The organism is Methyloglobulus sp., assembly GCF_040079455.1.
In the GTDB taxonomy this organism is placed as follows: Bacteria; Pseudomonadota; Gammaproteobacteria; order Methylococcales; family Methylomonadaceae; genus Methyloglobulus.
In genome coordinates, this window is sequence record NZ_JBEBKJ010000012.1 from 1 (window position 1) to 57,671 (window position 57,671).

General features: G+C 44.9%; 49 protein-coding genes and 3 pseudogenes. 24 read left to right on the forward strand and 28 right to left on the reverse strand.

What is annotated here, in order from left to right:
• Positions 1-589: 589 nt before the first annotated feature.
• From ABL924_RS04535 to ABL924_RS04555, 5 genes are all read left to right on the forward strand, one after another.
• On the forward strand, positions 590-1,231 hold the full coding sequence (locus ABL924_RS04535) for a hypothetical protein (RefSeq protein WP_349025881.1): 642 nt from the start codon (positions 590-592) through the stop codon (positions 1,229-1,231).
• A gap of 347 nt (positions 1,232-1,578) precedes the next feature.
• Positions 1,579-2,190 (forward strand): glutathione S-transferase family protein, encoded by a 612-nt coding sequence (locus ABL924_RS04540; protein ID WP_349025882.1) that lies wholly within the window; start codon positions 1,579-1,581, stop codon positions 2,188-2,190.
• 310 nt (positions 2,191-2,500) lie between these two features.
• Positions 2,501-3,043 carry a MarR family transcriptional regulator gene (locus ABL924_RS04545; protein WP_349025883.1) on the forward strand — a complete coding sequence of 181 codons (543 nt, stop codon included), beginning with the start codon at positions 2,501-2,503 and terminating at the stop codon, positions 3,041-3,043.
• Between the two features lie 60 nt (positions 3,044-3,103).
• Positions 3,104-3,568, forward strand: coding sequence for a DUF393 domain-containing protein (locus ABL924_RS04550; RefSeq protein ID WP_349025884.1), 465 nt, complete (start codon positions 3,104-3,106; stop codon positions 3,566-3,568).
• A 20-nt stretch (positions 3,569-3,588) separates the two neighbouring features.
• Positions 3,589-4,455 carry an NAD(P)H-binding protein gene (locus ABL924_RS04555; protein ID WP_349025885.1) on the forward strand — a complete coding sequence of 289 codons (867 nt, stop codon included), beginning with the start codon at positions 3,589-3,591 and terminating at the stop codon, positions 4,453-4,455.
• 349 nt (positions 4,456-4,804) lie between these two features.
• Here the strand turns inward: ABL924_RS04555 and ABL924_RS04560 are convergent, their stop codons facing one another.
• The 12 genes from ABL924_RS04560 to ABL924_RS04615 form a co-directional block, all read right to left on the reverse strand.
• Positions 4,805-5,173 (reverse strand): hypothetical protein, encoded by a 369-nt coding sequence (locus tag ABL924_RS04560; RefSeq protein ID WP_349025886.1) that lies wholly within the window; start codon positions 5,171-5,173, stop codon positions 4,805-4,807.
• Positions 5,174-5,335: 162 nt separating this feature from the next.
• Positions 5,336-5,734: a hypothetical protein gene (locus tag ABL924_RS04565; protein ID WP_349025887.1), complete on the reverse strand. Its 399-nt coding sequence runs from the start codon at positions 5,732-5,734 to the stop codon at positions 5,336-5,338.
• A gap of 277 nt (positions 5,735-6,011) precedes the next feature.
• A complete protein-coding gene (locus tag ABL924_RS04570; RefSeq protein ID WP_349025888.1) occupies positions 6,012-6,374 on the reverse strand; it encodes a hypothetical protein in 363 nt (120 codons plus the stop codon).
• Between the two features lie 46 nt (positions 6,375-6,420).
• Positions 6,421-7,212: a hypothetical protein gene (locus tag ABL924_RS04575; protein WP_349025889.1), complete on the reverse strand. Its 792-nt coding sequence runs from the start codon at positions 7,210-7,212 to the stop codon at positions 6,421-6,423.
• A gap of 5 nt (positions 7,213-7,217) precedes the next feature.
• A complete protein-coding gene (locus ABL924_RS04580) occupies positions 7,218-7,466 on the reverse strand; it encodes a hypothetical protein (RefSeq protein WP_349025890.1) in 249 nt (82 codons plus the stop codon).
• A gap of 427 nt (positions 7,467-7,893) precedes the next feature.
• On the reverse strand, positions 7,894-8,652 hold the full coding sequence (locus tag ABL924_RS04585; RefSeq protein WP_349025891.1) for an ATP-binding protein: 759 nt from the start codon (positions 8,650-8,652) through the stop codon (positions 7,894-7,896).
• Positions 8,653-8,719: 67 nt separating this feature from the next.
• Complete coding sequence (locus tag ABL924_RS04590; RefSeq protein ID WP_349025892.1) at positions 8,720-9,376, reverse strand: pyridoxamine 5'-phosphate oxidase family protein; 657 nt, start codon at positions 9,374-9,376, stop codon at positions 8,720-8,722.
• Between the two features lie 133 nt (positions 9,377-9,509).
• Positions 9,510-11,096 (reverse strand): ABC-F family ATPase, encoded by a 1,587-nt coding sequence (locus ABL924_RS04595; protein ID WP_349025893.1) that lies wholly within the window; start codon positions 11,094-11,096, stop codon positions 9,510-9,512.
• 463 nt (positions 11,097-11,559) lie between these two features.
• On the reverse strand, positions 11,560-12,576 hold the full coding sequence (locus tag ABL924_RS04600; RefSeq protein ID WP_349025894.1) for a pyridoxamine 5'-phosphate oxidase family protein: 1,017 nt from the start codon (positions 12,574-12,576) through the stop codon (positions 11,560-11,562).
• Between the two features lie 224 nt (positions 12,577-12,800).
• Positions 12,801-14,183, reverse strand: a complete 1,383-nt coding sequence (locus ABL924_RS04605; RefSeq protein WP_349025895.1) for an iron-sulfur cluster-binding domain-containing protein — start codon at positions 14,181-14,183, stop codon at positions 12,801-12,803.
• A 792-nt stretch (positions 14,184-14,975) separates the two neighbouring features.
• The gene (locus ABL924_RS04610) at positions 14,976-15,365 is read right to left on the reverse strand and encodes a hypothetical protein (RefSeq protein ID WP_349025896.1); all 390 of its coding nucleotides are present in this window, start codon (positions 15,363-15,365) and stop codon (positions 14,976-14,978) included.
• Between the two features lie 309 nt (positions 15,366-15,674).
• Positions 15,675-15,818: a hypothetical protein gene (locus tag ABL924_RS04615; RefSeq protein ID WP_349025897.1), complete on the reverse strand. Its 144-nt coding sequence runs from the start codon at positions 15,816-15,818 to the stop codon at positions 15,675-15,677.
• A 277-nt stretch (positions 15,819-16,095) separates the two neighbouring features.
• On the opposite strand from ABL924_RS04615, the gene ABL924_RS04620 reads away from it, so the two are divergent.
• Genes ABL924_RS04620 through ABL924_RS04635 form a run of 4 tightly spaced genes read left to right on the forward strand, consistent with a single transcriptional unit; the run spans position 16,096 to position 23,149 of the window.
• Positions 16,096-18,072 carry a TonB-dependent receptor gene (locus ABL924_RS04620; protein WP_349025898.1) on the forward strand — a complete coding sequence of 659 codons (1,977 nt, stop codon included), beginning with the start codon at positions 16,096-16,098 and terminating at the stop codon, positions 18,070-18,072.
• Between the two features lie 41 nt (positions 18,073-18,113).
• Positions 18,114-18,632 carry a YfiR family protein gene (locus ABL924_RS04625; RefSeq protein ID WP_349025899.1) on the forward strand — a complete coding sequence of 173 codons (519 nt, stop codon included), beginning with the start codon at positions 18,114-18,116 and terminating at the stop codon, positions 18,630-18,632.
• 3 nt (positions 18,633-18,635) lie between these two features.
• A complete protein-coding gene (locus ABL924_RS04630; RefSeq protein ID WP_349025900.1) occupies positions 18,636-21,359 on the forward strand; it encodes a response regulator in 2,724 nt (907 codons plus the stop codon).
• A 23-nt stretch (positions 21,360-21,382) separates the two neighbouring features.
• Positions 21,383-23,149: an EAL domain-containing protein gene (locus ABL924_RS04635; RefSeq protein ID WP_349025901.1), complete on the forward strand. Its 1,767-nt coding sequence runs from the start codon at positions 21,383-21,385 to the stop codon at positions 23,147-23,149.
• 218 nt (positions 23,150-23,367) lie between these two features.
• Here ABL924_RS04635 and ABL924_RS04640 read toward each other — a convergent pair whose 3' ends face one another.
• Positions 23,368-23,799 (reverse strand): cupin domain-containing protein, encoded by a 432-nt coding sequence (locus tag ABL924_RS04640; RefSeq protein WP_349025902.1) that lies wholly within the window; start codon positions 23,797-23,799, stop codon positions 23,368-23,370.
• Positions 23,800-23,829: 30 nt separating this feature from the next.
• Positions 23,830-25,011: a pyridoxal phosphate-dependent aminotransferase gene (locus ABL924_RS04645; protein WP_349025903.1), complete on the reverse strand. Its 1,182-nt coding sequence runs from the start codon at positions 25,009-25,011 to the stop codon at positions 23,830-23,832.
• A 688-nt stretch (positions 25,012-25,699) separates the two neighbouring features.
• On the opposite strand from ABL924_RS04645, the gene ABL924_RS04650 reads away from it, so the two are divergent.
• Genes ABL924_RS04650 through ABL924_RS04670 form a run of 5 tightly spaced genes read left to right on the forward strand, consistent with a single transcriptional unit; the run spans position 25,700 to position 33,126 of the window.
• Positions 25,700-27,046 (forward strand): TonB-dependent receptor plug domain-containing protein, encoded by a 1,347-nt coding sequence (locus tag ABL924_RS04650; protein ID WP_349025904.1) that lies wholly within the window; start codon positions 25,700-25,702, stop codon positions 27,044-27,046.
• Positions 26,980-27,729: a TonB-dependent receptor gene (locus ABL924_RS04655; protein WP_349025932.1), complete on the forward strand. Its 750-nt coding sequence runs from the start codon at positions 26,980-26,982 to the stop codon at positions 27,727-27,729. The genes ABL924_RS04650 and ABL924_RS04655 overlap by 67 nt, the downstream gene beginning before the upstream one ends.
• A 4-nt stretch (positions 27,730-27,733) precedes the next feature.
• A complete protein-coding gene (locus ABL924_RS04660; RefSeq protein ID WP_349025905.1) occupies positions 27,734-28,273 on the forward strand; it encodes a YfiR family protein in 540 nt (179 codons plus the stop codon).
• A gap of 4 nt (positions 28,274-28,277) precedes the next feature.
• Entirely contained in the window at positions 28,278-31,349 is a 3,072-nt protein-coding gene (locus tag ABL924_RS04665; protein WP_349025906.1) for a response regulator, read from the forward strand.
• 31 nt (positions 31,350-31,380) lie between these two features.
• Positions 31,381-33,126 carry an EAL domain-containing protein gene (locus tag ABL924_RS04670; protein ID WP_349025907.1) on the forward strand — a complete coding sequence of 582 codons (1,746 nt, stop codon included), beginning with the start codon at positions 31,381-31,383 and terminating at the stop codon, positions 33,124-33,126.
• A gap of 293 nt (positions 33,127-33,419) precedes the next feature.
• Here ABL924_RS04670 and pabB read toward each other — a convergent pair whose 3' ends face one another.
• Positions 33,420-34,844: an aminodeoxychorismate synthase component I gene (gene pabB / locus ABL924_RS04675; protein ID WP_349025908.1), complete on the reverse strand. Its 1,425-nt coding sequence runs from the start codon at positions 34,842-34,844 to the stop codon at positions 33,420-33,422.
• Between the two features lie 51 nt (positions 34,845-34,895).
• On the opposite strand from pabB, the gene ABL924_RS04680 reads away from it, so the two are divergent.
• On the forward strand, positions 34,896-35,288 hold the full coding sequence (locus tag ABL924_RS04680; RefSeq protein ID WP_349025909.1) for a hypothetical protein: 393 nt from the start codon (positions 34,896-34,898) through the stop codon (positions 35,286-35,288).
• Here ABL924_RS04680 and ABL924_RS04685 read toward each other — a convergent pair.
• From ABL924_RS04685 to dusA, 5 genes are all read right to left on the reverse strand, one after another.
• Entirely contained in the window at positions 35,246-35,893 is a 648-nt protein-coding gene (locus ABL924_RS04685) for a lytic transglycosylase domain-containing protein (protein ID WP_349025910.1), read from the reverse strand. The genes ABL924_RS04680 and ABL924_RS04685 overlap by 43 nt on opposite strands.
• Positions 35,890-37,104, reverse strand: a complete 1,215-nt coding sequence (purT, locus tag ABL924_RS04690; RefSeq protein ID WP_349025911.1) for a formate-dependent phosphoribosylglycinamide formyltransferase — start codon at positions 37,102-37,104, stop codon at positions 35,890-35,892. The genes ABL924_RS04685 and purT overlap by 4 nt, the downstream gene beginning before the upstream one ends.
• Positions 37,101-38,702 (reverse strand): DNA mismatch repair protein MutS, encoded by a 1,602-nt coding sequence (locus tag ABL924_RS04695; protein ID WP_349025912.1) that lies wholly within the window; start codon positions 38,700-38,702, stop codon positions 37,101-37,103. The genes purT and ABL924_RS04695 overlap by 4 nt, the downstream gene beginning before the upstream one ends.
• A 77-nt stretch (positions 38,703-38,779) precedes the next feature.
• Positions 38,780-39,322 carry a GTP cyclohydrolase I FolE gene (gene folE / locus ABL924_RS04700; RefSeq protein ID WP_349025913.1) on the reverse strand — a complete coding sequence of 181 codons (543 nt, stop codon included), beginning with the start codon at positions 39,320-39,322 and terminating at the stop codon, positions 38,780-38,782.
• A 39-nt stretch (positions 39,323-39,361) separates the two neighbouring features.
• The gene (gene dusA, locus ABL924_RS04705; RefSeq protein WP_349025914.1) at positions 39,362-40,363 is read right to left on the reverse strand and encodes a tRNA dihydrouridine(20/20a) synthase DusA; all 1,002 of its coding nucleotides are present in this window, start codon (positions 40,361-40,363) and stop codon (positions 39,362-39,364) included.
• A 93-nt stretch (positions 40,364-40,456) separates the two neighbouring features.
• Here dusA and ABL924_RS04710 point away from each other — a divergent pair, with 93 nt between their 5' ends.
• Positions 40,457-40,879, forward strand: a complete 423-nt coding sequence (locus ABL924_RS04710) for a hypothetical protein (RefSeq protein ID WP_349025915.1) — start codon at positions 40,457-40,459, stop codon at positions 40,877-40,879.
• On the opposite strand, the pseudogene ABL924_RS04715 reads toward ABL924_RS04710, so the two are convergent.
• Positions 40,880-41,847, reverse strand: a pseudogene (locus ABL924_RS04715) (IS1595 family transposase). It lies immediately after the preceding gene.
• Between ABL924_RS04715 and ABL924_RS04720 the strand changes: the two are divergent.
• The 3 genes from ABL924_RS04720 (at position 41,821) to ABL924_RS04730 (ending at position 44,162) form a co-directional block, all read left to right on the forward strand.
• Positions 41,821-42,273, forward strand: coding sequence for a hypothetical protein (locus ABL924_RS04720; RefSeq protein WP_349025916.1), 453 nt, complete (start codon positions 41,821-41,823; stop codon positions 42,271-42,273). The pseudogene ABL924_RS04715 and the gene ABL924_RS04720 overlap by 27 nt on opposite strands.
• A gap of 316 nt (positions 42,274-42,589) precedes the next feature.
• The gene (locus ABL924_RS04725; RefSeq protein WP_349025917.1) at positions 42,590-43,540 is read left to right on the forward strand and encodes a DEAD/DEAH box helicase family protein; all 951 of its coding nucleotides are present in this window, start codon (positions 42,590-42,592) and stop codon (positions 43,538-43,540) included.
• A gap of 49 nt (positions 43,541-43,589) precedes the next feature.
• Positions 43,590-44,162: a helicase-related protein gene (locus tag ABL924_RS04730; protein WP_349025918.1), complete on the forward strand. Its 573-nt coding sequence runs from the start codon at positions 43,590-43,592 to the stop codon at positions 44,160-44,162.
• Between the two features lie 745 nt (positions 44,163-44,907).
• Here ABL924_RS04730 and ABL924_RS04735 read toward each other — a convergent pair.
• The 3 genes and pseudogenes from ABL924_RS04735 to ABL924_RS04745 all read right to left on the reverse strand — a co-directional run bounded on the left by ABL924_RS04735 (position 44,908) and on the right by ABL924_RS04745 (position 47,302).
• Positions 44,908-46,560: pseudogene (locus ABL924_RS04735) on the reverse strand (IS66 family transposase).
• The gene (tnpB, locus tag ABL924_RS04740) at positions 46,560-46,931 is read right to left on the reverse strand and encodes an IS66 family insertion sequence element accessory protein TnpB (protein ID WP_349025919.1); all 372 of its coding nucleotides are present in this window, start codon (positions 46,929-46,931) and stop codon (positions 46,560-46,562) included. Before tnpB ends, ABL924_RS04735 begins: the two are co-directional and overlap by 1 nt.
• Entirely contained in the window at positions 46,916-47,302 is a 387-nt protein-coding gene (locus tag ABL924_RS04745; protein WP_349025920.1) for a hypothetical protein, read from the reverse strand. The genes tnpB and ABL924_RS04745 overlap by 16 nt, the downstream gene beginning before the upstream one ends.
• Positions 47,303-48,095: 793 nt before the next feature.
• On the opposite strand from ABL924_RS04745, the gene ABL924_RS04750 reads away from it, so the two are divergent.
• Positions 48,096-49,202, forward strand: coding sequence for an O-antigen ligase family protein (locus tag ABL924_RS04750; protein ID WP_349025921.1), 1,107 nt, complete (start codon positions 48,096-48,098; stop codon positions 49,200-49,202).
• Positions 49,203-49,461: 259 nt separating this feature from the next.
• Here the strand turns inward: ABL924_RS04750 and ABL924_RS04755 are convergent, their stop codons facing one another.
• Entirely contained in the window at positions 49,462-50,274 is an 813-nt protein-coding gene (locus ABL924_RS04755; protein ID WP_349025922.1) for a glycosyltransferase family 4 protein, read from the reverse strand.
• A 68-nt stretch (positions 50,275-50,342) separates the two neighbouring features.
• Here ABL924_RS04755 and ABL924_RS04760 point away from each other — a divergent pair, with 68 nt between their 5' ends.
• Positions 50,343-50,540 carry a hypothetical protein gene (locus ABL924_RS04760; RefSeq protein WP_349025923.1) on the forward strand — a complete coding sequence of 66 codons (198 nt, stop codon included), beginning with the start codon at positions 50,343-50,345 and terminating at the stop codon, positions 50,538-50,540.
• A gap of 9 nt (positions 50,541-50,549) precedes the next feature.
• Here ABL924_RS04760 and ABL924_RS04765 read toward each other — a convergent pair whose 3' ends face one another.
• From ABL924_RS04765 to ABL924_RS04775, 3 genes are all read right to left on the reverse strand, one after another.
• A complete protein-coding gene (locus tag ABL924_RS04765; RefSeq protein ID WP_349025924.1) occupies positions 50,550-52,043 on the reverse strand; it encodes a glycosyltransferase family 4 protein in 1,494 nt (497 codons plus the stop codon).
• A gap of 26 nt (positions 52,044-52,069) precedes the next feature.
• Positions 52,070-53,761 carry a glycosyltransferase gene (locus tag ABL924_RS04770; RefSeq protein WP_349025925.1) on the reverse strand — a complete coding sequence of 564 codons (1,692 nt, stop codon included), beginning with the start codon at positions 53,759-53,761 and terminating at the stop codon, positions 52,070-52,072.
• 274 nt (positions 53,762-54,035) lie between these two features.
• Positions 54,036-55,844, reverse strand: coding sequence for an O-antigen translocase (locus tag ABL924_RS04775; RefSeq protein WP_349025926.1), 1,809 nt, complete (start codon positions 55,842-55,844; stop codon positions 54,036-54,038).
• A 273-nt stretch (positions 55,845-56,117) separates the two neighbouring features.
• Between ABL924_RS04775 and ABL924_RS04780 the strand changes: the two are divergent.
• From ABL924_RS04780 to ABL924_RS04790, 3 genes and pseudogenes are all read left to right on the forward strand, one after another.
• A pseudogene (locus ABL924_RS04780) lies at positions 56,118-56,237 on the forward strand (IS3 family transposase); the annotation flags it as partial.
• On the forward strand, positions 56,203-57,042 hold the full coding sequence (locus tag ABL924_RS04785) for an HAD family hydrolase (protein WP_349025927.1): 840 nt from the start codon (positions 56,203-56,205) through the stop codon (positions 57,040-57,042). The pseudogene ABL924_RS04780 and the gene ABL924_RS04785, both read left to right, overlap by 35 nt.
• A gap of 102 nt (positions 57,043-57,144) precedes the next feature.
• A complete protein-coding gene (locus ABL924_RS04790; RefSeq protein WP_349025928.1) occupies positions 57,145-57,651 on the forward strand; it encodes a DUF1993 family protein in 507 nt (168 codons plus the stop codon).
• Positions 57,652-57,671: the final 20 nt, after the last annotated feature.

The following is a 57,671-nucleotide window of genomic DNA, read 5'->3' on the forward strand; positions in this document are numbered from 1 at the left end:
TATTTCAGCCGAATACCGCCCATTAAGGTGAATGCCAATTCAAAAAAATCGGCTTTTGACCAGTCAGCCGGAGTTTCTGCTGTTTGTGCAAAGGTCTCTGTCTGTGTATAGCGGGTTCGCTATTGGATGCGATGATCTGTTGGCCTGAAGCTGGTACTGAAAAAAATATAATAATAAGCAACAAATTAGCTGACACTCCATTTTTAAAATAAGTTACAGTCATTTTTTCTCCGTCTTGATTTTTTCACGTAGACTAAGTAAAAACACATACCCACGCGGGACGGGGTTTGCAACCCCTTCCCTAACGTTTTCGCAAAACTTAAATGACGTGGCTGCGATTAATCAACCTGAAACCTACAGACGGGGCAACATGCCCCGTCTCGCTGAATTATCCGCATTCCTAGTTTGAAAATTGGCACAATTCTAAATTGCGGATTCGGTCACATTAATAAACCTATGTAGTGTGACCCTATTCACAGAATAAATTGCAGGAAACCCTATAATTTGCACCAATGAAAGGCTACGTCGAAGCAGTAAAAAAAATAGCCAGTCCAGGATAATTTTGCAGTTCTTACCGGAGTAATTTTAAATGAACAAATTAATTGGGGTGACTATTTTATTGAGTGGTTTGGCAGTAAACGCTCAAGCAGCAAAATCTCCAACCAACAATGCTAGCAATGCATCGAGTCAGGCACAGAGCAACGCGGCATCAAATTCTGCGGTAGCAAACAACAACACTGCTTCAAATGCCAATACTAGCAGCACTAATCAAGCAAGCAATGCGTCTAGCAAGGCGCAGAGTAACGCAGCATCAAGCTCTGCAGTAGTAAGCGCCGTCAATTCTGTGCCAACACCAGTACCCGTTACCTCTACACCTACACCTGTTGTGGTAATCGTGCCAACACCGATAGCACCTACACCTGTTATAGTTGTTGAGCAAACTCCTATCATGCTAGTTGATCTTATCTTTGCACCAGCACCAATAGATCCATCGTCGTTATACACAACGGTTGAAATACCAAGTCTTCCTACCGATGCTAATGCGGGCCTTGAAGCTGCGGTTGTTCAGGCTTTAATCAATCCTTCGGGAGTTACACCATTGACCATCGCAACATTGAATTCTACAACTGTGTCTATGTCAGCGAACGAAGCACCTGTTCCTGGCGCGGTTTGGTTATTCGGTTCAGCGCTAACAAGTTTGCTAGGCTTTGGTAAACGTAGACGATCATAAAAACGGCTTAATTCACACCGATCATGTATAAATCACCGCCCTTCTGGGCGGTTTTTTGTTTGTGGTAATGCTGTTTCCGCGCGGCGGGGCATGGCACCTCGTTAACTTACTCCGCGCGACGGGGTTTTGTAACCCAGTCGCATATGTTTTGTTTGTGTAGCGCTCCCTGAGTCACGCGGAAACGCTACGAACAAGGCAACATGATGCCCAGTCAGGCTGAGATAGCCCTGCTGTCCGTTGCAAATATAAAAAACTAAACAATACGCTTGTAAAATGCAAGTTGATGTGCGAATATCATATCACTTGTTTTATACAAGTGACTTATCTGACAACACAGCGAGGCTAATATGAAGCTATATCATTTCCCCATTTCCCCCAATTCTCGGCGCGTGGTCGCTGTCCTTCATCATTTGCACTTGGATTGCGAAATTGAAGCCTTGGATTTAAGCAAGGGCGAACAAATGCAAGCCGATTTTCTCAAGCTTAATCCCAATCACATGATACCCACTTTGGTGGATGGCGATTTTGTCCTGTGGGAATCTAATGCCATCATGCAATACCTGTGTTCAAAAGCGCCCACTAACGCATTATGGTCAGCTAACCCCCGCGTACAAGCCGATATTAATCGTTGGTTGTTTTGGCAAGCAGCGCACTTCGGAAGTGCTTGCTCGGTCATGATTTTTGAACGTGTCATCAAGAAATTATTTATGTCGGCTGAAGCTGATCTACAAGAAATTGCCAAAGGTGAAGAACGTTTTCATCGCTTTGCACAAGTGTTAGAGCAGCATCTTAAAGGTCGTGAGTGGATAGTTGGCGATGCGGTGACTTTGGCTGATTTTTCGGTAGGGTCGTTCCTGGATTTGGCAGAAATGGCACAATACCCCATGACACCTTACACAGAGATAGCGCGCTGGTATAGCAATGTGCAACAACTTCCCGCCTGGAAAAGTTCAGTTTAAGATTAAAGTATCTTATAACTCTTCCTTAATTACCCACAAGTCTCCGCAACTTTACAAGCCCCCAGGCCCTAATAAACAAGGGAATACGGAGGCGTAGCGATGTGTAAAAATAAAATACACATCCACTCGGGACGGGGTTTGCAACCCCCTCCCTAACGTTTTCGCAAAACTTAAATGACGTGGCTGCGCTTAATCAACCTGAAACCTACAGACGGGGCAACATGTCCCGTCTGGCTGAAAGATTGCCACGTCCACGGAAGTGTCCGCCTAACATATTCTTTTATTTCTGTATTGACAGAAATAAAAGAATATGTATAATTTAGCCATGTTATTAAATCCTGTCGCACAACGATTTGTCCTGCACTGGGGAGAAATGGGATCGAAGTGGGGTGTCAACCGCACGGTTGCCCAAATCCATGCCCTGCTCTACTTCGTTGGCAAACCTATGCCTGCGGATGAGATTACGGAAACATTGGGGGTAGCACGTTCCAACGTTAGCAATAGCCTAAAAGAATTGCAGAATTGGAACCTGATCCAGGCCGTACATATCATGGGCGATAGACGCGAACACTTCACCACTTCCAGCGATGTCTGGGCTTTGTTTAAGACGGTGGTACAAGAGCGCAAGGAGCGGGAATTCGACCCCACCATTGGAGTGTTACGCGATTGCCTGGCCAGTCCCGATTTAGACAAGGAAGATGCCGAGGCGCAACAACGAATTAAGGAAGCCTTAGACTTCATGGAAGCACTGTCTAATTGGGGCGAACAAATGCTGAAACTGGAACCGAGCACTTTGATGAAAATGATGAAACTGGGCAGCAAAATTAAAGAACTGTTAGCGTTAATCAAGTAACCGTTTTTTTGCTTATTAATTTCTGTTTTAACAGAAACAACTGACAATACTGGATATAAAATGAACACAGCTTACCCGCTTACTATCTATTTCGATGCCTCATGCCATTTATGTAACAGCGAAATGCTAAACATCAAGTTGCACGATTCGGCAAACCAGTTGATTTTGATCGATTGCTCTGCCCCCGATTTCGACGATACGGTATGTAATGCCAATAGCATCAGCCAAACCGCCATGATGAACCGGCTTCATGCCCAGGATGCTAATGGCGACTGGTTGATTGGCGTGGCGGCGTTTGAAGTGATATATCAAACCGTGGGGATGGTTTCCATCGCAAAACTCTGGGGAAGCCCCCTCACCCGCCCTTTGGCAGAACGCATGTATCCCTGGGTCGTGCGGCATCGTTACACGCTGTCAAAAATAGGCCTGCCTGAGTTGTTTGGCTTATGGAGCAAATACGCCGCAAGGAAAGCGGAAAAACGCAGCCGTTTATGCAGCGAAGGACGCTGTAATGTCAGCGATTAAACTTTTTTAAGGAGAACATTATGAAAATATTAGTCTGCGGTGCAAGCGGTTTTGTTGGCCGACATTTAACCAGCGCCTTACAAGCAGCTGGACACAGCGTTATTCGCGGTATTCGAAAACCATCCCAACCGAATGATATTGCAGTCGATTATTGCAAGGACACCACCAAGGAAGCCTGGATACCCAAACTAGTTAATGTAGATGTTGTTATCAATGCGGTAGGCGTACTACGCGACAGTGCCAAACAACCCATGAATCTATTGCTGGAACAAACCCCCATCGCCTTATTTTCGGCATGTAAAGAAGCCGGTGTAAAACGCATCGTGCAAGTCTCCGCATTAGGCATCGACAAAGGCATCGAAACGCCCTACTTCCAATACCGCCGTGCGCCGGAAGCTTACCTTAACGCACTACCTGATAACTTACGTTGGCTGATATTGCGCCCGTCTGTCATTTATGGTGAAGACGGTGCAAGCGCCAAGATGTTCCGGTTTCAGGCTGGATTACCCGTCCAAACCCTACCCGCTGGTGGAAGGCAAACCCTGCAACCCGTCCATATCAACGATATTTGTGAAGGCGTGTGCCGTTGGCTCGCAGATTCTGAAGCGAAATCCCAAACTGTCACCTGTGTGGGACAGGAAGCCACCGACATGCGCGGCATGTTGGACAGCTACCGGCAGCAGATGAAGCATTCCAAAGCCTTACATATCAGCATTCCTGCATTTCTTGTCGGGCTGTCCGCCCGCATAGGCGATTTCATTCCCGCCAGCCCTTTGTGCAGCGATACCTTGACCATGCTAAACGCAGGCAATACAGGCGATGCCACCGAATTTACTAAGTTACTCGGACATGCGCCTAGAAGTTATCGGACGTTTATAAGTTCTTGATAGTGCCGCTATTTTTGCGAAAGATTTTTCCGGGCTTCTGCTCGAAAAATCAGCAAAAACTACAGGGCTGCCCCAGCCGTCCTGCTACACACGTTTTATGCCCAACAAGGGGCATAAAACTGGTTGCGCAAGACTCGACGCGATTTCGGAATGCTTTGCAATTCCACTCCGCAAACCGCGCTGCGTGGAATCGCCCAGCCCTATCGCTTCTGGGGACTAAAAATCTTCACTCCGCTAAAGCTACGTTTCCAAGATTTTCAGCGATGGCAATATTTTAAATAACCCTTTGGCAATTAACCCGAATTTTCGCGCCAAAAATAGTCGCTGGATTTAATTTAAGCTTTCGGGGTTATTGCGGCTTATGCCTTATTGCTTTACTTCGCCAATTTTGCAATTTTGCCGATAGTAAGCTGACGGCTAACAATATTGAAACAGGAGCTAGGAAAACCCATAAATAAGACTCTACGAAATCATGTCCTAACCATTGAAAAGAATCATCGTCATAATTGATAAACGCAATAGTTGTTAAATACGCTATCCCAATCAAATACCAAAACATGGTCAAACTAATCCAAAAACAACAATGCTTTCGGTATATAAGCTCATCGACAAAATTTTTTTTATGACATTGAAACAAAGTTATTACAATGGCAGACATAATCAAACCAAACCAAATAATGTAAACAGCGGATATCTTCTCATAGGGTAATTCTTGCATTTATGTTCCTTGGTCTCTCAAAAATAAAATCATCACAAGCCGCTTAAAAATTGCTAATAATCCTATGAGTTTTGAATAACCGTGTCATAGCATTTATCCGAAAACCCCATCTTATGGCCTGTTTTAAACTAAATTTTTAACCCAAAAATTAAATGGTAATTCTTATGGATGTGTTGCTTTACTCAGCCAATTTTGCAATTTTGCTGGTATCAAGCTGACGGCTAACAAAATTAATACTGGAATAAAAAACAGCAATGACTGTTTGGGTAAAATACCAATGAAATATAAGAACTTGTCAAGGTCAAATATTCGGTCAAAACTCACGTTTGCGCCAAAATAATGAGTAATAATTTCCGTTGTATACATTGACCCAATTAAGTTCAATAGAATTGCCAAGCGCAACCAAAACTGACGATGCTTTTGGTAGGCAATATTATCCACAAATCTTTTTTTATAGCATTTAAACAAAGTGGCTACCAAGGCAAACACAATCAAACCAAGCCAAATAGACATAATAATGTGTTCTGTACCAATTAGCTTTTGGTATTGATAGTCAGACACAACCCAGCCTCCTTAAACTTATAAAATTAATGCAAAATACTCTTGATTAGAATAAATGGGGTCAGAGTAAATTTAAATTATTCATCTATTTTTTATCTTCCTCTAACCAACAGGTCGTCCCATCTTTTTTGCGGTCATTCTCCGACCAGTCAAGAGATTAAGTAAATACGCTATACCAAATTTAAATTTACTCTGACCCCAGTTATCCTTCATGACTCCATTGACTACCCTTACCGAATAATTGGAAACGCTAAAAACTAACATTGATTGAAGTGGTTTATTTTTTACTTAACCAATTTTGCAGTTTTGCCGGAATTAAGCTGGTAAGTAATAACATTAATAAAAGGGGAGAATAGCCAATTAAATAATTGTGTATAAAGCCAAACCCATAGAATAGATTATCTGCCCCTCCATAGAGATCATTCGCTATAACCGCTGGAACTGCTGACCCAATGAAATACAAAAACATTGCCAAACGAAACCAAAAACGGCAATGTTTTTGATAGGTAATATCATCCCAAAAACTTTTTTTTGCGCATTTAAACCAAGAAATGACAACAGCAGATAAAATCGTAGCAAGCCAGATAACATTAAGGAAAACTATTGTTCCGTCTAATAACCAATCCACTGGATGACCCATTTATATCACCTCAAACTTTCAAAAATAACATCATAAATTCCAGTTGTTATTTGCCTTGCTTAATTGGATATTGCGCGATGTAATTGCCACGGTTGCTGGTGAGATACCATTTGTTCGTGGTGTTTGCAAGTGGTTTAAGTTCCCAGTAGCCTAAATAAGCCACTTTACCATCTACAGGATAATTACTAGAGATTACAGTTCGTTTCGCCATCTTGATATTCATCACCCCATTGACCACCCTTACCGGGTAATTCGAAACATTGACGTTACCTTGGCCAGGAATGTTGATAGCAGTTTTTTCCAACGTATAAGCATTATCGTAAAGACCATCACGATTAGCATCCGTATTGCGAGTCAATTTAGCACTGTACCAAGTTGTGCCGATTTGTAAGCTTGGAATACGGATGACTGCAATCCCATTGCCGACTTTGCTGGTATCTGGAGAAGGGAAAATGAAGTTTGGCATGTTGCCGTAAAAAATTCCGGCGGCGAGGATGTCGGTTGCACTTATTGTCCATTTAGATGGCGACTCAGGATTACAATAATTCATGATTGAGTTTAGATCGTAATCATCTATGCGGACGTTGCCAATCAGAAAGTCGGTAGACAAAGTGCCGACAGGTGGATCTTTGTAGCCGTTTAATTTTGCGATATCTTTGCAACTTCCACCAATACTGGCATCACTGCGGTTCTGTTCATGGGACATGCCAATGACATGGCCAAACTCATGAATGGTAGCGGTGTTGATGCATTGGTCATCAGTGACTCCAATAATACATTGATTGTAGATTTTACTTGGATGTGGCAAATGCGATACTGGATCAAAAAATGGAGCCAATAAATCTAAGACCCCCCATCAGGGCGATTTTTTATCTGCGTACCAATGGCTAATACATAAGGTGACATTACAGTGATACCGCTGAGGGCTTTGACCGCTTTATACGGATCAACCCGAATACGAATACCCGCGTACAAAGGCAATTGGTTTTTTGGGCGACATTGCGCCGGAGTTGTTTCTTTAAAACGGAGCCTGGAATATTTGCCCCACGATTGCCCTAACACAACAGACAGTGCTTTTCGTCGTCTATCCACTGTTGAATTAGCTTGAATCTGGGTTAAATTTTCCCAGCAATAAGGGATATCGTAGGTTTGCGTAGCTGGATTGAGCGGCCAAAGCTTGTTATCTAGATAAAACGCCTTCGCTGTTGGGGTTGAACTGATTGCAGGATCAGCGGCTGCGTAAACTACAGTGGTGGCAAGAAAGAAAGAAAGAAAGAAAAGATAATTTTCGCTTAAATTTTGAATACATAAGCCTTACTCCAGTAGTTGATTAAGGGTGCATTTTAATTACCTGCAAAATACCGTTTTAGTTTATACGTTAATTCGCTGCCTTTATCAACTTATTCGATTTGCTAACCAATGCACAGAAATAGTCAACTCATTTAATCTAGGTGGAACGGTTAAGTCACCGCAATTAACACGGGCTTTAGCGATGACCCTGAGATGCCTACTAGGACTTCTAGCTATTACTGTAATGCTGATAAAACTGCTTAGCCGTCCTGCCACTTTTCGAGGCACGTAAACGGGCAAATTCTAAGGCAGCCTTATGCAAACTTTGGCGGTCATTTGGAAAATTAGGGAATAAAGCATCCACAATATCCAGATAAGTTTCTGTCGATTGCGGATAAAACCCTAACCACAAGCCAAAACGGTCGGACAGCGATATGGTTTCTTCGATGGTGTCTGAATAATGGATTTCCCTATCTTCCAAATGACTGTTGAGGTTATCGTTCATTTTTTCCGGTAACAAATGCCGACGATTGGAAGTGGCATAAATCAAGACGTTATCCGGTTTGGCTTCCAAGGAACCTTCCAAGACACTTTTTAACGATTTATATTGGCTTTCGCCAGTTTCAAAGGAAAGATCGTCGCAATACACGATGAACCATTGTGGTAGCTCCCGTATGTCATCGACAATTTCTGGCAGATGGACTAAATCTTGTTTGTCCACTTCAATCATGCGTAAGCCCTGGTATTTAAAAGCATTCAGCAAAGCTTTAATCAAGGACGACTTACCCGTGCCGCGAGCACCCCACAATAAGGCATTATTGGCCGGTTTACCCGACAGAAAACGTTCGGTGTTTTCAATTATTTTCGATTTTTGGCTGTCAATCCCCAATAAATCATTGAGCCGAATTGAATCCAGTTGCACGACTGGCCTTAAAACTTCATTGCGTTGCCGCCATATTGCGGCATAAGTTGAGTTCCAATCGATCATTGATAAGTACTTAGGGCTAAACACTTAGCTAGGGGAGTAATAGAGATTTTGCTGGGTGTAAGCGTGTTCAAGCATCACCCTTCATTAGCATCTCGCCATATTCTTCTGGCGTGATTACACCGCCGAGTGATTCCGCGACATTTTTATCGCGTTCTGGGAGTACGTCTTGCACTGCATTAATACGTTTCCATTGTGCTGGTGATGTTGTACAGTCGATTTGTGGAACATATTTTGATGTGCCTACGCGTTGATATTTATGGATGTAGCGAGGGCAGTTGACAAATATTTCGGTGATGGCAACCCTAACCACTAACTCAGCACCATGAAACTCAGCGGCTAAAGAGTCGTGCTGATCAATGCTGGCAGTGCCATGTATACGGATACGGTGCGGTGTCTCGAAGTCGATAAACAGCATACCGATTTTGTTGTTTGCTGTAATGTTGCCCAATGAGAGAAACATGCCATTGCCATCAAAACTGGGAAATGCCAGCGTTTTGTTATCCAGCACTTTGACAAAGCCAGGATTACCGCCTTTGTAAGAACAGGTGGGATAACCTCGGTGATCTGTCGTGGTCAAAAAGAACATATCTCGCGTTTCAATAAAGCCTTTGTGATCATCCGCAATCTCAGTGGCAACGATAATTTGGTCTAAGCGGTCAGCCAAATTTTTCGTGTCAAACATATCTTGCATTGCTCGATGTTGTTTGCCGTAAACTTCAGTCATAGCTCTCCTGTGCGGCTAATAAGGTGTTAAGGAATTCACATTAATGATGTGTTTATGCTTCGGTTGATCAACCGGTAAGTATTTAACTCCGCTTTTAAAAAACAGAGGTTAAAAACTCTTACATTTTTTAGCTCTACTTTTGACTTTCCAAATAGTCTTCATAATTGCCGTTAAAATCGACGATACCCGTTGGGGTTAATTCGATAATTCTAGTGGCAAGTGATGATACAAACTCGCGGTCATGACTGACAAATATTAGTGTGCCGGGATAGTTTTCCAAGGCTGTGTTCAACGATTCGATGGATTCCATATCAAGATGGTTGGTGGGTTCATCCATGACCATGATGTTATTTTTTTGCAGTATCAACTTACCGAACAACATTCGCCCCTGTTCGCCGCCGGAAAGTACTTTGACCGGTTTGTTGATGTCATCTGAGGTGAACAATAATCGACCTAGCGTACCGCGGATTGCTTGGTCGTCGTCGCTTTCTTTGCGCCACTGCCCCATCCATTCGATAAGCGTAATGTTTTCGGCAAAGTCTTCGGCATGATCCTGCGCGTAATAACCCACTTCGGAGTTTTCCGACCATTTAACCTTGCCTGTATCTGGTTTTAAATCGCCTACCAAGGTACGTAGTAAGGTCGATTTACCAATGCCGTTTGGGCCGATAATCGCAACGCGTTCACCCACGGCGATCATCATTTTTAAGTTTTTGAATAGTGGCTCTGCACCATAACCCTTGCTCAAACTTTCGACTTCCAACGCCAATCGGAACAATTTTTTGCCTTGGTCAAAGCGGATAAAAGGGTTTACACGGCTAGAAGGTTTTACTTCATCGAGCTTGATTTTTTCCAACTGCCTTGCACGCGAAGTCGCTTGTTTGGCTTTGGAGGCATTCGCCGAAAAGCGGCTGACGAAAGTTTGTAACTCAGCCATTTGGGTTTTCTTCTTGGCATTTCCCGCCAGTAATTGTTCACGCACTTGCGATGAAGCGGTCATGTAATCGTCATAATTACCCGGATAAACGCGTAGCTCGCCAAAATCCATGTCTGCCATGTGGGTGCAGACACTGTTTAAAAAGTGTCGATCATGCGAGATGATAATCATGGTGCAATTGCGGTCATTGAGCACATCTTCAAGCCAGCGGATAGTATTGATGTCGAGGTTATTGGTCGGCTCGTCCAATAACATGATTTCGGGATTAGCAAATAGTGCTTGCGCCAGCAATACCCGTAATTTCCAGCCGGGCGCAACGGCACTCATTAAGCCATAATGCTGTTCAAGAGGGATATCCAGACCTAGTAACAACTCCCCTGCCCTAGCTTCGGCGGTGTAACCATCCATTTCCGCAAACTCGACTTCCAGGTCGGCTACCTGCATACCCTCTGCTTCAGACATGTCCGGCAGTGAGTAGATGCGGTCGCGTTCCTGTTTGATTTGCCAGAGTTCCTTATGCCCCATAATCACGGTGTCGATGACGCTGAATTCTTCATAAGCGAATTGATCCTGGCGCAAAATACCCAAGCGTTCACCGAGGCTGATGCTGATGTTTCCGGCGGATGGCTCCAGGTCACCGCTTAAAATTTTCATGAAAGTGGATTTGCCGCAGCCGTTAGCGCCGATTAGGCCATAACGGTTGCCGTCGCCAAATTTAACGGAGACGTTTTCAAATAGGGGTTTAGCCCCAAACTGCATAGTAATGTTTGCGGTGGATATCAAGGTGTTGTTCCGAAAGGGTAGGAAAAGGAGGATGCCCAAGGCTTGGGGTTCTAGCTTTTTAGGTTTCTAATTGGGTATTTTACAGCAAATAGCCTAGCTTCTGTTACACAATATCAAGGTTACTTGCTTATAGGTAACACCTAATTGTCGTATAGAAACTTGGTGTTTTACAAACCTGCTAGATTTATTATGGGAATTTCTAAAAGGGATCTCTAAAAATTCAAAAAGCTCCTTCTCCCTCTGGGATGCCTACATGGATGTAGGTAGTAGGGCAATGCAGGAGCTATTGCCGAGAAGGTTGGGATGAGGGATTTAAAATCAAGTATTTACAACCCTCACCCTAGCCCTCTCCCAGAGGGAGAGGGGATTTTTAGGGATACCCTAAAGCCATTTCCGCTAGTACACTCAATATCGTTATAAACCATGCCATCATTTTGACAGATCCAGGTGCTAGCGAAACCGATCAAATAGCACTTTTCCCTTCTAACTTATTCATCAATTTAGTAATTTCATGCTCGGGCACATCCAGACCGACCAAAGTTTTGTTCAGATGACCAAGCACTATATCCATAACCCCGTCACTCATACGAGCATTGGTTTGTTGCCGATAAAACTCGCGCAAATTTTCTGGCAAGCCCTGTTCTGCCCCATAAGCACCAAACGCGGTTTTTAGGAAATGTTTTTGTCTGTCCAAAAGTGTTTGCAGATTGATCTCGTCCAAGAAAGGCCGTAGCTTCTCGTCCAGCAATAACTTTCTGGTAACGACTTCGGTAATTGCCTGAATGGCTGGTTCACCGCCGATTCTTTGGTAAAGCGGTATATCCTGCAAGGCAAAAAAATCGCTGCGTTTTAGACCCTCATCGTCCGTCCCCCAAGCAATGTCTTTTTCTGCTTTTTTAAGCAAAGGGACATGTTTGGAACAGTGAATATAGGCTTCTTCAATTTCAACCATAATCCAACGCTCAGGACGGTGCTTGCCTTCGCTATTCATCTCATCGACAACATCCTGCGGTAGCTCTTTGCGAAATTTCAGTAAGTCCTCGTGTTCGACAATTTTAGCTTTACCATTCACATGCAGACCGACGGTGCTGGCAAAAAAATCGACAAAAATCATACCAATATGCGGATTTTCGGTGATATTGCCCTGACTGGCCATTACACCATTGCCGCGATATTCAGGATATACCAAATAGTTATCGTTCAGTGCCTTGACGAAACCCGGCTTACCGAAACGAAAGGAGCAATCACAGTCACCGTGTTTATCGGAGGTGGCAATAAACAATACTTCCTGCCTGCCGATGAATTCTTTCATAACAGGCGATAGATAATTCAGTACCTGTTTGTCATAAAAGCGCAATGCCCGCTGCGTAGTGCCATATTTTTGCTGTAAAAAATGCTCACCTTCCGAACCCGGCAATAAGGTGAGCGGAGCTACAGAGGGCGGCATGGTTTTTGGTTTGGCTTTAAATAATCGGAACACGTTAGTTCTCCTTTATTTTTCCTAATTAGTAAGATGCTTCAGCCAAACGCTGGGCAGCCCCTTCTCCTTTCGGGAGAAGGTTGGGATGAGGGGATCTAAAAAGCAAAAAGCCTTATTGACCCCCTCACCCTAACCCTCTCCCCGTGGGAGAGGGGATAAGTTCTTTTTGGCTGAAGCATCTTGCTAATCAGATTATTTTTTGACCGCGTTCTTACAGATTCTTGTTAAATATCCAACACGACATTTGAAGACGGATAGGCACAACAGGCATAAACCCAGCCTTTATTTCTATCGATATCGTCTATCTCCGCCCGCTCAGTCATGTCAACTTTGCCATTTAAACATTTAACCATGCATTCCCCGCAGCTTCCGGCACGGCATTCATGGCCTATGTTGACCCCGGACTTTTCCGCAAGCTCAAGTAAAGTCATTGCACCATCGGCATCAACCGATTTACCAGACTTGGCAAACTGAATCTGATAGCTTCCGATTTTGGAGCTCAATGACCGATCATGTTGCAAATCCCCAGGCTTTGCTGGTACACCGACAGTAAAGTTTTCACAAATTAACTGTTTGGCTGGTAATTTAAGTTTCAGAAGATTTTGCTTACAGGTATTCATGAAAACATCCGGCCCGCATAGATAAACGGTTCGTTCAGTCAAGTCTGGTACAAGGCCAGCCAGCATATTTTGGTTAACACGCCCAGTCAGCCTGGGCAACTGGCTGGGAGCATACAGCTCTTTAGTTAGGGTGATAAATAATCTGATATTTTTATGATGTGCGGCAATCAAATTAAGCTCTTCGCTATAAATAATGTCATAGAGCGTTTGAAACGACAGCAATAGCATGACATCAACACAAGCCTTGGTATCTGCAAGCCAACGTAACATGGACATGATCGGCACGATGCCGCTGCCAGCTGCTAAAAACAGGATTTTTTTAGGCGTGTTTTTTGCGCAACTGAATTTGCCAAATGGCCCTTTCACGTTGAGGGTATCGCCTATCGTTAGCTTGTCATTAAGCCAATTGGAAACAACACCTCCGTTAGCGTCTCTTTTTACCGTAATTTCCAGAATTCCTGGATGGGTAGGCGATGAAGCTAAGCTATAGGAGCGTTTATATTCCTTACCTTCAATAACGACAGAAAGCGTAATATATTGCCCTGGCAAGTAATCGAAAGCCTGTCCATTTAGTCTACCGAGCTGGATAGTTTTAGTGTCACTCGTTTCGTTATAGCTGTTTAGAACAGTAAATTGAGTGCTTAAAGTCACGCCGGATGCAATATCCAACCCTTTAATTGGCGTTAGCATCCCCTTCACATCACAATTATGGTTAGATGCAACAGTGAGCGGACTACCCTTCGAGAGAACTGACTGATGCTCGAAAAAACCTTGTGGAATAGATCTGGTAGACTCCAGATTTATTTGCTGATTATCTAAATCAGCAAATAAAGCACTGAACGGGAATTGCGCCAGTACAGCATGTTCTTCATGGTAGCGATGGGCAAAATAGATTTTACCCGGCGGCGCGGTTTTCCATGCGCTGGTTTGTTTAAATAACCGTTGCGTCCATAGGCTCGCTGATTTTTTATTATCGTTAGCATTCATAATCACCCACTGCCAATAGAGGCCGTGATATTACCGGATTTTCATTTCCACAACGCCGAGTGTAGCCATTTTCAAGCATTTAATCTGTTAACAATTCCACTTCAAAGTAGTGAATTTTTCACTACTAAAAGCAACAAATTTGGTCATTAAAATAACAGTAACCCTCCTGTTCTCAGCTTAACTTTAAGGAGGGTATACAACCGATTTGATATTTAATGGTTAAATCCACTTGCCGATTATTCTGCTCCTTAATTTTGCAGACATAATGACAATAATCCCTCTTTTTCAGACAACTTAAAAAAATTTTGTCGGCCTAAGTAGGATGAAGGTGACCCTTTGGGTAATAACAAAAGGTGCTGTTGGATCGTGGCTACAATCATCACGAAAGTGATTGTCGAACACAGACTTAAAGACGTATCGGTTTGCTGCGCCTAAACCCAATACGCCAACTCGATGACGCTAACAAGCTTGAACTTAAGCACACATAAAGTGTTTGGGAGTAACAACCTTGATCCTGACTGAGGCTACGAAAGAATCCAAAATCAGCGACTGATATTTAGAAAATGAACCAAACCATTAAAATATAGCTGCATCCTCTCAAATGGGATCAATGAAAGTAGCATATCCAAGAGAATCGTCAAAAAAGCACGTATTACTACTGAATTAACTTCTCGCAAATTTACTATAAGTTAAAGGATAACCCAATGATTAGTGCTGGGTCTATCAAGCAGAGCTTAGGAAAACAGTATTTTGTTGACCCAACCATATAAACTTTGAGAGTTGCCCCCTCAATCACACCTCACGTTCAGGACTTTCTGCCTTGAACAGCTCGGCAATAAGCTCAATTTCAGCGGTTTTATGAGGTATCGCAGGGATTTTCCACTCTTTTCCGACGATACGGGATAGTAAGTTATTCAACCAGGGGCGGTTTGATCGTGCTTGTTGTACTATCAATTTGTGGGATTCGCCATCGCTAACGACAGCAAAACCGTCCAACCAAACCTCAATCGCTTCAGCTTCCCCGTAAAGCGTTGTTTGAACGTAGACTTTACGCGTCTCGAAGTCAAAATTAAAATCGGTTAATTCTGCAATACCTTTTAGCACTATATTTGCCACCCAGATAATCATCTTGTTAGGCGTCAATTTTATTGCTGTTTTTACTAAACTGGATTTAAAACTCATGTCTTGCCTTCATCGGGTACGGTGGAAAACTGTAATTTTAACCGTTCTTTGCTTTGGCTGCTAAGAACAACAAAAAAATGTTACCCAATGCCGCTAATTATTTTCAATTGATTAGAGACACGCTTCTACCTGGGTGTGTTCAGACACTTGACCTGCCGTCAACAACAGCCGCACGGGGTTGTCTTGGTGCCGAGTACGCCCCGCGACTTGCCCATTGCTTCATTGTCTTCGCAGTTTTTTGGCCCATCGGCTATAGCCACATAGACCCAATGCCAGATGCCAATGGCCTAATTCCGCCGACAAATCCCGCTAGGGTGAACCGGTACGCGCTATCCACACGGCTTCAATAAACCGTCGATTGTCCTTCGCCGTCACACCGCAGTCGTCCGCCTTGCCGGGCAGAAAATTCTTGATGCGTTCCCATTTTGAATCACTTAATACCGTTCTTGTCATTGTGCTTCGTGTAAAAAAACAGCAAATAATACAATAACTTTAGCTTATCTCTTAAAGTAATTCAGAACACGCCTTAGATCTCTTCAGTTTTTTCAATGGATTAGTTGTTTAGCTTGGTGAATGAGCATGCTCCTTTCAGCAACTGATTGGAGATAACGGCAACTATTAGTCAAACTTTGGAATTGGTTCTCACTTTGGCTAATTGACGCTAGCCTAATTTCTACTATAGTTGTTATTATCAAATTTCACTTCAATGTAGTTCACAGAAATCAGTGCCATGGCGATATTGCTACACTTCAAGTATTTACGATTTTTTTTACTAAGCGTTACTCTGAGTTGTACGCAACAGCTTTTGGCTCAAGAAACCAATAAAGTTTATGACTTGCCACTGGAACAATTGGTCAATTATGAGGTGGTGTCTGCTTCGCGGTTCAAGCAAAAGTCATCCGAAGCCCCTTCTGCGGTTGAAGTATTAACCGCAGAAAACATCCGCAGCTACGGCTGGCGTACCTTGGCCGACGCGTTAAATTCAATACGTGGCTTATATATCCGTAATGACCGTAATTACAGCTATCTTGGTAATCGGGGCTTGTCTCGTGCCGGGGATTATAACTCGCGAGTGCTGATAATGATTGATGGTCGCCGTATGAACGAAACCATTTTCGATTCCGGTTTTATCGGCGAAGAATTCATGCTAGATATGAACTTGATAGAGCGTATCGAATACGTTCCCGGCTCCGGCTCATCCGTCTATGGTGCCAATGCCTTGCTTGGTGTGGTCAACGTCATTACCAAGCGGGGTAGAGATATTGACGGCGTACGCTTGAGCGGCGAAGTAGGGAGCTTGGATACTTACCGGGCTCGGGCAACCTTTGGCAAGCAATGGAAAAATGGAGCAGAACTACTGCTTAATGGTTCGCATTTCACTAGCCATGGCAACGATAAGTTATTTTTCCCAGAGTATTCCAGCATTAATGGCGGTATTGCCCAGGATAAAGATCAAGAACGTAGTGACCGTGCATTCGGTAAGCTTAGTTATGGTGATTTAACTTTACGGGGAGGCTATGTAAGCCGTTACAAAAGCATACCCACTTCCTCCTATGATGCACTGTTCAACGAGAAAAATTACAGCGTCGATAGTCAAGGTTATTTGGATTTGGATTACCTTACCCAAATTGATACTAATCTGGGCTTAGAGGTGAGGGGGTTTCACCACTGGTATGATTACTACTCTCTCGGACCTTATGATTCAGGCGATCCTCGCATTGAGTCCTTCGAAGGATCGGATGCACGTTGGTGGGGTGGTGAAGTCAAGCTGACTGGGACTCAATTCGACCATCATAAATGGATCACTGGACTTGAAGCACAGTACGACCAGCGGCAGCACTACATCCTTTATGATATTAACTCTTCTGATCCCTCCTATAATAGGGGTAACGATGGCTGGCGGGTAGGCCTATATGCACAGGACGAATTCCGCATTACTAGAAGCTTGCTCCTCAATGCTGGTTTACGCTTAGATCATCACCACCTAATCAATAGTTTACAGCTTAACCCGCGGATCGGATTGATTTGGGATATTACCCCTGCTTTTACCGCTAAACTGCTCTACGGTTCAGCTTTTCGTGCCCCCAATCTTTATGAACACGACTTAAATAGACCATCAGCCAAACTGCCCCAAGAAGAACTCATCAAAAGTTATGAAGCTGTTGCCGAGTGGTATCCTGGAGGCGGAGTAAAGCTGCTGGGCACCTTGTTCTACAACAATATAAGCAAAGTGTTGATAGCTGACCCCACTACCAACAACACAATCAACGGTGGCAAGTTCCAAACGCTTGGTTTTGAACTTGGCGCGGAAAAACTCTGGGACAATGGTCGCCAATTGAAGTTGACCTGGACACATAATAATACCCGTGACGTAAGTGCTAACAGCGGGAGTTGGGCATCGGATTCTCCTAAAAATATGGTCAAAGCACACTATGCTGAGCCTTTGTTTTATAACAAACTAAGTCTGGGTTTTGAAGAAATTTTTGTGGATGAACGCCTTACTAGTAATAACAATATTGCCCCCAGTTATCACCTGTTCAACATCAACCTAGCCCTGACCAAGCCTTTATATGGCTTTCAAGCTTCCCTAGGTGTCTACAACGTACTCGACCAACACTTCAAGATAGTGGCTGGCCCAAATCTTACCCAAGATACTTTAGCCATGGACGGCCGCACCGCACGTTTTCGTTTGGAATACGGCTTCTAAATATGAGAAGACCTAAATCATTCACGCGCTTAGCCATAGCCTTGAATGCTATAATTTTGCTTGTGGGAATCGTTTTTAATCAGCGTTCGGCTGCTGCCCCATCCAGTGAAATTCAGACTTTGTCAGTTGCTTACCTCTATAACTTTATGAAGTTGAGTGAATGGCCAACTGAGACGAAGACCAATGAACTCACTTTGTGCATCACTCAAGAGGGAGATCTTGCCAAAGAGTTAGATTCATTAGCTGGCAAGGAGGCCCAAAACCATACTTTAATAATCAAAAGACTTGTTCAAGGAGACGATGCCAACGAATGCCAACTATTATTTCTACCTAGCGAAGAAAAGCCCCTGCGTATTCAAGCATGGATCAACACTTTAAAGGACGTTCCTGTACTTACAGTAAGTGACCTGGAAGGATTTCTCGACCAAGGTGGCATGATTGCTTTGGTTAATGACGGTGTGCGATTGCAGTTTGAAGTTGATTTGGAGCGTGTGGAACACACGGGGATCAAATTAAGTTCAAAAATGCTCCAAATTGCCCGCGAAGTAAGAGGGGAGTGATAGTTGACGTTACGAAAGCATAAACCCAAAACAATTGCCGCTAAGCTTAGACGAATTGTCATCATTTGTTTGGCTTGCTCAATGCTGGCCGTATTCATAATTGTCGTCGTAAATGAGGTCACAACATCACTCAATTCGTCACAACAACAGCTTGAAACATTGGCTCAAGTCACTGCCAACAACTCTCAGGGCGCTTTAATGTTCCTTGATAAGAAGAGTGCCCAACAAATCCTGGATTCCCTAAAAATTGTTCCGTCCATCTATGAAGCCTCTCTTTATTCAGAGGATGGCCGTGTAGTAGCCAGTTTCAAGCGGGACATCGCTATGCCGCTGCCATTATGGCTTCCTGGACGGGGAATTAGCTTTGAACAACCCGTCACAATTGAAAAAGATCACTTGGGTAGACTTATTTTGCAAGCTGAACTCAGCAAAATGTGGGTTGAACTTATCCGTAATCTTGGTGTTTTTACAGCATCGTTGCTAACTGCTTACTTGATCGCCATTAACCTTGCCAGACGCCTCGCGTTACGCGTAACACAACCTATATCAGAGCTTTCCGAAGCAGCATTGCAAGTGTCGGAAGCTAACAACTACGAAATACGCGTTTCTAAACAGGACGACAATGAGGTAGGAACTCTGGTGGATGCGTTTAATGACATGCTTGAACAGATCAACCGTAGGGATAGGGAGCTTGCCCAACATGGCGTACGGCTTGAGCAAGAAAAGGCTGCCGCTGAAGCTGCAAACGCAGCCAAGTCGCAATTTCTCGCCAATATGAGCCACGAAATCCGTACGCCGATGAACGGTGTACTGGGTATGGCCCAACTATTGAAGGACACTGAGTTAACCCAGAAACAACGCCGTTTTGTCGACACGGTACACAAATCCGGTGAAACGCTGCTCTTCATTATCAACGATATCCTGGATTTTTCCAAAATCGAGGCAGGCCACTTAGAACTGGAGAGCTTGGATTTTAACTTACACAAAACTATTGGGGATGTCGCTGAATTATTTGCCGAACAAGCCCATAGTAAAGACTTAGAGCTTATCTACCGCATCGCGCCCGAAGTGCCAGAATGTGTAAAAGGCGATCCTTCACGGATACGGCAGGTTCTCAGCAACCTAATCAGTAATGCCCTCAAATTCACTGGGCAAGGTGAAGTTTTAGTCAATGTTGACTTGGATGATAAGCCTGCATCAGATAGTAATGGCAACCCGTTTAGGGTGCGCTTTACGGTCACCGACACGGGCATTGGCATCAGCGAAGAAACCTTACCACGGCTCTTTCGTGCTTTCTCGCAAGCGGACGACTCCACTACCCGCAAATATGGGGGTACTGGACTGGGTCTTGCTATTTCCAAGCAATTGGTTGAGTTGATGGGCGGTGAGATAGGCGTAACGAGCCGTGTTGGTCAGGGTTCCATCTTCACGTTCACACTGTCGCTCGGGGCAACTACCTGTACAGATCTATACCAATCCGTGCAGTTTCTTGAACTGTCTGGCCTAAAACTACTGATTGTCGAGGACAACGACACTAATCGCGAAATACTAACAGAGTATGCACTGTCCTGGGGAATGTCCGTGGATGCCGTACCGAGTGCCTTAGCCGCCCTAGACCTGCTCAGAAAACCAACCGACGATCAGCTTCCTTACGACTTGGTGATCATCGACATGAAGATGACTGGCATGAATGGGCTTGAATTAGGCCAGCGTATTAAAGCTGATTCGGAAATGACCCAAATCCCCTTGGTCATGTTGACTTCAACCATGTTCCACGGCGAAGCGTCCCAAGCCCATAAAACCGGCTTCAGTGCTTACCTGATCAAACCAATACACAAAAATGAGTTGTACCACTGTTTACTGGATGCTTTGATACCAGGGGCGGGTTTAGTACCTCAAGCGCAGGCGTTGGCGGTTTCGCCCTCGACCAGCCTAGCCAAAATAAGTATCTTGCTAGCTGAAGATAACCCAGTCAACCAGGAAGTAGCCCAACACATGCTACAAGGCTTTGGTTGCTCAGTTGATATCGCCAATAACGGTCAAGAAGCACTAAAAGCTGTCGGGCAAAAATCCTATGATTTGGTGTTCATGGATTGTATGATGCCCGAAATGGATGGTTACCAAGCCACAGCTCAAATCAGGCGACAACAGAATGCCGGTCAGTTACCGCACTTCCCTATCATTGCCTTGACCGCCAACGCAATTGAAGGTGATCGTGAAAAATGTCTGATTGCCGGTATGGATGATTATCTATCCAAGCCATTCAAAGCAGAATCTCTAAAACGGGTAATCATGGCGTGGGTAAAAACCTTGGAGACGATGGCCCTTACGAACCCAACACCAGAGGACATGGCCGAATCAACTCAACCCACAGTGCCGAGCCTAGATACCCACTCGCTGGAAACCATCCGAAAGTTAGACCAACTTGGTGATAATGAATTTCTACAAAGTATCATTTCACTGTACCTAAGCAATGCCCACGACCTGTTACTTTCATTAGAAGCGGCTTGGACTGAAGGAAAAGTCGATGCCATCCGCACGGTATCGCATACACTGCGATCCAGCAGCAATCAGGTGGGCGCCTTTAGCCTGGCCGAACTGTGTAGGGAAGTGGAAAACGGGGCAAGAAATCAGATTTATGATACTTCCGGCCATGTACTTGTGCGTATAAAACATGAATTCGCAAACACTCGTATCGCATTAGAAAAATATCTTCAGTCGCTTTAGCCAAAAAATTAGAGATATCTCATATGCCAGCCCAAGCCCACATTCTTATCATTGACGATGACCCTCTTATTCGTCGATTGGTCGCCAAGACCCTCCAGAATGAAGGAATGCAAACGACAGAAGCGGTTAGTGGTGAAGAAGGTTTGAAGATTTTTCAGGAACACGGAGCCGATGCAGTTTTGCTCGATGTCATAATGCCAAATGGGATGGATGGCTTTGCTACCTGTGCAAGGATTAGGGAACAATCCACAGGTCAGCACATCCCCGTACTGATGATGACCGGATTAGACGACCTGGATTCGGTCAACTGCGCGTATGGATCGGGTGCAACCGATTTCATCACGAAACCCATTAATGTTCCGTTGTTGGGTTATCGAATACACTATTTACTCAGATCCGCCAAAACCACCTATCGTCTGCTAGACAGTGAGCAGCGCCTTCATCACATGGCTTACTTCGATAGCCTGACCGAATTGCCCAATCGGACATTTTTTCAAGAACATTTAAAGATTATGATCGCCTTTGCACAACGGCATCATCAGAAACTAGGGGTATTGTTCTTGGATATCGATGGATTCAAACGCATCAACGATTCACTGGGGCACCATTTTGGCGATCTTGTCCTACAGGAGACCAGCAACCGTCTGCGAAAATGCCTACGTGCCAGCGATGCGCTGATCCGCGTGGGCAACACCACTTCTGACGGCATCTCATTGGCGCGGCTGGGAGGCGATGAATTCACTGTGCTGCTATCGTCGATTGAGCGTAATGAGGATGCTGCCACAGTCGCCGAACGCATCCGTAAGTCTCTAGCCGAACCGTTCATCTTGGCAGACCAGGAAATCTACACGACTACCAGTGTCGGCATTAGTATTTACCCTGTAGATGGCGAGACCGAGCTGGATTTAATAAAAAATGCTGATCTTGCCATGTACTACGCCAAGCGCGCAGGCGGCAATTCCTATCGGTATTTCTCGGTCAACATGACTGAGGCGGCGAAACGTCGGCTTATTTTGGAGAACCACCTCCACAAAGCTATTGAGCGCAATGAGTTTGAGCTACATTATCAGCCACAATTCGACCTTATAACAGGGAGCTATTCTGGCGTGGAAGCATTACTGCGGTGGAACTGTCAAGAACTCGGGCGAATTTCTCCGGCCGAATTCATCCCTTTAGCAGAGGAGAACGGCTTGATTATCCGCATTGGTGAATGGGTGTTACGTACGGCATGTCTCCAGGCAAAAAACTGGCATAATCAGGGTATTCGACTGAGCCGTATAGCTGTTAACGTCTCAGGGAAGCAATTATTGCACAAAGGCTTCCCTTCGCTAGTTGCAAAAATATTAGCTGAATCTGGACTGAAACCCAATACGTTGGAATTAGAGGTAACCGAAAGTGCCTTGATCTTTGAGGAGAATATTCTTATGGAAGCCCTAAAATCCCTAAAGAAAATCGGCATCCAATTATCGATTGATGATTTTGGTACAGGTTATTCCAGTTTGAGCCGCCTTATGAATTTTCCTATTGATTGCTTAAAAATTGACCAAAGTTTTATTCGCGACCTAGAACAAAATACCGCCAAAGCCGCGATTGTGGCTGCGATTATCAAAATGGCCGAAGGTATGAATATGAAGGTTATCGCAGAAGGCGTTGAGACGAATGACCAACTGGACTTCATAAAAAACAACCAATGTAAAGAAGCCCAGGGCTATCTCCTGTGCAAACCCCTGCCCTCAACACAAGTTGAAGAGTTCCTCAGAAATCAGGCATCGTTAAGGCCAAATGTTTAAACAAATAATACCAATCCCAATAAGTTCTCATTGAAACCTTCTCCAGAGGGAGAAGGCTGGGATGAGGGGATTCGTATAGCAACTTATTGGGATTGGTATAACTTACACTTAGCTAAATTACCGCGCTGAATATGGATCAACTAAAATATCGTTAGAAATTAAAAATTGTGACTGGCTATAATTTTTTTACTTACCGCTTATTTATCTAATGGGAATCCCTAATGATTAGACACCAACTCAAAAATAATCAATTCAGCAGTTTCTGACCCTACGTTCTCAACAGCCATCAACTTGCCCGATTCCCAAAACACTTCGCCGACTGAGTAGGTATTAACTTTGCCGTCCTCAGTCACCTTAAGCTTACCTTTGACCACGTAACGTGGGCCAGGCCCTTCATGGGTATGCTGTGGCGTTTTAAAAGCAGGAGGGAAAGTAACCCGTATCACTTTCGCATTAACGCTTTTGCTAGGAAGTTCGACCGTATTTTCCATCAACTGGGTTCTGATTAGCCCTGGTTTACCGTCCGCAGAAACCGCTTCCGCAATAACAAAAAGTAGCAACAACAGAACGACAGCCAGAAAAAATCGGTAGCGGCTAGTCACAATCTTATGCATAAGACTGTCTTTTAGATCAGGATTTTGTGGGTTCATCGTGATTTACTCCAAATTGTTGTACAAAAGTCAGATTGCCTTTTTGATCCGCCCTAACGCATTTTGTAAATTAGCCATGCTAGTCGCTATGGAAATGCGGATATGTCCAGGGCTACCAAACGCAGAACCTGGCACCAGTGCAACCCCTGCTTTTTCGATCAAGTATTCGGAAAAGCCAAGATCATCCTCAATACCGTCCAAGCGGTCAATCAGACCTTGGACATTCGGGAACACATAAAAAGTTCCATCGGTTTCGATACACTCAACACCCTCAATAGTATTGAGTTCTGCAACCACATAATCATGGCGTTTTTTAAACTCAATACACATACGATCAATAAAACTCTGGTCACCTGTCAAAGCGGTTTCGGCGGCAACTTGTGATATAGAAGTCGGGTTTGATGTGCTTTGGGATTGAATCGTACACATGGCTTCAATCAAATCCGCAGGGCCTCCAGCATAACCAATACGCCAACCGGTCATAGAGTAGGCTTTCGACACCCCATTCATCACCACCGTGCGCTCATAGAGGTCAGGATGGGCATTCAGGATATTAACAAACGTGCCTTTTTCCCACAGGATGTGTTCATACATATCATCGGTCGCGATGATAATGTTTGGGAAGTCTTTCAGCACATCACCCAACGCTTTCAACTCATCCAGGGAATAAGCAATACCCGATGGATTTGACGGGCTGTTGATGAAAATCAGCCGTGTTTTAGTGGTAATCGCCTTACGAAGTTGCTCCGGCGTTATCTTAAAGCGTTGCTCTTGCGTAGTTTCAATAATGACAGGCACGCCATCCGCCAACAACACCATATCAGGATAAGAAACCCAGTACGGCGCGGGAATAATGACTTCATCCCCATGATTCAGCAACGCTTGCGTCAAATTATAAGAACTTTGCTTACCGCCGCAAGACACTAGGATTTGCTTAGGATTGTAATCCAGCCCATTGTCGTTTTTGAACTTGGCAATAACCGCCTTTTTCAAGCCGGGCGTACCATCGACGGCTGTGTATTTGGTAAAACCATCATCTAAAGCTTTAACAGCCGCCGCTTTGATATGGTCGGGAGTATCAAAATCTGGCTCACCTGCACCCAAACCGATAATATCTTTACCTGCCGCACGCATGGCAGCAGCTCTGGCGGTAATCGCCAAAGTAGGTGAAGGTTTAACTTTTTTGACTCTATTTGAAAGTGTGATGCTCATGTTCTGCCGTGATTATGCCGTGTTCAAGTGGGCTACAATTATAACCCAGCTAACGTGGGTTTTTAAAAAATGTCTGGCATACATTTAAAGCCGCCACATCCGACAAATCTGATTCCAGTTGTTTAAATTAGGTTTGTTTCGTCGTCAATAATTCGTTCAAATTTCAATATTAAGATTTTTTACTAAAGGGGATCTCTAAAAATCCCCGAACCCTCGCTACGCTCTCCCTCTGGGATATGGCTAGCGTGAGGGTTGTAAATGATTGATTTTAAAACCCTCATCCCAACCTTCTCCCAAAGGGAGAAGGAGCTTTTTGAGTTTTTAGAGATTCCCTAAAAATTAACGGACGATTATTGATTCGGCCTTATGAAGATTTAACTTCCGTTCGCCTTGAGCCTGTCGAAAGGCTTATGTGCTTCGACTCACTCAGCACGAACGGTTCAAACATTAACAGGCCGAATCAATAACTTCAATGTTGGATGCTCATAACGTCATCATCAATGCGAAATGGCAGATTATTTATGTGCGTAAAGTGAACTGCGTCACATCCTGGGCAATTGTATATTGGTCAATCTTGATTATACTTAAATAATATCCCTTAAAACCTTCTTTGATACTCAATTATATAGTCGGTCACACAAGCCCGACTATAGCAAAAACTTATGCAAAATAACCATCTGTGAATCATATGATGACAAATTCAAACATAGCTATTGGTAATTACATCTTGTTAGTGATGTTATTTTTAAGCCCTTTCGCTCAAGCCGAAGAACAAAATGAGGCCGTCAACTTAAGCGTTGAAGATCTGCTTAATGTGAAAGTTACCTCCGTCGCCAAAAAAGCACAATCCTTGAATGATGCACCAGCAGCCGCATTTGTAATCAGCAACGATGACATTAAACGCTCCGGTGCCACCAACATTCCCGATGCGTTACGCTTGGCTCCTGGCCTTAATGTTGCCAGAATTGATGCTAACAAATGGGCGGTTGGTTCTCGAGGCTTTAATGGTCGTTTCGCCAATAAACTACTGGTTCTAGTTGACGGACGCAGCGCCTATACCCGCTCTTTTTCTGGTGTGTACTGGGAAAACCAAGATGTCATGATGGAAGACGTTGACCGCATTGAGGTTATCCGTGGCCCTGGCGCTACTTTATGGGGTGCTAACGCGATGAACGGCGTAATCAACATCATCACCAAGCATTCATCCGAGACCCAGGGCGGTCTATTGAATGCCGGTGGCGGTACTGAAGAGCAGGGTTTTGGCTCATTCCGTTACGGTACAAAATTTGGTAAGGACACCACGGCTAGAGCTTATGTCAAAGGCTTTAATCGCGACGAAAACACACATTTGACGGGCGAAGGTGCTGGTGATAACTGGGACAAAGTGCAAGGTGGGTTTCGCCTGGATTCACAATTAAATACCCAGGACACCCTAAAATTCCAAGGTGATATTTATCATGCCAATATCAATCAATCATCCATTTTTCAACAACCTTCGCCACCTTTTGCGTTTACCCAGAACGACAGAACCCACAGCTATGGCGGCAATGTACTTGGCCGTTATCAGCATACTTTTTCGACGACTTCTGACTATTCCTTACAGTTTTACTATGATACTTATACGCGCAATGATGCAGAATATACCGACAGTCGCGATACCCTGGACGTGGATTTTCAACACCGATTTACCTTGTTGGACTGGAATGAAATCGTCTGGGGTTTAAATTACCGCTATGGGCATGATTTTATTGCAGGTAACCGGTTACAAAATGGTGGAAAGATCTTCGATATAACACCTAACAGCGTCAACGATCAGCTAATTAGTGGCTTTATACAAGACGAACTGACGCTGATTGAAAACAAACTGTGGCTAACAATCGGCTCCAAATTTGAGCATAATGATTACAGCGGCTTTGAAGGCCAGCCCTCGGCTAGGATCATGTGGGCACCCCACAACCAACATCGGCTGTGGGCGCAGGCGTTTCAAGATCAGTCCGTACCCCATCACGTGCCGAACAGGGGGGTACAGTATTGACCGGTATCATCCCCAATCCACCATCGCCGCCGTTCTTCCCGAATATACCGCTTGCGACATTTACGCAAGGCAATCCTAACTTACGGTCTGAAGAGGTGATTGCTTATGAAGTCGGCTATAGGACAACTTTTTCCAAGACCATGTCTTTGGATTTGACAGGATTTTATAATGACTACCGTGACCTACGTGGCGTATTTCCAGGAACGCCAAGCTTTACAGGAACCAATTTTGAACTACCTATTGCACTTGTCAATTCTAATTCGGTGAAGACTTATGGCATTGAGGTAGCTACCGTTTGGCAAATGCTAGACTGGTGGCGTTGGGATCTTAATTATAGTTGGTTACATACTCAGCTTACTGGAAATGATAGGACTACCCCAGTAAGTCCCGAACAGCGGGCTTCATTGCGTGGAGCCCTATCACCCTGGAAGAATATTGATATGGATTTCTGGTTTCGTTACGTAGATGCTAATTTTACCATTGGTGAATTTGGTGCCCCTCGTATCAAACCCTATGTTACCCTAGATTTGCGCCTAGCTTGGCGACCCCATAAAAACCTTGAACTATCGCTGGTTGGCCAAAACCTGCTTGCACAAAAACACCTGGAATATATCCAGGAAAACCAAACCCTGCCTACAGGAATTGACCGAGGCATGTACGGCAAAGTAAGCTGGGGCTTTTGACCCATTGGGCAAAACCGTCAAAAAGCGGCTGTCCTTAGTGCTGGGCTTGAATTTATTACTCAACGCTCACGCGCCAACCTATGCACAGTCTTTGGAAGAACAAACGGTATTGGCAGCCTTGGCTCTGAATATTGTGCGTTTTACCAGTTGGCCCGCAGAGGCTCAAATAAAAACCACCATCGATTTATGTGTAATCGGGGATAACGTGGCTCAAGAATCCTTTACCAGTATTGATGCTAAAGCTGTGGGCGATAAAACTTTGCATATTATCAACCTGTCGCGATTACGAAATTTTGAACAGTGCCGTGCGCTTTATATCAGCGGATTACAGCAAAATATACTGGCACAGATTTTTGTTGAAATAAAAAAACGCCCCCTGTTAACGATAGGGGAAGGTACTGATTTTGCAACACAAGGTGGGATGGTCGGTTTGGAAAATGTCGATGACAAGATCAATCTGGAGGTAAACTTGTCGGTGGTGCGTGAATCAAAATTAACCATCAGTTCACGGTTATTAAAACTGGCTAAAGTGATCGGCAACTAAAACTATGAACTGGTTTAATAACGCCCCCATACGCGTAAAATTAATCTCGATCATGACGTTAACTGCCATATTGGCGCTGTTATTAGCAACGACTGCAGTCGTGATTAACGAATATTTCACCAAAAAAAATGAAACTGAAAAACAATTAGTGCTGATAGCCGATATTATTGCTTGGAATGCCTCTGCAGCCCTGTCATTTAATGACCACCAGACCGCTATTGAAATGCTAAGTGGCTTTAGCAAGCAACCCAGCCTTGTCTCTGCAGATTTATATAACGGCTCCGGCGCTATTTTTGCGACTTATCAGCCAAACCAGGCTAAAACAGCGAGCTGGTCTGGCGAAACCGTCATATCGTTGATTAAAGCACCAAAAAACAACGCACAACCGCAACCGCAAAACCATCTACAATCCTTACGTAGCCAAGTTGCCGATTGGTTTAACAAAAACTTTAATCCAAATTCGGAAAATTCGTCTGCTTCGGCTTATAAGCAAACAATCACTTATGATGAAAGCAGTTACCTCCATTTACTTAGACCTATTATGCAAGATGGGGAGCTGCAAGGTGTTTTACATTTAGTTGATGACCAAAGCGGCTTGCAAGCGTTACTCAACCGATTCTATTTAATCATTGGCCTCATTGTTATATTTACCGGTATTTGTATTTTCTTTGTGTCCACGAAATTACAGCAGATTTTTTTAGCACCATTGTTGGAACTCATGCAAGCCATGCAGTCGGTCACTGACAATAAAGACTTTACCTATCATATCCAAAAAATTAACGCCGATGAGTTCGGTACAATGGCAACTGTTTATAACACCATGCTCATCGAGATTCAGCAGCGGGACACGCAATTGCAGGAACACCGCGCCAATCTTGAGCAACAAGTAGATGAGCGGACGACTGAATTACGTCATGCCAAAGATGTGGCTGAAACGGCCAATGCCGCCAAATCCCAATTTCTTGCCAACATGAGCCACGAAATTCGCACCCCAATGAACGGCGTATTAGGGATGGCTGAATTACTGTTGGGTACTCACTTAACTGAAACTCAACGACGCTTTGCGACGACTGTTCATCGTTCTGGTGAATCATTGTTGTCTATAATCAATGATATTCTCGACTTTTCAAAGATTGAGGCTGGACGCTTTGAGCTGGAAAGCCTGGATTTCAACCTGCACAAAACAGTCGAGGATGTCCTCGAGTTATTTGCTGAACGCGCCCATAGTAAAGGTTTAGAAATTAGCTCACGCATAGCACCTGGGGTGCCAGAAGGTGTCAAAGGCGATCCTACTCGAATACGGCAAGTGCTCGGCAATTTGATAGGTAATGCTATCAAATTCACCGGTCATGGCGAAATAGTCGTTGATGTCTGCCTAGACAATAATCGTGGAGATGTCATGGAAGTGGATGATGACGCTCCACTCAAGATTCGCTTTGACGTGCGCGACACCGGTATTGGGATCAGCGAAGATGCCCTGCCACGGCTATTTCAGGCATTTTCCCAAGCCGACGGCTCCACCACCCGTAAATATGGTGGTACTGGCCTGGGGCTAATGATTTCTAAGCAGTTGGTCGAAATGATGGGTGGCGAGATTGGCGTAAAAACCCGTGCTGGTCAGGGAACCACCTTCTCGTTCATCCTGCCATTTGTCCTGGCAACCCATTTGATATTGGATCAAAGAAAACCACGACCGTCAGAGCTGGCAGGACGGAAACTGCTAATCGTCGAAGACAACGATACTAACAGGGATATTCTGCAAAACCACGCACTGTCTTGGGGTATGTCGGTCGATGCCGTCCCCAGTGCCTTGGCAGCACTGGACTTACTCAGAAATCCGGTTGAGGGTCAGGGTGCTTACGATCTGGCAATCATCGATATGAAAATGGCTGGCATGAATGGCCTCGAATTGTGTCAGCGCATCAAAGCTGATTCGCAATTGGCGCAGATACCGTTAATCATGGCAACTTCTACCTTGTTCAAAGGTGAAGCCGCCGAGGCAAAAAAATCCGGCTTCGCCGCTTACCTCATTAAACCGATACGCAAGGCCGACCTGCATCAATGTATGCTAAGCGTACTAAGTCCAGATTCAGGCTTATCAGCCGACAAGCCAGACGCTGTGTACGCCGCACCAACCTCACTCACCGCACATATTTTGATAGCCGAGGATAACCCAGTCAATCAGGAAGTAGCCCAGTATATGCTACAAAGCTTTGGCTGCTCAGTAGACATTGCCCAAAACGGTCAGGAAGCACTCCAGGCTGTCGAACAAAAGCGGTATGACTTGGTTCTGATGGATTGTATGATGCCTGAAATGGATGGTTACCAAGCGACTGCCGAAATCAGGCGACGACAAAATACGGGTCAGTTACCGCACTTCCCCATCATTGCCCTGACGGCTAACGCGATTGAAGGTGACCGTGAAAAATGCCTGATTGCCGGTATGGACGACTATCTAGCCAAGCCATTTAGAGCTGAATCTCTGCTGCGTATGATCAAAATGTGGGTGAAAGCCTCCTCGATAATATTTACTGATATATCGAAACCGCCCCAAATCAAGACATTGGTCGTCGATAATGTCATATTGGAAAAAGCACCCCACCTAAACCCTAACGCTGATAATGAATTATTGCATCGCATCACGAAACGCTATCTGAGCAACGCGGATGCCTTGATAGAGTCGCTTGTTACAAAAACTCCCGATGCGCCAGAACCGCCCAAAACAACCGAATCGACCATCAATGAAACCGCGCTGGAGACTATTCGCAACCTAGATCCTTCTGGAAGTAATGAATTACTGCAACGAATCCTCACGCTCTATCTGAGCAGTGCTGATAACCTTTTACAATCCCTGGAGCAAGCTTGGGCTATGGGCGAGCTTGCCACGATTCGTTCGGCAACTCACACCTTGAAGTCCAGCAGTAATCAGGTGGGGGCTCACGGACTTGCAGAATTGTGCCGAGAAGTGGAAAATGAGGCAAGAAATCATCGCTACGATGCGTCGGGTAAAGCGCTTGCGCGCATCAAGCAGGAGTTCAATAACGCCCGTATGGTGTTGGATACTTATCTTGAGTAATCCTTACCCATTAATCTAGGAATGCACAAACATGCAAGACCCGTCCCACATTATCATCATTGACGATGATCCTTTAATACGATTGTTGGTCGCTAAGGCACTCCAGGCGACCGGACTGCAAACAACCGAAGCTGCCAGTGGTGAAGAGGGCTTGAAGCTATTTGCGGAACACGGCGCGAACGCAGTCTTGCTAGATGTGATGATGCCAGATGGAATAGACGGCTTTGCTACCTGCATGAAGCTTAGAAAGTTGCCCAATGGCCAACATATACCCGTGTTGATGATGACCGGACTGGAAGACCTTGAGTCCATCAATCGCGCTTTTGAGGCCGGGGCAACCGACTTCATTACCAAACCAATCAATATCCCGCTGTTAGGTCACCGGGTTCGTTATATGCTCAAAGCCAGTCAAACCACTAAAAGTCTACTGGACAGTGAACGACGGCTTCATCGTATGGCATACTTTGATACCCTGACCGAGCTACCCAACCGACAGTTTTTTCGGGAACATTTGCAGCATATGATAGCCTTGGCGCGTCGACAAAATCTGAAACTGGGCATCCTATTTCTGGATCTCGATGGCTTTAAGCGCATCAATGATACCTTGGGGCATCACCTGGGCGATCAGGTTCTGCAAGAGACCGGCAACCGTTTGCGAAAAAGCCTGCGAGCTAGCGATGCACTGATCCGCGTGGGCACAAACCTAGAAGGCGACTCGCTGGCGCGGTTGGGCGGGGATGAGTTCACCGTACTTTTATCGACAATCGAACGTAACGAGGATGCCGCAACCGTTGCCGAACGCATACGTGTTAATCTGGCTCAAGCATACATTTTCGGTGATCACGAACTCCATACCACGACCAGCATCGGTATCGCCATCTTTCCCGATGACGGCGACACCGCAGAGGAATTACTACAAAATGCCGACTTGGCCATGTATTACGCCAAACGCGAGGGCGGCGACAATTACTGGTATTTCTCGAACAAGATGACCGAGCTGGCATTACGCCGTCTTTCCTTGGAAAACCACCTTCGCAAAGCCATTGAACGCGGTGAACTGAAGTTACATTACCAACCGATTCTTGATGTCGCAACAAATAAATTTCTCGGCGTGGAAGCCTTGCTCCGCTGGGACAGCCAAGAACTTGGCCAGATTCCTCTGGATGAATTCATTCCATTGGCGGAGGAGACAGGTCTGATCGTAAGCATTGGCGAATGGGTTCTGCGACAAGCATGTAATCAAGCTGTAAGCTGGATAAACAAGAAGATCTTGCTCACCCGCATGGCTGTAAATGTCTCTGGAATGCAGTTCCTGCACAAAGGCTTCTCCTTGCTGATCGCAAAGATATTGGCCGAAACAGGATTGGATCCTCATGTATTGGAATTGGAGTTAACCGAGAGCGCGTTAATCTCAGATGAGGATAGCGTTCTAAACACCCTGTACGCTCTCAAAAAAATCGGCATCCAATTGGCAATAGACGATTTTGGGATGGGTTACTCCAGTTTTAGTCGACTCAAAAACTTCCCTATTGATCGCCTGAAGATCGACCAGAGTTTTCTTCGTAATATAGAGCAAGATTCAGAAAACGCAGCTATCGCAACCGCTATCATCGCCATGGCTGAGAGCATGAACATGAAAGTTACTGCCGAGGGCGTGGAAACCGATGCCCAACTGGCGTTTCTGAGAAATAAGCGCTGTCATGAATTGCAAGGTTATCTGTTTAGCAAACCTTTAATCTCTGCGCAAATTGAAGAATTTCTGATAAGAGAAAGTTAACCTATCCCCTTCCCTTCAGCACACGCTATGCTGCCCTTGATGGATGTGCTTGTGCTGGAACATTTTTCCACTTACTAATACCAATCCCAATAAGTTCTCATTGAAACCTTCTCCAGAGGGAGAAGGCTGGGATGAGGGGATTCGTATAGCAACTTATTGGGATTGGTATAACTTAACATCCATGTTTTTATTGGTTCTAAGGGTATCTCTAAAAACCCCCAGAACCCTCGCTACGCTCTCCCTCTGGGCATAAGTATCTACACAAGTATCTGCCCCTTCTCCCTCTGGGATGCCTACATCCATGTAGACGTCCCAGAGGGAGAAGGGGTTTTTTGAATTTTTAGAGATTCCCTTAACTTATTCAACAACTTCAACAATGCTCCTGCCTTATCAAAGCATTCCTGATATTCCTCTTCGACATCGGAATCATTAACGATGCCGCCACCCGCCCAGAACCGTATCGTACCTTTGGAATGCACCAAGGTACGAATGGCGATATTGCTGTCCATAGTGCCATCAAAACCCATATAACCGATAGTGCCGCAATAAACCCCGCGCCTGTTAGGTTCCAGTTCCTCGATGACTTCCATGGCACGAATCTTAGGCGCACCCGTAATTGATCCACCTGGAAAACAGCTTTTCAACAAATTCAGCGCATGTTGACCGTCGGCCAAAATACCGGTCACAGTGCTGACCAGATGATGCACAGTGGTATAACTTTCCACCGCAAATAAAGCCGGGACTTTTACCGAGCCTGTTTTGCAAGTTTTGCTCAAGTCGTTACGCAGCAAATCTACAATCATCAGATTTTCTGCCCGATCTTTAGGGCTATTGCGTAGCAAATCGATTTGTTGCCAATCCGAAGCCGGGTAAGCCCTTCTCGGTTTTGTACCCTTGATCGGCTTAGTTTCAACTCGACCATGCTCAAGTTTTAAGAAGCGTTCGGGTGACGAGCTTAATATTTGCACATCGGGGAAGTTAAGATAGGCACTAAACGGCGCAGCATTCATTTCCCGCAACAATTTATATGCAACCCAAGGATCGCCATTGCAATTAGCCACAAAACGCTGACTTAGGTTGACCTGATAACAATCGCCTTCTTTGAGGTAATGTTTGATCTTATCGAACGCACGGCTGTAACTGGCCTTATCCATGTTAGATTTGACCTCGCTAGTGACCTTGAACTGTTTGGTTTGATCTTTAATTGGTAACGCACTAAATAAGCTGATAAGCGACTGCCAATGTTCTTCATTACAGCCTTGTCCGACCAAAAAGCTCTGACGTTGGTGATGATCGACCACCACCGCCCAGTTATAAATGCCAACCGCCATTTCAGGAATATGTTCGGCATCGTCTGCAATGACAGGTAACTTTTCCAGGCGACGAGCCAAATCATAAGAGAAATAACCGACAGCACCGCCGTTAAAAGGCAAATCTTTGAAGCCTTCGAATGAATTAGCAAGTAATTCCTCCTTTACCAAATCGAACGGATCATCACTGGAATCTATCAACGAACCGTTTCGATTGATTTGGGTAATTTCGCCATGCGTGACTAACGTAGTCACTGGTTCTGAGGCAAGAATATCGTATCGACCCTGGTCACTATGGGGATAACCGCTATCGAGAAATACCGCCCAAGGCTGGTTCGCAATAGCGGAAAATAACGTGGCACTATCAGAAAAATAGGGTAACGAAGAAATAAGTTGCTTGTTTGGCACTTTTTAATGTTGGCTAGTACGAAAGTAACTTGATGATAAATAGTTGGTATAATGCCACAAGCATCGAGTTGGTTGTTGAATTTGTCAGGCTTAAAGTGGTGCGCAGAATTACTGCCTGTATTCATCGCATCAAGCACTTCGGTTTTAGAAGCAGATGAAAATTCCATTTTTAACGGTGGCATAGCCAAAAGAAATGACTTGCAAAATAGAGAAGTCCATATCTGGGCTAAACGACACGATGCCCTTCATTTGCAACTGATAGCGTTCGTGTGTTGTTTAGACCATTTTACGGGGCTAGTTGTGGTGAAAATAGAGCAAGGAAGGATCTCAAGCGGGGCATTTTTAAAAACGCCCGAAGTGAAATTACATCCTAACTTGCACGGGAGAACGAAACCGTCTTCTTACAGAGAGCCGTGGTATAAAGCCAAAACCTGCCGAACATAGTTGCGGGTTTCAGGGTAAGGCGGGATGGAATTGTTGTGCCGTATGACTGCATTTTCGCCGGCATTGTAAGCGGCTACAGCGAGACCAAGGTTGTAATTGAACATGCCCAATAAATCTTTTAAGTATCTCGTTCCGCCATCAATATTCTGGATTGGATCGGTTCGGTTAAGCACCCCATAACGCCTGGCGGTACCTGGCATTAGCTGCATCAAGCCAACTGCGCCGGCTGGGGATATGGCACCCGCGTTATAAGCCGACTCTGTTTGGATTACAGCGTGTAACAATCTTTCTTCAACCCCATTCCTAGTAGCGGCATTGGCGATTAAATCAGAATATCTATTCTTTTTTACGCTGCGACTGCTAAAGCGATCACTAAAGCTATGAAATACAGTTGGGAAGTGATTGCTGAGTTCTCTAGTCCTTAACCGGCTCTCACTAATCATCTTCAGACGGTATGGACTCGTCTTGATGATACGTTTATAGAGGAAACTTCTGGGTTCATCTGTGTAGTGAACACGACCATTTGAATCGACTAATTTATAGATGTCAGCTACCGCTAGATTTGATACCAATAAGGTCAATAAAAAAATTGTTTTTTTTATCATGTTATGTCTGCTCTATTAGAATAAATATTCACTAACTTTGAGGCTTTATGCGCCTTGTTTCTAGCTTCAGCGACTGTTTCAGATGAAGCTAGCGCTACGCCCATTCGTCTATTAATCAATGCTTCCGGCTTTCCAAATAGCCTTATTTCGCTATCGGGTATCGCCAAGGCCTCATCCAAACCGGTATAAACAAAATCCTGTGCTTTTATTTCCGAGAGGATTACAGCGCTAGCACCGTGCTTTTGCAAGCTTGTATCTACTGGAAAACCTAATATAGCCCGCACGTGCAATTCAAATTCATTCTGCCTTTGGGTTACAAGTGTAGTCAATCCTGTGTCGTGCGGTCTGGGACTTACCTCACAAAACCAGACATTGTCGCCTTTAATAAACAGCTCAACGCCGAATAAACCGATTCCACCTAAGGCATCCGTTACCTTATACGCGATATCTTGCGCCGTTTTCAATGCCAATTCAGTCATTGCTTGCGGTTGCCAGCTTTCACGGTAATCGCCGTTTTCCTGGACGTGACCTATGGGTTCGCAGAAATAAGTTTGGACATTACCTTCACTATTTGCAGCCCTTACCGTCAACAGGGTGATTTCAAAGTCAAAATCCACTTTAGCTTCAACGATAACTTTTCCGGTGTTAACCCTGCCACTGACTTTAGCATAATTCCACGCTTGTTCAAGTTGCTCGGCACTTTTAACCATGGTTTGACCTTTGCCCGAAGACGACATGGTGGGTTTAACGAAACAGGGATAACCGATTCCGCCATCAACGGCGGCTTTTAATTGCCCAAAACTTTCGGCAAATGCGTATTTTGAGGTCGGTATTTGTAGCGTTTCGGCAACCAAGGTACGGATACCTTCGCGGTTCATGGTAAGTTGGATTGCCCTGGCGTTAGGTATTACGCGACAAAGACCTTCAGCTTCGATCTCAACCAAAGCATCAGTTGCTATCGCTTCTATTTCAGGAATGATAAGGTCTGGACATTCTAAATCAATGATTTTACGCAATTCTTCCGCATCGGTCATCGTGATAACATGGCTGCGATGGGCAACTTGTTGGGCGGGTGCATTGGGGTAGCGGTCTACGGCGATGACTTCCACTCCGTAGCGTTGCAAGCAGATAGCAATTTCCTTACCCAGCTCACCAGAGCCAAGCAACATCGCTTTGGTTGCGCTATTAGTTAACGCACTACCTAACTTCATCTTGACGCATCTACTTGATTATCAAAATAACTATCAATATCTTCTTTAGAAAAACCAATTTTCTTGGCTACCCGATCAGCATGGCTGACTCTGGAAATACCCGAAATTAAGCGATACGTCGGTGCGTCATTGGCAAACTCAACCTGTTGAGCAACACCCGTGCCTACTTTGGCAAATTGATCGACTAATTGATGGTTATGGGTAATTAGGATAGTGCTGTTGCCTTTCCTAAAAAATCCGTTAAGTACATTTGATGATGCTTCCATTTTTTCTTCAAAAGTCGTGCCTTCAGAAAGCTCGTCCAATACCACCAAACTTTTTGCCGATGATGCTAAAAAGATGTCTTTGGTGCGTTTTAATTCGGTACCAAAGCGCCCTTCCCCATCGTCCAGATGGCTAATTTCCGGCACTTGGTAAAATACTCGATCAGCAACTGTTAATGTTGCTGACTTTGCAGGCACATAGCCGCCAATTTGCGCCAGCACTTGAATTTGCGTCACTGTCTTACAAAATGCAGTCTTGCCGCCGCTATTTGGTCCGGTTAGCAACACCAGCTTGTCATCATCCAACACAAAATCATTTCCTACGTATGCTGAGTTTTCTTTTCCTAAGACGGGATTGACTGCCGAGGTGAGGTTAATGCGATGGTGTTTGGCTTCTTCAAGTGTCGGCAAAACCGTATTATGGGTGAAATTATCGGCAAATTTCATAAACGACAACAATTCGTCGATTTGCCCTAAAACATCCAACAATTCGGCTACCGGTTCGGCTTTTTTATATTCATTTCTTAACGGGATAATGCAATTATCTCGGTCGTAACCGCCAACTATTGGAAAATACAATAATAATAATGGGCCAAGAAACACGGCAACAGTACGCATGGAAGGTGTGATACTGACGGGTGAAAACATCGAAATAAGCCAGAGCAAACCAAATATCGATGCCAGCAAGACAGGTTTGAAAATTTGCGGCTTAAATATAACCGGAACGGGAAATTTGGAATCACCACGTTCTTCCTTGGTGGTGATCTTGCCTTCTACAAAATAAACCGGGCCTTCCATCAAGTCGTAGTAACGAGATTCTGAGAATACTTTTACTTTATTAAAAAGCTCAGTTAGATACTTTCCTTTAGGCTTTTCAGCCGCCTGCATACTGCTAACGAAATCCTGAATAAAGCGAACACCGCTTTTGTATTGCTTATAACCGTAGCCTTCGATTTCATTTTTAGCTCGGGCTTGTGAAAACGCCCCTAAAAATTCACCAAACAATAATAAATGCAGGTTTTTTTCATTGGTTGCCGCACTTGTCACCATTTCTTCTAACTGATCTTTCAGTTTCTGGTTTTTTCTTAGCTCTGTGACCGCCTCTTGTTTTGCCTTGATTGCCTTAATGTCACTTAATGGCTGGCACAAAGATCGATACAATACCGCTTGTCCCACAGTAGTTGAAGCATGATTGACTGCTTCAAAAACCTTGTCAATTTCAATGGTGTTAAATGCAGTTGCATCAATAACGCCCTCGCCCATTGGTAACGGCTGGCTGGATTTGATAGTAGGCCAATCTTCATCCTGCCAACTGTGTAATATGGTTTCTTGCATATGACGACCTTAAAATAGACAGAAACGGGTTATTTAGTAAACTAACGATAGCTTTTTAAAGCCACTCATCAAGCAGCTTAGCGACTAATTAAAGTTAAAAACTCGGAACGGGTACTGATTTCCTTACGAAAAGCACCAGTCATAACAGAAGTTGTCATCACTGAGTTTTGCTTTTCAACACCGCGCATCATCATGCATAAATGCTTAGCTTCAATCACAACGGCAACGCCTCTAGCGCCCGTCGCATGCATAATCGCATCGGCAATTTGTTTGGTCAGCCTTTCCTGAATTTGCAAACGCCTGGCGTACATATCAATTACGCGAGCGACCTTAGACAAGCCTATGACTTTGCCCATCGGTAAGTAACCAACATGGCATTTGCCAATAAAAGGTAGCAGATGATGTTCGCACAAAGAATACAATTCGATGTCTTTGACGATAACCATATCCTCAGAATCTGCAGTAAAAATCGCATCATTCAGGACTTCTTCCAGCGTTTTCTCATAGCCATTATTGAGGAATTTGAATGCCTTAGCCGCACGTTTTGGCGTGTCAAGCAAGCCTTCACGGCCTAGATCCTCACCTATTGCTGCGATAATTTTTGAAAACTGTTCTTCCATTGTGCGCTGCTCTCATAAATGTAGTTTTGGAAGTATACCTCAATGAACCGTAAAAGCTAACGCATCACGTACCACATTGATACCCGCATTTGCGCCCGTCGCATTCTCACTTAAGTGTCGCCGCCACCACCTCGCGCCCGGTTGACCATGAAAAAGCCCTAAGACGTGGCGGGTGATGCTATTTAAGCGAACGCCCTGTGCTAATTGTTCTTCAATGTAGGGCATCAATAAGACCATGATTTCATGGCGTGATTTTGACCGCACAGATGTGTTGAAAATGCGATTATCAACGTCGGCTAACAGATAAGGATTCTGATAAGCCTCACGCCCTACCATCACACCGTCAAGACGCTGTAACAGACTTTCGGTCTGATCCAAATTTATAACGCCACCATTTAAAATGATATCGAGCTGAGGAAATTCCGCTTTTAGTTGATAAACCTCATCGTATTTTAACGGAGGAATCTCCCGATTTTGCTTAGGAGACAAGCCCTTTAACAACGCTTTTCTGGCATGAATAATAAACGTCTTACAACCTGCGCTGGCAACCTTCTCAGTAAACAATGCCAATTCTTCGTAAGAATCCCTATCATCAACACCAATTCTCGATTTAACCGTCACCGGAATCGAAACCACCGCACACATTGCAGCGACACAGTCTGCCACAAGTTCGGGCTCTAACATCAAACAAGCACCAAATCGACCATTTTGGACGCGATCACTGGGGCATCCGACATTCAAATTAACCTCATCATAGCCATAATCCTCAACCATTTTTGCACACAGCGCCAATTCAGGAGGGTTACTGCCACCCAATTGAAATGCTAATGGGTGCTCTTCATTATTGAATTGCAAAAACCGATGGTGGTCACCGTGTATCAAAGCCCCCGTTGTTACCATTTCGGTATATAACAATGCATGCTGAGAAATAAGGCGATGAAAAAATCGGCAATGCCGATCAGTCCAATCCATCATGGGAGCCACGCAGAACCTGTGTGATGTAATGCCGCTATTTTCATGGATATTGCTGGGATAATTCATGAACATTTATTAAAATTTTAGGTTGTTTTTTGCACTATACCGCACTATATACGCACGATGAATTTCATCGTGCGGTTAAGTGGGGGTGCGATAATGTCAAAGCCGACCAGAATAAAAAACAAAAATGGATTGGTATCTTACCGAATATTTGTGCGAAAAACGATTGATGGAAATGAAGTTAGGGAGAGCAAGACATTTTCAAAAAAAGAACTAGCGCAACAATGGCACGATAAACGCTTTCAGGAGTTTGAGTATGAGTCCATTCATGGCAGAGCATTGGAAGATACGATTGGCGAGATTATTACCCGGTATCAGGATCAATATGCCAACAGTTATGGTCGTTCTAAAAATTATGATATAGCAAGGTTATTGCGGTATCCAATAGCTCAAATACAGTGTTCTAAATTATCTCCAAAACATATTATTGCCCATTGCGTAGAAAGGAACAAAAGCGCAAAACCACAGACTGTTTTGAATGATGTCATATGGCTTCGGATAATACTTAGGACTACTTGATTACCCATGAAACTCAGCCATCTTCAGCAACCGCATGGGCATAGGGGGGCGTTCTGGCTGCAACGTAACATAGTCGGGGCAGCATATCATCAAGAACGGACCGTCGATTGAAGCGATAACAAAACTCTGCCAAATGGCGTGGGAGGTGTTTGTGGTTAATAGCCTGGTATGCGCCGTTAATCGACCTTTTAACATTGCTTATCATGGTGTTGACCCAAGTGAAGGCTTCCAGAGAAACAGATTCAGGGCCGCCACCGGTGACGATGCCGGTGTGCTGGCATCCTGCCTCGGTGACAGCGGCAAAGCAGGCCAGTCCATCCGAGACCACGAGGCTATCGGCGCCAAGATGGGACTTGGCCCACTTCGCAATCTATTTGCGAGCGGAACCCGCTGACTACATTCATAGCCATGGCAATTGGACGCCCCTTTTCGTTGGCTGACACAGCGGCCACAAAGGGTGTTTTGTTGGAAAAGCCCCGCCCCCGTTTACCGCCCCGTTGTTCACCGCCCCAATACACGTCATCCAACTGGATGACGCCGGAAAGTGGCTTGCTGTCATCGCCTTCCTTCATTGCCTGCATCAACTTCTGTTTGATGCTCCAGTTCTGTTTGATGCTCCAGGCGGTGTTGTAGGAAACACCCAATTGGCGGCGTAGCGACAGCGCCGAGAGTCCGGTTTTGGCCTGTGTAATCAAGTGGACGGCAAGAAACCAGGTGGTCAACGGAAGTTTAGTGGCTGAAAAAATAGTGCCGCTAATGAAGGAGTGTTGATGATGACAGCGATTACACTGATAAACCGCCCGCGTTTTCAGGGTGCAGTAGCTAGACCCACCGCATCCAGGGCAAACATAACCTTGAGGCCAGCGCCACTGAAAAAGGGTTTTTCGGCATTGCCCTTCTGTCCCATAATGCGTCATGAACTCACTCAGGCTAAAGCCTTTTTGAAATTGGACTTTGTTTTGCATGATGTTACCCTCATTGATGTGCCAGTGTTGTCAGTATGGACAGTTTGTAACGTTGGCTGTTCATTGTGGGTAATCAGGAATGCTTATAAATTGGACTGTTACGAAGACCTCAGCAGTGATTATATGTCGGTAAGCGATCATGGCTTCGTGGTAAACATCAATTTCACGCTAGATCAGGCAAGCAAGTACCAAAGCATTACGATACACGGTGTCAAAGAGCGCCTGTACCACGATGTCCACGGACTCTGTGAGGTTGATGAGGAAGAACCTACGTTTTTCTCTGTTTACCTGCGCGACCATGAGGGCCTAAGTCACTGCTTCGGTGACTGTGGCAAACTAAAATTACCCGTATTGCGCCAATTAGCAGAATCGTTGGCAAATGAACACGGTTGGTCTTATATCGACTGCACTACCCAAAATCACCCCTAAAGGGGAACAATACCCCTAACCTGAACATCATTGCTAAGGCAGTGATGTTTGGGCTTCCTTCCGAATAACTCTGTCTCTCTCCAAATCCTACCTATACTAAATTTAGCATTATTCGTAAAACTATGTTAAAAAACAGTCGTTTTCTGAAAAAGAACATATTGGGAAGATTATGTTTACACGAATTTTTTTAGCGCGTAAGTGCTAAAATCTCAATCAACATTTCTACTGTCAACTAAGGTTAATAAATAACTTATCGGATACCGTAATAATAATAATTTTCAGATGCCCTTAAACGAACCCGATACCTGTCGCCTATATGTCACACCTAAACTGCAAACTGCTGGTTGGGATAACTTACCGTATCTACTTGGTGAACAGCGGTCATTTACGAACGGGCGTATCATTGTTACTGGCGGCAAGGTTCGCAGAGGGCGAACGCGCAACAACTGGTGTGCAGCAAGCACGCATTTATGCCGAAATGCTTGGCCTCAACTTCGCCTATGCGACCAATGGCCATACTATCATTGAAATCGACTACCTAACTGGCCAAGAAACCGAAATTGACCAATTTCCTAAGCCAGAGGAAATTTGGCAACGCCTTACCGCTGCCAATACATTTACCGAAACAACAGCCAAAACATGGATTGAACCATTTAATTTAACATCTGGTAAAACACCACGTTATTATCAACACATTGCTATTAATCGGGTAGTCGAATCCATCCTGTCTGGAAAACATCGGGTACTGATAACAATGGCAACCGGTACAGGAAAAACCTTCGTCGCCTTCCAAATTTGCTGGAAACTCTGGAAAAGCCGATGGAATCGGTCAGGAGAGTTTCGTCGCCCTAAAATTTTATATCTCGCTGACCGAAATATTCTGGTCGATGACCCAATGGCAAAGATGTTAGCCCCTTTCGAGGATGTTCGGCATAAGATAAGTTCGTCTGATGTCAGCCAAGGCCGTGACATGTATTTCAGCATTTATCAGTCTCTTTCCAGCCCGGCAACCGATGTGTTCAAGGAGTATCCAGCCGATTTCTTCGATATTATCATTATTGACGAATGCCACCGGGGCAGCAGCCGAGAAGATAACAGTTGGCGAGCAATCCTGACCTATTTTTCACCAGCCGTGCAATTAGGCATGACAGCAACTCCGCTAAGGGATGAAAGCAGGGATACCTATAACTATTTTGGCAACCCTATTTATACATATTCTCTAAGGCGGCATCGAGGATGGTTTTCTCGCCCCTTACCGTGTCCATAGAGTTATTACCGATGTAGATGCCCTCGGTTGGCGACCATCTAAAGATGAATTGGATCGTTATGGTCGCCCAATTCCCGATGATGAATACCAACCCAAGGATTTTGAAAAAGCAGTTGCGCTCCGTGCGCGAACCAAAGCTATCACCAAACATTTAAGCAATTTTTTGAAAGCCTCTGATCGCTTCGCAAAAACGTTGGTGTTCTGTGTAGACCAGGAACATACCGCCGAAATGCGGCACGAGTTGGGCAACTTAAACCAAGAATTGCGGAAAACATACCCTGATTATGTGTGCAGGGCCACCAGTGACGAAGGGGATATAGGGAAAAACCATTTATCTAAATTTCAAGACGTGGATTTGCCGACGCCAGCCATTCTGACAACTTCGCAATTGCTAACCACTGGAGTTGATGCCGAAATGGTCAAGAATGTGGTGCTTGCCCGCGTTGTCGGCTCGCTTGCCGAATTCAAACAGATCATCGGACGTGGCACACGGCTCAATGTTGATTACGGCAAGGAATATTTCAATATCATCGACTACACCGGTACGGCGACAATTCATTTTGCCGATAAGGATTTTGACGGTGAGCCGGAATACAAGGTAATCCCGCCGCTACCGTTTTAGAGTTGTAGACAGCTTTTGCTTTAGCCAGCCATTTTCGGAAAAACACCTGATGCACACGAGAAGCTGTCCCCTCCGGCGCAAGCCCTCCCGCCACCGTACCGCCGTTTTCAGTCGTTGCCTGTTGTACTCTGGTTTCTGTATCTGCCATCTTCAATCCTTGTTAGGTGAGTGGGTAACTTGCGCTAGACAGAATAGTTAAGGCCGCCGTTGATCTGCCCCTTTAGCTGACAGCGCAAAGCGCTTGGTCGGCAGGTTTGCCCATTCGCTTGTTAACTTCAGCCCTGAACCCTAACGTGAACCGCCTTAAGATCGCTTCCGAAAATATGGGGAAAAATGCGTTAAACGATACCTTTGTACATAACAAAAATTCAATAAATGTTGCATTGGTTGTATTTTTGTCATTTCGACCATCGGGAGAAATCTTAAATTTCAGTAACTTAATATTTCTTTCTAGCATTTGAAATGACACTCAATGCGTTTGGTCATGTCCAGAGAAATAACAACACTTAACGCGCAAGTTAATTACTTGTGAATGATAAACTTTTCCGCCAATAAGTCTAGCTTATTTGTTAGGGTTGTTGGAGTGTCCACTATGGCTATTGTTTTTCGGTGGGTTCAATTACTTCCTTGCCATTATCCAAGTTTGAATGCGCCTCCAACAGGGTTGGCTTAGCCTTAATCTATCAATCAATAGTGAAATAATTTCACCTAGCCACATACCGCCATCAGCATGGCCTTGCCTTGCTTACGCGGCTCGCCTTGCTTCCCACTCTTCGTTACTGGTGATATTATCAATTTGCCAAGGCAAAAGTGTTTCGATGCCGGTTAAAGTTCGCGCTTTGGGCAGTTGCCTGAATACGTGGCATAGGTATTGGTAGGGTTCTAAGCCGTTCAACTTGGCGGTTTCAATCAGACTGTACAGATTGGCGCTGGCTTTTGCGCCATTTTCGGTGTCTGAGAAAATCCAGTTGTTCCTGCCAATGACAAACGGCCTGATCGCCCGCTCCACCGCATTGTTGTCAATGGCTAATCTGCCGTCTTCACAATACACGATGAGTGTCGGCCATTGTCTCGACATATAAGTGAGGGCATTACCCGCTAAGCTGCTCGGCGTAACTTGGGCTAAAGCGCGGTCAAGCCAAGTTTTCATAGCCTTAAGTATTGGCATTGACTGTGCTTGCCGGTGTTTTTGCTTTTGTTTCGGCGGCAAGTGTTTGATGTCGGCTTCGATCCGATACAGTTGCTGGATCATTTGCAAGGCTTGGTGCGCCAGACTGTTTGGATTAGATGGTTTCTTGTCCTGTGCTTTTAAGGCTTCGTCGAACTTTCTCCTGACATGCGCCCAACAGCCAAGATGTCGTAATTTCTGCTTTGCACAAACATTGGCATACGCAGTATAGCCATCGGTTTACAGAAAGCCCTGATAGCCTTCGAGCAATTGTTGGGCAACGGTTTGGCTGCGGGACGGCGAGTAGGTGAACAGGATAACCGGGCTTTCAGGCGGCCCGCCCTTCTGCACCCACATATAGGATTGTGTTGTCGCTTGTTTGCCGGGTTCTTTCAACACCTGGACGCGGGTTTCGTCGATCTGTTGGATAGGATAGCTGTTAATCTGCTCTTGCAGGAGATTAATCAAAGGTTGGCAGCTCCCCGCAGCGGATTATCCAGTTTGCCAAGGTCGCCCTGGCAAATTGACACCGATCCGGTCAAATTGTCTGCTTTGCCGGTACAGCGGCAGGCCATCCAGGAACTTACCGACAGCAATAAAGGCTAAAAGGTTCGGTGAGGCGTTGCTTTTGGGAATGGGCTGGGGCGGCATGGGAGCAATTTTGACACTATCACCACAGCATAGGCAGGCGTATTTCTTGCGGATATGCATTAAAACTTGAATCTTGGCGGGAATAATGTCCAGTTGCTCACTGATTTCAGTGCCGATTTCTTGTAAGGCGTGACCTTTGGGGCAGCGTTTCTGATCGGCAGGAAGGCCATGAATAATCTCAATCCGGGGTAATTCTGCTGGTAAAATTTTGCGGCCAGGCTTGTTAACCGTTGTTTGGCCGGGATTGCTCTGCTCAATAGCCAAGGGTTGCTGTTCATTCTCGGCTAATTCGTTCTCAGCGCAGGTGCCTTCTTCAACAAATGCTTCGGCTTCGTTGAACAGGTCTGCTTGTTCGGCAGTGTATTTCTCTGAATTGGCGCCAAAGCGTTTGTGAATTAACAACCGGATTTGTTCTTGCAGATGGGATTTTTGGGTTTTGAGATGCTGGTTTTCGCTTAGCAACTGACGTACCAGTGCCTGTAAACTTTCAATGTTTATAGGTAGGTCAAGTGCTTGTTCCATAGGTTTAATTATACCATATTGACAAGCGTTAAACGATTGAAAAGACATCAAAAACATTATAAAACCGAACTAAATCTCAACGTTTGGTGCGGCTTCATCCGGTTAATGTCAAACCCTGCCAACAACCATTCCAATTGCTGGATAGTCAAGGAGACGACACCTGTATTATTTGCTTTTGGCCAAACGAAATGGTCTTTCTCCAACCGCTTTTGCCATAACCAAAAACCGTTGCGTTCCCAGTATAAGACTTTGATGGCATTTGATCGGCGATTGCTGAACACGAATACCGCTTCGGCGAAGGGATCGAGCTTCAGTTGTGCCTCGACCAGCACCGCCAGACTACCCATGCCCTTGCGAAAATCGACCGGCTTAGCGCAGATGTACACTGCCGCCTGCGGATCGGCAAAGCGCATCATAGGCGAATACAAGCCAGCATTTCCAACAAATCGGCAAAACTGCTCGGCTTGATCCCAGTAATCTCGCAGTCAATGCCATTGGGCAGACGAAAACGTAATGAGGTTATTCCATCGTCAGTCTTATCAGAAATAGGTACGTCAGGTGATTTAATGGCAACGCGGTGAAATACGGTGGGCGCTGGTTCTGGCTTTGCCAGACCGCGTTGCTTCAACCTAGCGTGCCAGCCATAAAAGGTATTCTCCAACAAACCTTGGCTGCGCGCATAACCCGCCAGGCTAAAACCGGACTGTTGCCAACGATGATAGTGGTCAAGCCAATACTGCTCCTGTTCGGTTAGGGATTTGTTATCAGTTTTGTCATGTTCTGACGACGTTTCGGACATAACCGTAACCTCATATTCAAAATGAAGTTACTTTGACACAATTTTAACGGCTAGGAATAGATGCAGTTAATCGAGCGCTTACAGTGATCAGTCAATAATTATCATTTTATCCCTTCTCCAAAGGGCATAGGTATCTACACAACTTTTCGGCGTAATAAAAACAACGAGTTGAAAAAGCAACGGACTCCCTCTCCTGCTGGAGGGTTGGAGTGAGGAGAATAAAATCAACTGTTTATATCCCCCTCATCCCGACCTTCTCCCTCAAGGGAGAAGGGGCAGATACTTGTGTAGATACTTATGCCAAAGGGAGAAGGTCAGGATGAGGGGAGTTCAAATTACAGCTTATTGAGATGGGTATAACTTTTCAAATGTAGGGAGTTTCAATCCTCGCTCTCGGTGGGGGAGGGCTAGGGCGAGAGGGTGCTGTGCTTTATCCTACCACCCAACTTTTTTTCTAAGAGAGCAAGGGATTTTTGAATTTTTAGAGGTTTCGAATGTTATTGATAACTGCTATTATTTGGCTGATATTTGATATCCATTCGCTTAAACCTATGAGACAGCATTTTAAAGCCTTCGCATGAATTCTATAGCTGTAGTTTTTATATTGCTTAATGGTGTTATATTGTTAACAACTCCCCGGAGGTGGGCTGCTTTGCCTCTATTGGTTGGCGCTTGTTACATGACACTTGGGGATATTGTTACGTTTGGACCGTTTCATCTTCCCTCTCTCCGGATATTGATAGTTGTTGGTCTCCTGCGGCTGGTCATACGCGGTGAGCGTTTGGAGGGTCGGATGACCAGCCTCGACCAGCTGATGGTGGTATGGGCCACCTGGGCGTTGATTAGCAGTTTATTCCACAAAGACATTTTTGGAGTTTTAGTCAATCGGCTCGGCCTAGTTTATAATGCGTGCGGTATTTTTTTCTTGCTTCGTGTTTTCTGTCAATCGCAGGATGATGTAGTCAGATTGTGCCGCATGACGGCATTCGTGTTGATTCCACTTTCCATTGAAATGCTCGCTGAGAAAATGACTGGTCACAATTTTTTTTCTGCATTGGGTGGTGTGCCTGAAATTCCAGATATTCGCGATGGCAAGATACGTGCCCAAGGGCCGTTTGCTCATTCGATTCTCGCAGGGACGGTCGGTGCTGTATGCCTACCGTTAATGATTAGTCTTTGGGATCGGTATAGAAAAACTGCAGTTGCAGCAATTGGCGCATGTTTGGCGATGATTTTTGCGTCTGCCTCAAGTGGTCCAATCATGAGCGCCTCATTCGCCATTGTTGCATTGTTTATGTGGAGTTTACGCGATCACATGCGACTTATCCGATGGACTGTATTGCTGGGTTATATAGGGCTGGATATTGTGATGAAGGCACCTGCATACTATCTAATAGCACGCATTGATCTGACGGGCAGCAGCACCAGTTGGCATCGGGCGGCGCTAATTGAATCTGCCTTAGCGCATATTTCTGAATGGTGGTTGGTGGGTACTGATTTCACGCGTCACTGGATGGCTTACGGTGTCGCTTGGAGCGGAGATCATATTGATATTACAAATCATTACCTTCGTATGGGAGTAGATGGTGGATTACCTTTAATGTTTCTGTTCATCGCTATCCTGGCCAAAGGATTTTCCTTTGTTGGGCAGAAGTTACGGCAAGTGGATGGCTTATCCGCTGTCTCACCATTTATGATATGGACACTTGGGGCATCACTCTTCTCACACACTGCCTCATTCATATCGGTCTCTTATTTCGACCAGTCATTTGTGTTTCTTTATTTAACTCTTGCAGCTATTAGCTCCGGTTCTTTACAAACGACACTATTGCCCGTCAGCAAAGACTTGCGACCCAAACGTGACTACTTTAGTACTAACAGACCTAAAATGGTCAGTTAATGGATTGATGACAACCCAGGCGAGCTATACAAGAGGAAACTTCTAAAAATTCAAAAATGTTCCTTTTCCCTTTGGAAGAATATTTAACTTATTGATTTTATTATCCTAACAAAACCCTCTTCAGCAGTAGAGGGATCATGGCGACTTCTCAGTCCATTGTTTTTATTGATATGAAAAGTTATGTGGATACTTTACGCCCAAAGGAGGGTAGTGATAGCTTTACTTGAGGAAGATATCTTATATGCCAAAAATCCAAAGCTTACTGTTCTGCAATAACAGTTTCTAGTGCTCTTTCAAACAGACAAGCCGACTCCTCCATATCAAATTGTTGTGCTGTTGCATAGGCTTCTTGTGATAGCTTAGTCCATTCATTGGTGGGTAACTTGAGAATATGATGGATTTCGAGTGCGAGTCCCTCAGGATCTTCATGAGGTGCCAGCCGAAGTCCACCTCGCTCGGCCAACAGCGGGGCAATCCCCGTAGGGGTAGATACAATAGGGGTACGGCATGCCATAGCCTCAAGCATCGGTAGACCGAATCCTTCGCTACGGCTTGCGCATACCCACACATCGCATTGTGAATAGATGTCAGGAATTTTATTCTGAGCTGGAAGCACTTGGTACTCAGTCCATTTTGGCAGGGAGGGTCCTTTCTTCAAGCCCCTTTTCCACGAGTTACCGAAGGCGATGAGCCGTAAATCGGGAATTTCCTTTCTAAGTAACTCAAAGGCCTCGATGGCAATGTCCGAACCTTTGAAGCCTACATGGGAGAATACGAAGCCAACGGTTGGCCGAATGCACTTCTGCCGGGGCGGCGCACTAAAGTCTTGCGTATTCACGCCATTTGGTACGTAAATAGCCGAAGTGTCGCCGAACTCGTGTTCGGCAATTTCCTTCAACCACGGCGCTACAACGATTTTACGCATAGGATAAGTCCAAGTCTGCCTGACCTCATCCTCGTTAGAGTGGATAAATACCACCTCGAAATGTTGAAGAAGGTAGGCTTTTGCTCCTTTTGTAGGTGAGAGTGCCAACACTTCTTGGGCAGTTTTCCAATAGGTGGCGATGACCACATCAGCATCGGGGATATCCGCGTCGGTGACAGTGCGGTCTTCGGAGAGATAAATTTGCGGGACACTGAGTGCGTCGAGATGAGAGCGGGCATGGTCCCATCGAGCCGTACTGGAAATATTCGATAGTGCCGATGATATACGGTCACGTAGTGTCAGTGTCTGTGGTCGATGGACTGCAACTACGTCGTGTCCCCTCTGCATTAGTCGATGCGCGTATGTCGCAACTACGCGGCATCCACCGCCCCAATCCGCATAATTTAGGATAAATGTGATTTTCACAGCTCCTCACCGACTCTTAAAAACTCACCGTACGTTGCAGTCCTAAGCACTCGGGCGTGGTTGCTCAGGCTTATATCTGGATGAAAGCGCACAGCGGATTCGCTTATTAAACGCTGCCGTCCTTCAAGCCAAGTTTCACGATTAGTAATTAACGAACTTATAGCTGCGATAAGTGTTTCTCGGTTGACTTGACGTGCATAACTCGCCTCGCGCATTGTTTCCCAGTTCACCCGAAGTGGGTCACCGAGCGGGTTTGGGATCACATATCCACGTTCATTACTATCGCCAACTTGCTCACGAGCCCCACCAACTTCGCTAAGTACGACTGGGATTCCTGCGTATAGAGCCTCCATTGACGCTAGTGACCAGCCTTCGAAAAATGAGTTGAGTACGAAGCCGTCAGAAGCCGCTAACAACTGTGCAGGATTAGGCATATGGTCACGTAGATGTATGCGATCTTTGCAAGCTAGGCTTTTACGCAGCCTTAATAGTTGGGAAAAATACATCGGGTCATCGGGGCGACCGGCGATAACCAAGTGAGCTTCGGGATGTAGCGCAACGACATCCGCGAAGGCTGCAACTAGTCCGTACGTATTCTTTTGTAAGCAGTGGCGAGCCAATGATACAAACAGGTACTCATCTTGAATGCCCAGGTGCGAACGAAAGCTGTTCCGATCACAGGGAATGCGTCGTTCAGCATCCACACTGTTTGGAATTGTCACGATCCGCTCTGGGGGAAAGGCGGGATTGCCGTTGAGATATTGTTGGCGAACCAATTCACTGACGGCAACGATCCCTGTGAGTCGCTGGCTGCGCTCATTTTCTATCGCCCAGTCTGCGCCGAAGTGTGAATGCATGCCATGCAGCGTGTCAAAATATGGGATGGATAATCTGGTAGCAGCATCAAGAACCCAAGAAGGTGCGCCGTGAGCACTAATCACGTCTGGTCGCCAAGCTTCTAACCAGGGCATCCCCCTATCAGGGTCTAGCTCAACCGCTTCGACTCCGTATTCCAGCAACAATCGACCGAGTCGACCACTAGGTGTTCCATCAGGTGAACCCTCCATAGAGGCGTGCAACACCGCAGTCTGGATATTATAGCGGAGAAGGCCGCGTGCAAGGAAGACAACAACTTCGTCCATGCCTCCGGCATCTAAAGCGGAGGTTACGAGCAGACATTTCAGGCTCTTTTGAGGCTTCTTCGCCAAGGTGAGACTATCTGATGGATTCTTGACCGGAGGCAGAGAAATGATGCTCGCTTCTAAATTCTGTGGTGCCATTATGCTTATTTCAGCGGCATCCTTCATCTCGCGTCCGGCAATCAAGGGTTGTGACCAATCTGCAACGTCTTGAAAATCGGCTTTGTTTTCGACCAATTTTAGCAGCAGTAGACGCAATGGAGTGAGAATCACTGTAGGCAAGCGAATATTAAATCGTTGCGCTGTGAACGCGAGTGTTTTAAATATATTGCCAACCGTTTGTCGTATCATAACGCCCTTTCTCCAGTAGGCATGGATTAACCTCTTCGATATAAGTGTAATCTAAGCAACTCATGCCACCTCTGGAAATGTTGAACCAATTGGCCAGTGATGCCAAATCCGCGGTTAATCAATTTTCCAGTTCTACCCATAAGAGCGATCAAGAGTAGACGCCACGCTAGAAATCGATAAGGATCATGCTTCACGGCACACCAAGCGTACCGTAGGGCTGTTGCAAAGTCGCCGACTGCTTTCGACACAAAAGCAGTATGGCATAAGACTGTCCCCACATCATCATTCGATATAGATGGCGAGTTTGGTTTGCGCGCCTCAACATGCCATTGACTCAAGCTAATGTCCATGTCTGTCATTGTACATGTCGATGTAGGAATAAGTTTAGGGTTGTGCGTTAGAAGATCGGTTGTTTGGTACAGAGTCGTCAGGCGATCCAGCCAGCCGTTACCAACGTGATCTACCAACAATCGTTTCCGCAGAGTATCTCCAAATGCTGCTCGTTGTTCGGGTTCGCGGATCAATGCTTCCACACGCTTTATATATTCCAACTCATTTTTTGTATTGGGGAGTATATCTGTTAGAGCATCATCGTTAGCCACAAGCATGGGAAACAGCGGAGCGTACGCGGGAACAACCGGAAGGCCGCTTAATGCAGCTTCTAATAGTGCTGTCTGCGACCCAAAGGGAAAGCTCTCAAGATAAATATCCGCAGCCGAACGATATATTGAAGGATCGTCTATACTTCCCATGAAATGCAAACGATCGTGTAACGCACAATTTAAGAAAGGTGTTATCCCTACAGTTGATTCACCTACTACATACAGATGAGCATCCTGCTGACGATCAAGTAGTTTGTTAGCAGTCATCACGAAATCATAGACACCATATGGGCGATATTTTTCTGCTCGTCCGATGCTCAACAACATAATTTGATCTTCTTTAATCCCCAGTATGCGCCTAGCATCGCCCCGTGACATATTGTTTTTTGATTCCAATAGAGGAATAGGAATAACTTCAATGCAGGACGCAAATCTCCTTTCTGCAGTAAGTTCTGCGCCTAGCGTTCGCAAGTTGACGACCAAGTCTGCTACCGAACTGCCAAGCCAAAATAGATGGTCGCAATGGTCTATCAACACCACTGGTGGACATTCATGTGTTGCGAATGCAACCATCGAAATTACATCAGGACCAATTAAGTGCCATACAATCAAATCAGCGGTATTTCTCGCTAACGCACGCAATAATTGCGCTTTTTCATAACAGTTGCTAGGTGGTAGTGCCACTAAGCTACCGCCGCTGTTTTGAATTATCTCATAGTATTGTTTTGGTATCTCACCCACTTGGTCTATCAGTGCTAATGAATGGCATGAGGTACGGTCATTGTATATCCACTGGTATAACAATTGCCTATGTCCTCCCATTGAGAGTCCTGGGGTTACATGCAGAATTCGGCGACGTCCAGACATACGAATGCTTGGGAGCTTAAAGCTCTCTAATTCGGGACTATGTGCATCTAAATCTATTCCAATATTGAATGCCACATTCTCAATCGCTCCATCCGCGAATCGACCCGTGTGATAATATCCTGCAAACCACGCAGCCTTCTGCACCGAACTAAGCACTGTTTCCTGTTCTTTTTGGGGATTCATTGCCTGGATCTTCCTGACAAGCCATTCATAAGACGTACTGTTTGCCAATAGGAAAGATTTATTCATCGCTAGAGAAGTGTTTGTCGCCTCTTGTGACGAAAGTGGAGGTGGTATACTCATCAGGGATTTGATACGTTCAATTTGAATCTTAAGAAACTTAGTGCTAGACCTAAGATAGAGAAAACGGGGAATTCCATTTTATTCTTCGATCAAGAAGGAATGCGTGATTTGAGCTGAAAATAGCGTGTATGTCATATGGCTTGAGAGATGTTTATTTTTATGATTTGTTGTTTTTCAGTTCAATACATCCAGCTTGTTTCTGGATGGAAGTTATTAACACTCAAAAAATCGCCCCAAATAATGAGGCAAAATAATCAAGACCTGCCGACCAACCATAAGTCTTTTTATGCCAGTCAACCCACATAAAAAACGCAGTGCAGGCCATAAATGCAAATATTAACCACGTTATGATTGCCAACGGCCGGCTTGTCAAACGACCATCTACCATGGTTGTTTTGGCAATAAAGCCTAAGCCTTCGGATTCATGGGGGCTAGGAAGTGCAAGACGAAACCACCGCAGTAACTTTAGCACAGGACGTGGAATTTGGTCTAAGGAAATGAGGTTGAGGAGGGCTCGAATTGAGTAAACGCTGCTCAATAAGGTTGCCAATATGCCTAACCCTATAGATAACAAAGGCGGCAATATATAGAAGCTGGAAAAAACAACGGTAATCAAGCTAAGGAAAAGAAAGCTTGTCTGCAAAGTTTCAGATGACCAGCGAAAACCACTAAGTGGCCTAACAATAAGGTAAATCATAAGGACATGAAAAGCATACGATCCAAAAAATGCGATGCCGACACCATTCAAACCGTAAATGTTTACACATATCCACGCGAGACCAAGGTAGACAATAGTCCAAGCTAATTCGGAGAAGAAAAATAATTTTTGTGCATTTTTTGCGACGATAATGAACCCCATAGGCCAGGAAACCACACGAAGTGTCATTCCTAGACATAACCAACGAAGGAGTTCAACTGCACCTTCAAATTTAGAGGTATAAAAAAGTGATATGACCAGCGGGGCAAAGGTTAGGGTGGCTATTACTCCGGGACCCGCTAATAATAAGCTGACGTGAGCTTGCTCGTTTACGACTCGGTTGCACACGTTGTGGTCATTGACGATGGCGGTCAAACGAGGGTAAAAGTCTGTTCCCATAGACTGCAAAATAAGTCCGACATACAGTCCGCCGAGTGCCCAAGCTGATTGATACAAACCGGCTGCGTCGAAACCGACATTACGCACGACAATGATGCGTACCGCGTAGGCAGCACCGGACATCATCAGACCACTCGACATGAATGCGAAACCGAGTTTCAGCAAAGTGGCTTGTTCTTGCCCTACTTCGACGGCTGTCATCGAAGTTGTTTGTAATGTTATCTTCCGTCTATACCACCAGGATGTGGTTAGTGACATCGCGGCAACAAGTATGAGAGATGGCACTATGCCCTCTTCGTGAAGCACATAGACCAAGGGAATACTGATTAAAGTACCGAAAAGTGCCCCTAAAATTCCCATCTTAGCGAGATCAGATATTCGACGCGTCCCTTGTATTAATGCCCCTTGGCCAGCAGAGACTAAATTAAAAAAAACTGCTATAGATAATAATGCCACGCCACTGGCGTGTTTATCATTACCAAAAGTCAATATGGACAGTTGGGTGGAAAACCCAAATAGAAAAACAGCACCGAGCAATCCCAGAAAAATCGCTGTTCGCTGTAGTATTTTAGCCGTTCTTGCTATTCGGTCTGAATCACCCGAACCCACTGCCTCGGCAATCTGTCGCACACCACTACTATTAATGCCCATTCCGGCAATGCTCTGAGTAAGTTCAGTAATAGATCCATACAGACCTATTAAGCCAACTCCGGAAGGCCCCAATAGCAGTGCCATGGCCTTAGTGCGAGCAATCCCAATCGCAATATTAATCATCGAAGACCCGCCGATTAATGCCGAGGACTTTAAAATCTGGCCGTAGGTGTTTTTTTCAGGCGTAGCCGCTTCTGTTTTTTGATGTTTATCTTGCAAAGAAGTAGTCGAAATTTGATTGTCACCAGAATTTGGTGACTTATTTGAAATATCCTGATTCATTACACGCACGTTAAGAAATTTGAAAAAAGGTCGTTTTTACCGATCGTTGTAATTAACTCACGATTGCAATTCAAATCAGTTTGTTGAGTTAAAACTCGGTTCATTATCGCGCAGTTTTTGGCGAGAAGAAAAATTTTATAATGAAGATTGCCTTGTGGCTGATACAAATATTTACCTGATCACCCATAAGCATCCGCCATTTTTAAAGGCCTCATTGGCATTGGCGGAGTCCTTAGTGCGAGATAGGCGAAGCGGGGCAACAAGAGGCTTCAGGTGTTCGAATACATTGAAGTGTATTACAATCGCAAGCGGATTCACCCAAAACTGGGCTATCTCAGCCCCGTTACTTTTGAAGAAAATGAAACTAAAAAGTCGCTTATGGGGTGTCCATGAATTTGGGGCAAAATCAGCTATCTCTCATAACCTAGGTACGGTTAACCAAAAAATGAACAATTCGATTATTTATGCGCTGGATTTTGACGGCGTTATCTGTGACAGCGCGGTGGAAACGGCAATTACGGGCTGGAAAGCGGCTACTCGTATCTGGGGCGATATGCCCAAAGTTGTCCCTCAAGTGATGATTGATCGCTTTCGAGTGATAAGGCCGATCATAGAAACTGGCTACGAGGCTATTTTGACTATGCGCTTGTTGCATTTAGGAGAGTCAGTCGAAGATATTTACAGCGATTATGCGAGTAAGATACAAGCTTTGTTAGAAGGTAGCCAAATCACGGTAGCTGATTTGAAAACATTGTTTGGTGAAATCCGTGATGTTTGGATAGCTAACGATTTGGCGGATTGGATCGATATGAATCCCTTGTTCGTCGGTGTCGCCGAAAAGTTGCAAAAACTTGGGGAAGAGCAGCGCTGGTATGTGGTCACAACCAAGCAGGAGCGTTTCGTCAAACAAATTCTAAAAGCTAATGCGATAAATCTAGCGGACGGGCAGATTTTCGGGTTGGACCGCAACTTGAGTAAGATTGAAGTATTAAAGGGGTTGTTAAAAATCCATCCCAATGAAACGATTGTTTTTGTGGAAGACCGTCTGCCGACGTTGTTGAATGTTTTGAAAAATGATGGTCTTGTAAGTGTTAAACTAATTTTTGCGTTGTGGGGTTATAACACCGCCGAAGATAAGGCATTAGCGGTAAGACAAGATTTCACCTTGCAAGAGCTTGGAAATTTTCTGGAGTTATAGGAATCAACACAAACCGTTACGTCCTGAGCTTGTCGAAGGATTTAATAGATGATTAACGCTGAGAATAAGCAATAAATAAGCCACTAACCACTGGAGAAAATTATGTCGCTAAACATGTACCAAGCTTCCATTCCTGTTTTTATCCGTATGTTGGGGAATTTATCAGCGATACTCGACAAGGCACTGGCTCATGCTGAAGCTAAGAAAATCGATCCGTCAATTTTCTTCAATGCAAGGTTAACACCGGATATGTATCCACTTAGCCGACAAGTCCAAATTGCCACCGATATGGTTAAAGGTTGCGCTGCTCGGCTTGTGGGTATCGACGTGCCTAGTTATGAAGATAATGAAGCCACGATTGCTGACTTACAGATGCGTATCGCCAAGACTGTCGCATTTTTGCAATCTGTTAGCGCCGAGCAAATTAACGGCAGTGAAGAGCGGAAGGTCACGCTAAAGTTGCGCGGCAAAGAAGTCAACTTTATTGGTCAACCTTACCTACTTGATTTTGTGCTACCGAATTTATATTTTCATATCACCACAACGTACGCAATTCTACGGCATAACGGCGTAGACATAGGGAAAATGGACTTTTTGGGCAGTTACTAAATCCATCGCGTATTACTATT

What these genes read in the sequence shown, in the direction of transcription:
- dusA (WP_349025914.1), bottom strand. Translation starts at nt 40,363, where the DNA reads ATGAATTATCCCAGCAATATCCATGAAAATAGCGGCATTACATCACAC.
- ABL924_RS04775 (WP_349025926.1), bottom strand. Translation starts at nt 55,844, where the DNA reads ATGAATCAGGATATTTCAAATAAGTCACCAAATTCTGGTGACAATCAA.
- ABL924_RS04665 (WP_349025906.1), top strand. Translation starts at nt 28,278, where the DNA reads ATGAACTGGTTTAATAACGCCCCCATACGCGTAAAATTAATCTCGATC.
- ABL924_RS04540 (WP_349025882.1), top strand. Translation starts at nt 1,579, where the DNA reads ATGAAGCTATATCATTTCCCCATTTCCCCCAATTCTCGGCGCGTGGTC.
- ABL924_RS04635 (WP_349025901.1), top strand. Translation starts at nt 21,383, where the DNA reads ATGCCAGCCCAAGCCCACATTCTTATCATTGACGATGACCCTCTTATT.
- ABL924_RS04585 (WP_349025891.1), bottom strand. Translation starts at nt 8,652, where the DNA reads ATGATCGATTGGAACTCAACTTATGCCGCAATATGGCGGCAACGCAAT.
- ABL924_RS04590 (WP_349025892.1), bottom strand. Translation starts at nt 9,376, where the DNA reads ATGACTGAAGTTTACGGCAAACAACATCGAGCAATGCAAGATATGTTT.
- ABL924_RS04610 (WP_349025896.1), bottom strand. Translation starts at nt 15,365, where the DNA reads ATGAGTTTTAAATCCAGTTTAGTAAAAACAGCAATAAAATTGACGCCT.
- ABL924_RS04745 (WP_349025920.1), bottom strand. Translation starts at nt 47,302, where the DNA reads ATGTCCGAAACGTCGTCAGAACATGACAAAACTGATAACAAATCCCTA.
- folE (WP_349025913.1), bottom strand. Translation starts at nt 39,322, where the DNA reads ATGGAAGAACAGTTTTCAAAAATTATCGCAGCAATAGGTGAGGATCTA.
- ABL924_RS04785 (WP_349025927.1), top strand. Translation starts at nt 56,203, where the DNA reads ATGAAACTAAAAAGTCGCTTATGGGGTGTCCATGAATTTGGGGCAAAA.
- ABL924_RS04555 (WP_349025885.1), top strand. Translation starts at nt 3,589, where the DNA reads ATGAAAATATTAGTCTGCGGTGCAAGCGGTTTTGTTGGCCGACATTTA.
- ABL924_RS04535 (WP_349025881.1), top strand. Translation starts at nt 590, where the DNA reads ATGAACAAATTAATTGGGGTGACTATTTTATTGAGTGGTTTGGCAGTA.
- ABL924_RS04750 (WP_349025921.1), top strand. Translation starts at nt 48,096, where the DNA reads ATGACCAGCCTCGACCAGCTGATGGTGGTATGGGCCACCTGGGCGTTG.
- ABL924_RS04725 (WP_349025917.1), top strand. Translation starts at nt 42,590, where the DNA reads ATGTCACACCTAAACTGCAAACTGCTGGTTGGGATAACTTACCGTATC.
- ABL924_RS04620 (WP_349025898.1), top strand. Translation starts at nt 16,096, where the DNA reads ATGGCGATATTGCTACACTTCAAGTATTTACGATTTTTTTTACTAAGC.
- ABL924_RS04770 (WP_349025925.1), bottom strand. Translation starts at nt 53,761, where the DNA reads ATGAATAAATCTTTCCTATTGGCAAACAGTACGTCTTATGAATGGCTT.
- ABL924_RS04670 (WP_349025907.1), top strand. Translation starts at nt 31,381, where the DNA reads ATGCAAGACCCGTCCCACATTATCATCATTGACGATGATCCTTTAATA.
- ABL924_RS04790 (WP_349025928.1), top strand. Translation starts at nt 57,145, where the DNA reads ATGTCGCTAAACATGTACCAAGCTTCCATTCCTGTTTTTATCCGTATG.
- ABL924_RS04650 (WP_349025904.1), top strand. Translation starts at nt 25,700, where the DNA reads ATGATGACAAATTCAAACATAGCTATTGGTAATTACATCTTGTTAGTG.
- ABL924_RS04640 (WP_349025902.1), bottom strand. Translation starts at nt 23,799, where the DNA reads ATGAACCCACAAAATCCTGATCTAAAAGACAGTCTTATGCATAAGATT.
- ABL924_RS04560 (WP_349025886.1), bottom strand. Translation starts at nt 5,173, where the DNA reads ATGCAAGAATTACCCTATGAGAAGATATCCGCTGTTTACATTATTTGG.
- ABL924_RS04765 (WP_349025924.1), bottom strand. Translation starts at nt 52,043, where the DNA reads ATGATACGACAAACGGTTGGCAATATATTTAAAACACTCGCGTTCACA.
- ABL924_RS04710 (WP_349025915.1), top strand. Translation starts at nt 40,457, where the DNA reads ATGTCAAAGCCGACCAGAATAAAAAACAAAAATGGATTGGTATCTTAC.
- ABL924_RS04570 (WP_349025888.1), bottom strand. Translation starts at nt 6,374, where the DNA reads ATGGGTCATCCAGTGGATTGGTTATTAGACGGAACAATAGTTTTCCTT.
- ABL924_RS04685 (WP_349025910.1), bottom strand. Translation starts at nt 35,893, where the DNA reads ATGATAAAAAAAACAATTTTTTTATTGACCTTATTGGTATCAAATCTA.
- ABL924_RS04695 (WP_349025912.1), bottom strand. Translation starts at nt 38,702, where the DNA reads ATGCAAGAAACCATATTACACAGTTGGCAGGATGAAGATTGGCCTACT.
- ABL924_RS04680 (WP_349025909.1), top strand. Translation starts at nt 34,896, where the DNA reads ATGCCACAAGCATCGAGTTGGTTGTTGAATTTGTCAGGCTTAAAGTGG.
- ABL924_RS04615 (WP_349025897.1), bottom strand. Translation starts at nt 15,818, where the DNA reads ATGACAAGAACGGTATTAAGTGATTCAAAATGGGAACGCATCAAGAAT.
- ABL924_RS04550 (WP_349025884.1), top strand. Translation starts at nt 3,104, where the DNA reads ATGAACACAGCTTACCCGCTTACTATCTATTTCGATGCCTCATGCCAT.
- ABL924_RS04605 (WP_349025895.1), bottom strand. Translation starts at nt 14,183, where the DNA reads ATGAATGCTAACGATAATAAAAAATCAGCGAGCCTATGGACGCAACGG.
- purT (WP_349025911.1), bottom strand. Translation starts at nt 37,104, where the DNA reads ATGAAGTTAGGTAGTGCGTTAACTAATAGCGCAACCAAAGCGATGTTG.
- ABL924_RS04545 (WP_349025883.1), top strand. Translation starts at nt 2,501, where the DNA reads ATGTATAATTTAGCCATGTTATTAAATCCTGTCGCACAACGATTTGTC.
- ABL924_RS04645 (WP_349025903.1), bottom strand. Translation starts at nt 25,011, where the DNA reads ATGAGCATCACACTTTCAAATAGAGTCAAAAAAGTTAAACCTTCACCT.